Here is a 57671-nt window from a genome sequence, read left to right on the forward strand (position 1 = left end):
GGGGCGGAAGGCCCTGAAGGGCCTTACCCCCGGCCTGGCGGCCGGGGCGCCGCTGACGCGGCGTCAGCCGGGGGGTGCCGCCTACGGCGTCACCGTGCGTGGTGTGGCCTCGGCTGCGCCTCGGCGGGCGGTGGGTGGTTGGGGGAATTCGCCGGTGGCGAATTCGTGGGCGCGGCACGCGCCGTTGGAGCGGGCGTGGGACGTCGCTGCGCTCCGCCTTTTTGGTGGCTTTTCCCCGGGCCTACGGCCCGTCAATCGGTCAGCTTTCTGGTCTTGTTGGGCTGGTGTTTTCACGGCCCTGCGGGCCGGTTGCTGGCAGGGTTTCCCGGGCTGCGCCCGGGGGTGAGCGTTGACGATGTGACGCGGAATTCGGGTAGTAGCCCATCCCTCCGAGCGGGCGGGGTGCCGGCCGGGGCCTGCGGCCCTCGGCGTTGACGATGTGTCGCGGACTTCCGATATCAGTCACAACCTCCCCCTCCCGGCCCCTCCCCCGGTCCCGGCCGGTGGCCGGTCCGCCGCCTGGTTGCTGGGCCGGCGGCCCATCCGGCGCCCCTGGGGCGGGGCCTGCGGCCCTCGGGAGAACCCTCCGGGCCCACCGGTCCGGCCCGGGCCTCCCTGGCCTCGGGTGGCGGGCCCTCACGTTGCCCCCGGACGGCGGTGGCTGGCGGGCCCTCAACCCCAGAATACGGAGCGGAATTAGAATCAAACCAGGCGGCGTTTCCAAAGCGTTCCCAACGCTTCCGCACAGCTCTATCATGACGGTTCCCTGGCGAGTGCCGAGGGCTAACAGGCAACCTTGCGATAACCGTCCATTCCGGCTCTATCCGGCCGTACTCTCAGCGGGAATCCGGATTCCCTTTCGTTCCCTTTCTGGCCGCAATCCGAAACCCTTCCGGGGCCCAGCGGCGAGGAATCGAATTCAGGCGCGCCGAAAAGGGGCCTACGGCCCTCCACGACGACACGGCGACCGCCCTTCCCGACCAACCAAGAAATCCCGTCCAACGTCACCCGGCCAATTCCCGGAACGGCGACACCAAACCGAACACCGGACCAGGACGGCCACCAGGGCGGGGCGCGGCACCGGGCGACGCGGACAAGCGGCAGCGGGCCGCCGAGGCCGGCGAACCGGCGCAGCCCGGTGCAACACGCCCACCCGCGCCGCCCCCAGCCACATAACACCTGGTCAGACCCGCAACACAGCCCCGCGTTGCACCCCCGCACAACACCGCGTTGCACCAGCACTGCACCTACAGCTCCAGACGGCGCCCCAGGACGGCCAGCACCTAGCGGCCGCCGACCGTCGGTAGGCTGACGACATGGCAGGCCTACTACGGTTCGGCGCGCTGCTGGCGTACCTGACGGGCCACCGGGCGCTCGGCTCCGCCACGCTTGCGTCAGCGGCCGGCATCGACCCGGCAGAGCTGCAAACCGTGCTCGGCGGGCAGCCGCCGACCGGACGGCTATTGAGAGACCTCGGACCGGCACTCGGCCTGCACGCCGCTGACCTGTTCGTCCTCGCCGGACAACCGGTGCCCGACGACCTGACACCGATCACCCGCAACCCGAACTGGTCGATCAGCACCGTCGTCTACAACGCGATGGTCATGCCCGCCGAGAACCGGCGACCGCTGCTGGACGCGATCCGGGCGCAGCCCCTGGTGCGGCGTGAGGGGCGTGGCGGGGTCGACCGGCCGTACCACCGGTACGAGCCGGGCTTCGGCGCGGTGCTCCTGGGGCTCGCCCACAGCCGGAACCTCACCTGGCCAAGCACGGTCAGGGCCCTGTACGCGGTCACCGACGGACGGATCTACCTGTCTCCGTCCACCATCGGCGGGGTCGGCCGCGGCACCGTCGAAGCAACCCCCGAGCTGGTAGCCGGCTTCGCCGGCGTGCTCGGTATCCCCGCCCCCGACCTCGCAGCACTCGGTGGCATCCACCTACCCGACGACCTGCCGCCGCTCCACACCCGGGCCGTGGACCTGGCCACGGTCATCTGGGAAGCCCGGCGCCTGACCACCACCCAGCTCCAGGACGTCGAACTCACCTCCCGCCACCTCGCCGGCCGCTGACCCACCTCCCCCATCAGGACGGCCTGACGGCCACCCACCCGTCCAGCGAGCGGCGCAGTGGACGGGCACGGCCTCGACGGCGACACGGCCTCGACGGCGGCGCGCAGCGGGGCCTCCGAAGGCGCAGCCGGATGGCAGCACGGCCCCGGACCGCGGCCAGCACGGCGGGACGGCGACGACGACGCAAAGGGGCCCGGACGGCCACCCCCGACCCGCGCACGGCCCCGAACGGGGCGAAGCCCGGACGGCGTGCCCGGCCTGGACGGCGGCGCAGCGGGCGGGCGGGCAGGGCACAGCAGGCCGGAACGACCCAGACGGGGCGGGGCCGGCGGCTCCACCCCTGGACGAAACCGAACACCAACCCCCGCCACCACCCCGCAATCCCAACCCGAATTCAGACCACCACAGGCAGCGAATCCATAAAAGCAACAGCACGGAATACCCGGAAGAATTCACCCCGAAAACAACCCACAACACCGGGCCCACCCCCAAGCGGGCCGACCCGGCCCTCCGACCCCACCAACCACCACACACAGTCACCAAACCCCATCCCACACCGACCCCGCGAACACCCCCAGCAGGCACAACCAAAGGTCCAGACAACCCGGCCTGTGGGGCCATTCCACGGCCATCACGGCCGACAGGTCACACCCTGCGGCCTTCGGGTGGTTCCGTCACCGGGAGACGGTGACGCAACCACCCCGGCACAGCCCCGGCCAGCGGCGGGCACTCAGGGGTCGACCCCGCGCGGCGACGGGCCTGGCCGGGAACAGGGGACCGCGGGCCGGGCGACGACCAGGCACCCCGCCCCGAGACGGGCCGGACGCCGGCCGGGACGGCGCGCGGCCGGGCCTCACGCGCCGGGGCCCGCTTCCGGTCCGGCTGGCGTTTCGTCAGAATCTTCCGGGTGACGGAAACCTTGAGCACCGGGCCGGCCTGCGCACGGCCCGGGTGCGGCCGCGCCCTGCCGAAGGCGGCCACCGGCCGCCCCGCCCTGCACTGCAGCCCGGCCTGCCGCCAGGCCGAACACCGCCGGCGCCGCCTCGAGGAAGAACTCCCCGCCCTACGGGACGAGGCCCGCGCCCTCCTGGCCCTCCTCGGCGGCGACGAACACGCCCAGCGGGCACTGGAGGGCCTGGACGGCGGCCAGGTCCCGGTGTTCGTCCGGCACGCCCGCACCGCCCAGGCCGCACTCGACGGCGCCTTCGCCCTCCTCGGACTCCCCGCACCCACCTTCGACCAGGCGGCCCGCGGGCAGCAGGGCGAGCCCGCCCCCGCGGGGCGCGGCAAGCGCGCGCAGGTCCACGGCCAGCAGGCCGTCCCCGAAGCCCTGCTGACCGCCTTCCAGAACACCTGCCGGCCCGGGACAGACAAGACGACGGCGGAGGCGGACGCCCCGGTCCCGGACGGCGGCCACGGCCACGGTGAAAGCCCCGACCGTGGCCGTGCGCCGGCCGTCGAGCCGGTACGGGTCCGGGCCGTCCTTCCTCCGGACACCCGCCCCCTGCCCACCACCACCGCCTACGACGAACTCCTCCCCTCCCGCCGCCGACGCGCACCAGGGGCTCCCGACCGCCCGGCCGACAACACCCCCGGCAAGGACCGCGAGCAGACCACCACCGCCACGACCGGCGCGAAGCCCGACCCCAGCGGCAACGACAGGACCGCCGGGGCGCAGCACACGGCCACGGCGGCCGGGGCCCGGCTCACCGTCGTCTTCGACGACGGCACCCCGCACACCCACCCCGAACCGGCCGTAGCACCACCACACCGGCCCGAGCGGCCCGTACCCGGCCAGACCGGGGCCGCCACCCCACCAGGCCCCAGCCCGGAACAGGACGACACCGCGCCCGCCACCACCGAGACCGAACCCGCCGCCCTGCCGGGCCCCGGCCAGACCGGGACCGCCCCACCCCACGGCAACGGGGCGCAGCGGCCGGACGCGCCGGTCGCCGAGCCGGAGAGCGGGCCGAACTACGACGGCGGGACGCAGCGGCAGACGAACCCCGCCCCCGGCCGGGGCCGGGACGACGACGCGCTCGCGGCCGCCGGGGACGGGCCCGTCGCCGACGGCGGGCGGGCCGACACCACGGTGGTGCCCGCGCCGACACCCGACAGCCACGACACGTTCACGGCCGCCGAGACCGAACTCGCCGCCGCCGCCCGGGCGCTCATCGGCGACCCGACGTCCGGCCTGTCGAAAGCCGTCGACCGACAGCTGTACCGACACACCACCGCGCTGGTCCGCGGTGAGGACATGCTGCTGCCCCACCTCCGCTACGCCACCGCCGACCTCGCCAGCCGCCGCGGCCGGCTCCGCCTGCCCGACACCCCCCAAGGCCAACGCCTCCACACCGCCCTCACCGCCTACGAGAACACCTGGAACACCACCAGAACCGGCACCGCGACAGCACCGGGAACAGCACCGTGACGGAACGACACGACGATCCACCACAACCCAGCCCGTAACGAAACCAACCACCGGGCAGCGCAGCCGCACCAGAGCAGGCCAGGCCGGGCCGGCCGGGCGGCGGCTGAAGGCGGGGCAGCGGGCCTCGACCGGCGGCGGGCCGGGCGGCGGTGCGGGCCCGACCGATCGGCGACTCGCCGACCGTCGGGTGACGGTACGCCGGCGGCCCGAGCGAGGCGATCGGCAGCAGGCGGTACAGAACCGGGCAGCCGGCGGCGGCCGGGGCAGAACCGGACGGTGCGCGGGCAGGCGGCAGTGCAGCGGGCGGGCGCGCGTCGTCGTCGGCCGGGACGGGCACCGGGGCGGTCGGCGACATCGGCCAGAACGACGGGCTCGTCCTCCTGGCGGCCTGGCGGAGTCGCCGTCACCCCACGCATGGGAGGCGGCCGGGCGGGGGCCGGCCTTCGCCGAGCGCTCACCACCGCCACGGCCCGCCCCCGGCGGACAACGTCGCCCCGGCCCCGGGCGCGCCCGCCGTCCCTCCCGCACAGCGGGCGCCACCTAATCGGCGAGTTCGATGGCAGGTGGAAGGACTCCGCAGCCCTCATGGATCGGTGCCTGTGCTGGCTGCCCTCGGTGACGGTGCGGAGCGGGCGGCCGAGCCGCGGCCGGTGTGCGAGTTGGCGCGCAGCGCTTCCAGTGCCTTGGTGGCGCCGAGCTCCTTGGCGCGCTGGGCGGCGCGGTCGGTGACCACGGCGTCTGCCGGGTCCGGCTGCTGGTGCTGGTCGGTCACTCGGCGCCCTGCCGCGCCAGCAGGTCGGCGACGGCCTGGTCGACGGCGTCGGATGTCTCCGGGTCGGCGGCGAGCAGCACGCGGCCGCGGTAGGCGGCGGCGATCTCGGCGACCGCGACCAGGTCCACGACGGCGGGGAACCTGGTCGAGTCGGTCGACCAGCACGCGGCGCAGCAGCTGCTCGGCGAGTTCGGCGTCCAGGCGCTCGGCGTCGCCGGGGTAGCCGTAGCCGGCCGCAGCGCGGCTCGCAGTTGTGGCTGCGCTGGCCGGCGGCCCGGTGGGGCCACTATCTGAAACCACCGTCGGAGCGGGCTACGGAGTGATAGAGGTGATGAAAACGTCGTAGAAGTCGATGGTCGCGGCGCCGTCGCTGACGTGACCGTTGTTCCTGACGACGATGTCGAGGAAGTGGCTCGTCGCAGGTCCGGGAAAGTCGATCTGACTCCGCGTGGCCATCTGTATCACCTCGGCAAACACGGTCTTTCCCGAGCCTGAGCCCGCCTGGACAGTGGCCGTGATCGCGGCGCCGCCGAAACGATCATCCGGGCCTACCGAGAAAAAGACCGTCCCGTCGGGCGGGATGGACTGTGGTTCTGGGTGGACCGAAAAGCATGTGACGTTGGCCATGATCGTTCCCCGTGCTGTAGTCGGAATCTGCTCGCTGACCTGGAGCCACGCGGGCGCCACGCCCAGCTCCAGGATCGGGTCATAGCCAGGCAGGCGCCACTCGACGTAGTGGCTGCTGCTCACGCTCACGGTCCGCCGCCGCCTCGCCGCCCTGTCGGTCCCCACGGTCGTAGCTCTACGAGGCGATGGGGCCGTTCTTCTTCTCCGGGTGTGCGGACAGGACATAGTGGGTGGCGGCGAGGTTGGAAAGGCCGAGAAGCGGGGCACGGTCGGCGCCGAGTTCGGGGTGAGCCGCTCGACCGCCTACCGGCTGCTGGACCTGGCGGCCGCGGCCGAGGCGATCGAGGCCACGGTCCGGCGGGAAGCCGGCCTGGAGCTGTCCCACGCGTGGGACACCGGCCTGGTGCTGCCGGTGCGGGCGGTCGTCGACCTCAAGGGCAGGCTCGCGGAGCTCACCGACCTGATCGCCGAGCGCCTGGCCGACGCCGTGGCCTCGGGCGGGCGGCCGCCCGAGGCCACGGTCGTCGCCGAGATCATCGCGCGTTCGGTCGCCGACGTCCGGTCCCGGCCCGACGTTCCGGCCGCCGAGCTCGCCGTCGTCCACGGCCCCGACGGCTGGGACACCGAGCAGTGGCACTCCTGCGTCGCCCGGGGCCGCGACATGGCCCGGCAACGGCTGAACGTCCGCCACGAGCTCGGCCTGCTCGCCCTTCAGGTCGCCCCCGGCTACCTCTGCGACCGCAAAGCCGAGGAAGCCCTGGGTATCCCCGGCGAGGAGATCGGCAGCACCGCCGAACAGCCGCCCGCCGCTACGCGCTGACCAGCGACCCGCGGGCCGTCGAGGCACCCTAGGCGACGGAACGGCGCGCGGCCGCGGGGCACCGCCCGGCGGCCGGGCACGGGCCCAGCGGGTTCCGTCACGGCGGGACGGTAACGGAACACCACGGACAGGCCTCCGCCGTGTACGCCGGCCCCGCCGCGAACACCCGCTACTCGGCCCAGCCCAGCGAACAAGCCGGACCGCGACACCGGGACGACGCCGGAGCAGCGGGACGGCGGCGGGGCGGCGGCAAACGCCGAGGCCGGACGGCAGGCGGCAGGCGGCAGGCCAGGACGTCGCGAGGACGAGCCGGAACGGCGGCAGCAGGCTGGGAACAGCAGCGAGCCGAACGACGGGCGGCCATGACCGGGGCAGCGGCGAGGACGTCGACCCGGCGCGCTCGGCGAGCGGACCGACCGCCGACCGCCACGACGACAGCACCGGATGCGGGTGGGACGGGACGTCGCCGAGGCAAGCCGGACGGCACCCGGAGCGGCGACGAAGCCGACAACCGACGCCGGAGCCCGACAACCGCCGGAACGACGACGCCGGGGCGAGGCCCCCTGGCGAACCCGGCGAAGAACCGGTGCGGCAGCGGACCGGGGCGGGTGGGCCTCAGACGAGCTGGGCGCCGATCGGGGCGACGCGGGAGTCGACCAGCTGCCGGCGCCGAGGAGAACCCCGCCGTCGACGAGCCGTTGGCCGCAGCCCCGGCCCGGTGCCGCCCGGATCGAAAACCTGGTGCAGCACGGACCGTCCGCACCCGCTCGGTGCCCGGGGCGGGCGGCCGGCGCGCGGGCAAGCGGCAGCGGCCAACCGGGCGGCGGGTCCGGTTCCCGGTCAGCGGCAGTTGTGGGCGGGTGGGTTGCAGAGCCTGACATCGCCGACGCCCGGCAGGCCCGCGATCCTCTGCCGCAGGACGGCCAGATCGGCGGCGGGAGTGCGAGGGGCGAAGACGACCGTGAGCGTGCCGCCCGGCACTCCGCCGGTCTGCCCCACACTGACGCTTGTGGCACCGTGGCCGAGGCCTGAGCCGTCGACCAGGAGCTCCGCCGGAAGCGACGGGCCAAGGAGTGAACTGCCCTCACGAACGGTGGCGAGGAAAGCGTCCGGCTCCCTGAAGTACGGGCCGATCAGCAACGGGCCGAACACCCAGCCGGCAAGGCCGAGGGTCACCACCGGCACCAGGGTGCCGACCAGCAGCGGGAGGCGGCGGGACCCGGGACACGACCGGCTTGCCGCGGCGAGCAGAACGATGCCCACCGGCGCCAGCACGAAGAGGCCGAAGAGGAAGCCGACAGCCGAGAGCGCGAGCACCCCCCAGCCGGTGACCCGGCAAGCTGCCCGAAAGTTGTCCGCACTCCGCGCGAGAAGGGGTACGGGTGTTACCAGTGAACCGAGCATGAGCGGACCGTCGAGGAAGGTCCCGCCGCTGGCGGCCGCCCAGACCAGTGCTGGTGCCGTGCACAGCATCGCCAGTACCACCAGAACCCGTGCCGCCCGCGGCACCGGCCGACACACGCCCGACGTATCCACTCGCCCCCCAATATTGAACACGTTCAAAGCCTAGGGGCGTGACAATAGCAGGAACCGTCCCCGCGGTGGTGTCTAAGTACGCTGGCCCGGGACGTTCATTCCGGTCCCTCCAGCCGGTCCGGACGGCGGCCAGGGCCACGACGAAGGCTCCGACCACAGCCCCCCCCCCCCCCCCGGCCAGAGCGGGACAGCCCCGCCCCACAGCGGCGGGACGCGGCGGCAGACGGACACCGAACGGGGGCAGGACGACGACGCGCTCACAGCCGCCGGGGACGAGCCTGTCGCCGACGGCGGGCGGGCCGGCACTGCGGCGGTGCCCGCACCGACACCCGACAACCACGACACGTTCGCAGCCGCCGAAGCCGAACTCGCCACCGCCGCCCAGGCGCTCATCGGCGACCCGACGTCCGGCCTGTCGAAAGCCGTCAACCGACAGCTCTACTGGCACAGCGCAGCCCTGGCCGCCGGCAGCACCACGGTGCTCCCCGCCGCCCGCCAGGCAACCGCCGACCTCGCCAGTCGCCGCGGCCGGCTCCGCCTGCCCGACACCCCCCAAGGCCGGCGCCTACGAGCTGCCCTCACCACCTACCAGCACGCCTGGAACAGCGCTGTCCAAGACGACACCGCAGCAGCGGGACCACACGACGATCCACCACCCGGCCCGTGACGAATCCACCAGCCACCAGGCGACGGCGGCCGACGGGCCGAGCGGCGGGGTGGTCTGGCGGCCGCTGAAGGCTGGGCGAGCCCGGCACAGCAGGCGGCGGACCGGGAAAGGCACAGCAGGCAGCGCCAGCGGACGAGGCCTTGGTACCGGGCGGCTGGCGCCTCAACAGGCAGGGCCCCAGTGCCGGGCGGCGGCCCAGGCAGATGCACTCGGCGGCGAGCAGGCGGCGGGGCGGCCGGCTCGGTGGGCGGCCTCGCGGGCGCAGTCGGCGACGTCGCGTCGGTGGCGTTCGGCGCGCAGGGCGTGTTGGAGGGCGGTGTCGTGGTCGGGGTCGTAGCGCTCGGCGCGGGTTTCGGCGGTGTGGTCGCGGACGCGCTGCCACTCGGCGCGGATGGTGTCCGCGGTGGCGTAGGCGGCTTCGTGGCCGGCGTCGGCGTAGCGGTCGGCGGCGCGTTCGTCGTCCCGGGCCTGGTGCGGGGCCTGCTGGATGGTTTCCGGGGTCATCCCGGCGGATGCTCGGCGGACCCGGTGGCGGATGCCGCCGAGCATCCCGTGCTCCTGGTCGTCGCCCTCGCCCTCGTCTTCGTCCTGGGTGTGGTCGGGGCGGGTGGGGTGCTGGGCGAGGGCGGCGTGCAGCGTCGCGCCGGCCTGCCAGGCCTCGGCGTGGACGACGGGCTCCGGCAGGCCGCCAGGGCGGGTGGCAAGGACGATCCGGCCGTCGACCAGGGCCACCCAGCCGTCCAGGCCGTCGACGTCGCGCTCGGTCCAGCCGCGGGCCAGGCCGGCGCCCTGGTGGAGGGTGCGGATGCCGTCGTGGCCACTCCAGCACAGCCACATCGCGCCGCGCACCAGCGGGGAATCCAGGATCGGGCGGCCCAGGTCCCGGCCGGCGGGCGCGGTACTCACCCGCACCGGCCACCGCCTCGACGCCTACCTCGCCGATGTCCGCGAATTGCTGCTCCGGGCAATCCTCCAGGAGGAGACGTGGCCCGGCGTCTTCGCCGCCGTCGCCACCCACGTCGACTGGTACGCCGCCGGCCTCGGCCTCGCCGGTCGTCGCCACGTAGACCCGGCAGGGGCTTCCTGAGTCGCCGCAGCTGACGAACGGCACCCGGCGACGATCCGTACCTGTCGGTCGCGCGCGCCCGACGGGACCCTCAGCATTCGTCCGGCTCGCCCAGGCTCCAGCCACCGACGGCCGCGAGCGGCCCCCGCCAGGCCGGCAGCCTCCGGGCGCTCCGCCCCGAGCGGACGGTGACGTCTTTCAGGTGCAGGAAGCGTGGGTCGGCCGCCCTGCGGCGACGCCCGCCCTCGACGGCCTGGTCCAGGTGCCCGATCACCTCCCGCACGACCTTCCGCATCCCGTAATAGTCGGCTTCCGCTACCTGTCGGACGTACAGGTCCTCCCATTCCGCGGTCGGGATCACGGTCCCGGTGACGAGCGCCCCGTCCACCGCCAGCGTCAGAACGATGTCCTCGGCGACGTCCTGGTGCTCCACGCCGACGCGCAGCAGCTCCAGGTAGGGGTCCGGGTAGGCCTCCCTTTGCAGCATCACCCTCAACGCCGGCTGTACCGCATCCCGCCGCGACATCCTGCTGGTCTCCTTCCCCTGGTGGGTCTGGTTCTGGCTATGCCCCGGCGGGGGTGGCGCTATCCGCTGGTGATCTGTCGGCGGTGGGGTGGAACCTTGGAAACGCGTGCGGCGCCCGGCTGGTGCCGGACGCCGCACGCGCTGATCAAATGTTCATCGGGCCTGGGACTCGGCCTCGCGCTTCAGGAGTTCGAGCAGTTCAGCCGCCATCTGGACGGCCTGGCGGTGGTCCAGCGCGTCAAGAAGCAGTCGGGCGGATGCCCGAGGGTCGAATGGCACCAGGCGGACCGTGGCCTCCGGGGCCCCGGCCGCGTGGGATCCGGCCTTCGCGGACGCGGACGACTGACTTCTCCGGCAACCTCACCACCGCCACGATGCCAACTGACGCGCTGTGGGACCCGGTGGCGGGGTTCTCGGCTGACCTCGCGGTCGTGTGGCCCCGAGGCCGCCGGCGCCGTACTGGCCGATCTCGGTGGCGAGCGCGGCGCCGCCGGCAAGCCGGTCGGCGTCCCAGGCGGTGACGTCCAGGAGAGGCCGTCGAGCGGACCACCGACACGCTCGCGGTACACGTGCCCGGGGACGGGGTCGTCGTGGTCGGTTCCGTAGGCCCGGCCCCGCAGCGGCGTCTCGTCGTCCATGGATGCGTCCGGTCCCGCGACCCGATGGTGCGGCGGTGGCCGGTCAGGAGGTGATCACCTCCAGGACGGGGTGGAAGGTGGTGTGGCTGCGGGCGTCGAGGTTGACGGCGAGGCCGACGGTGGCGAGGGGCTGGAAGAGGGCCAGGGTGAGGGAGGGGTTGCCCGGGGTGACGGCGGGGGTGACGTCGAGGGGGATCCAGTCGGGTGTGGTGGAGATCCGGCCGGTGCCGAGGGGTTGGGCCAGGCCGGGGGCGTTGGCCCAGGTGACGGCGGGTTCGGTCCAGGGGGTGGGGGCGGTGGTGAAGGCCTGGAGGGTGGCGAGGGTGCCCCCGGAGTCGGCGACCGCGCCGTGGACCCAGAGGACGGCGCGGCGGACGGTGCCGGGGACGGCGGTGGTGTCGAAGGTGAGGAGGGCGCGCCGGCTGAAGCCGCTGTCGGTGGTGTTGGTGTTCTTGACCGTCAGGGTGGTGGCGGTGCCGTAGTTGGTGGTGGCGTAGGAGCCGTCGCGGACGTAGCTGTCCTGGGTGGGGTCGAGCAGGGTCGCGGTGGCGGTCGCCGGGGCGCCGGAGGCGGTGGTGAGGGTGATGGTGCGGCCGGCGCCCTGGGTGCCGCCGAGCTCCACCAGGAGGGTCACCGCGCCCTCGGTGGAGAGCACACTGACGCCTTCGGCGGCCTCGGTGGGGCGGCCCGTGCCGGCGAGGGTGAGCGTGACGGTGGCGGCCCGGCGGGAGGGGTCGGCGACGGTGACGGTGCGGGTGCTGTCGGTGTCGCGGACCAGCACCGAGCAGGGGGCGGAGGCGGTGAGCGGCCCGGCCGTGCCGGCGGCGAAGAAGTTGGCGGCGGTGACACCCGAGGCGGAGTCGGATATCGCCTGGACCGTACGGGAGTTGGCGAGGGTGGTGACGGTGGGGGCGGCCGCCCGGGCCGCGGTGGCCGCGGCGGTCGCGCCGGGCAGCACCTGGTACTCGTACCCGGCGTCGGTGGGGTTGGTGCCGTGGTCGAACCAGAGGGTGAGGTAGCGGCGGGTGAGCTGCTCGGTGGAGCCGCCGGTGTTGATGTCGTGCCAACTGCCGGTGCGGGCCTCGCGCTTCGCCCGCAGGGTGGTGCCGGCGGGCAGGACGTAGCCGCCGAAACCCGCGACGGCGACGGCGCGGGCGCCGTCGAGGCGCTGGGACCAGCCGAGGGTGGTGGGCTGGGCGGCACCGTCCACGGTGAGGGCGTGGGTGCCGGCGGGGCCGAGGTTGCGGTTGTCGACGACGGTCTCCACCGGGGTGCCGTCGGTGCAGCTGATGCCCGCGCCGAGGCAGACCACCGCATCGTCCAGCAGGAACCAGGACTTGCGTCCGGTCAGGGTGGAGGAGAGGCCGCGCAGGTCCTGGCCGACGGCGGCGTAGGTGCCGTCGGTGGCGCCGCCGGCCCAGGTGGAGTCCGGGCGGGGTGCGCCCCAGGTGCCGCCGGCGGCGTCGGCGAGCGGCTTGGCGGAGACGGTGGTGCCGGGCAGGCGGTACGGGTCCACGGTGGGCCAGAAGGCGTCCGAGTACTGGCCGTTGCCAAAGGTGGCACCCCACCAGGAGAGCATGCCGTTGTTGGTGTGCCAGCCGCGCAGGTGCTCGCCGTTGCCGGTCTCGTAGAAGGTGGTGCGGGCGGAGCAGAGGCTGAGCGAGGCGGCCCAGCCGGAGCGGCGGACCACGGCGCGGTCCATCGCGAACACCCGGGCGCCGAGCGGCTCGGGGGCGGCGGCGGTGGCGGAGTTCAGGAGGGCCTGGGCACGGGCGAGCTCGGGGACGTCGAGGTAGGCGTTGGAGAGGTAGGGCAGGTAGTGGTCACGGGTGAGCCAGCCCTTCACGGCGGAGCGCCAGGCGGCGGACTGGGCGGCCGGGGCGGCGCCGGAGTCGGCGAGGCGCAGGATGTGGCCGATCAGGGTGTGGCCCCGGACGTGGTCGTCCTGCTGGAGCTGGAGCTGGTCGCCGCTCTGGCGGCCCCGGCTGACGGCCCGCCCGCTCACGGCGTCCATCACCAGGCCGTTGTAGAGGAAGGGCGCGTAGGCGTCGGTGACGGCGTCGAAGACGTTCTGCCGGGACGGGTCGGAGATCTGCCAGGCGGAACCGGCCAGCAGGGCGAAGAGCCTGCTCAGGCCACCGAGCAGCACCTCCCCGTAGGAGCCGGTGTACGGCACCCAGGTGTGCTGGACGAAGGAGCCGTCGGCGTACAGGCCGTCGCCGGCCAGGACGTACGGGAAGACCGGGGAGAGCGCGGTGGTGGCGGTGGTGAGCTTGGCGGAGGTGCGGCCCAGCACTCCGCGCAGGGCCAGGACGCGGCACAGGTCCACCCGGTTGCCGCCGGTGCTGGTGCCCGTGTAGCTCGACACCAGGGAGTCGGGGACCTGGCGGTCCACGGCGGCGAGCAGGGCGGAGAGCCGGGTGGGCGGCAGGAGGTCGTGGGCCAGGACGCAGGTGTCGAGGAGGGCCTGCGGGGTGCCGATCTGCCAGTCCCACCAGTTGCCGTAGGCGGTGGCCGTGGGGGTGTAGGCGCCGGTGGTGGTGTTGAGGTGGTTCAGGCCGGTGGTGATCGCGGTGGCCAGGGCCTGGTCACCGGTCAGACCGGTGCCGGGCTGCGCCCAGGCCATGGCCAGGGTGCGCAGGCGGGTGTGGGAGGCGGTGACGTTCGCCGAGGCGGTGCCCAAGGGGAGGTCCGGCCAGAGGGATGTGGAGGTCGGGGCCATGGCCTGGAGCTGGGTGCGGGCCCGGTCGCCGAGGGCGGCGAGGGTGGTGGCGTAGGGGGCCGTGGCCGGGTCGAAGCCGGTGCCGGTGAGCAGGTCGAGCCAGCGCAGGCGCAGGGTGTCGTAGGCGTCGGCCGCGGCCGTGGCGGGGGTGGGGAGGGCACCGAGGGTGAGGGCGGTGGTGCCGATGGCGGCGAGTCGCAGCAGGCGGCGGCGGGAGAGCAGGGCGGGGTTCGGCGCGGCGGTCATGGGGGGAGCTCCTCCTGGGAGGTGGGGGCCGGGCGGGACGACGGTGGGCGTCTTCGGTATGACCTCGCCGTCGGCGATCGAGTGGAGGTGCTCGGGTGGAGGTGCTCGGGTGGAGGTGCTCGGGTGGAGGCGATCGAGTGGAGGTGCTCGGCGCGGGCCTTCTCGGCCGCGTGGTCCGGATCGCGGGAGGCCTTCCACGTCGTCAGACGGTGAAAGGAGGCGCCGCGCGGGCCAGTCGGGCGCCGGCGGCGGTGAGCCAGTGGGCCGCCCGGTGGCGGGCGTCGGCCGGGTCCCCGGACAGCCCGGTGAGGGTGAGCGCGCCGGGGTCGGAGGCCTCCCCGGCGACGACCCGGGCGGGGACGCCGGCCCGCTCCGCGCGGGCGAGGACCTCGCCGACCGCCTTGCCGAGCAGGCTGGTGCGGTCGAAGCGGCCCTCGCCGGTGATCACCAGGCCGGCCCCGGTGAGGGCTTCGTCGAGGCCGGTCAGCTCGGCCACCGCCGCCGCGCCGGGGACCACCTGCGCACCCCAGGCGGTCACCAGGCCGTACGCGGTGCCGCCGGCCGCGCCGGAGCCGGGGAGGGCCGGGTCGCCCCCGAGCAGGTCGGCGAAGCGGCGCAGCCCCGCCTCCAGGACGGCGATCCGGGCCGGGTCGGCACCCTTCTGCGGCCCGTAGACGGCGGCCGCCCCGGTGGGGCCGAGCAGCGGGTTGGTCACGTCGGTCAGCAGCCGGACGCCGCCGGGCGGGGCGGCGCGCAGGGCGGTGCGGTCGAGCCGGGCGGCCCGGGTGAGGGCGCCGCCGCCGTCCGGGAGGTCGGCGCCGGTGTCGTCCAGCAGCCGCAGGCCGAGGGCGGCCAGCAGCCCGGCGCCGCCGTCGGTGGACGCGGAGCCGCCGAGTGCGACGGTCACCTGCCGCGCGCCGGCGTCCAGTGCGGCGGCGATGGTCTCGCCCGTGCCGCGGGTGCCGGCGGTGAGCGGGGCGAGGGCGCCGCCGAGCAGCGGCAGGCCGCCGGTGTCGGCGAGTTCGACCAGCGCGGTGCCGTCCGGCAGCAGCGCGTAGCGGCCGGTGACCGGCCCCCCGTCGGGGCCGGTGCAGTCGGGGACCGGGTACGGGACGGCGCCGGGGAGGGCGGCCGCGAGCGCGTCGAGGGTGCCCTCCCCGCCGTCGGCCATCGGACGGAGCAGCAGCTCGTCGTCCGGCCGCACCGAGCGCCAGCCGGCGGACAGCGCCAGGGCGGCGTCCCGGGCGGTGACGGTGCCCTTGAAGGAGTCGGGCGCGACGACGACTCTCACGGCGAGGCCAGGTGCGTCAGGTGCCGCTCGATCAGGGTGCGCAGCGTCAGCTCGCCCGGGGTGTCCCAGATCTCCTGGTTGAAGATCTCGACCTCGATCCAGCCCTCGTACCCGGCGGCGGTGACCAGGTCGGTGAGGGTGCGGAAGTCGATGTGGCCGTCACCGACGTGGCCCCGGCCGAGCAGGGCGTCGGCGGGCAGCGGCAGGGTCCAGTCGCACACCTGGTAGGAGGCGATCCGGCCCTCTCGACCGGCGCGGGCGATCTGCTCGGGCAGTGCCGGGTCCCACCAGACGTGGTAGCTGTCGACGACGACGCCGACCTGCCGGGCGGGGTACGGGGCGGCGAGGTCGAGCGCCTGGGCCAGGGTGGAGACCACCGCCCGGTCGGCGCAGAACATCGGGTGCAGTGGCTCGATCGCCAGTCGTACACCGAAGTCGCCCGCGTGCGTGGCGAGTTCGGCGAGCAGGTCGGCGACGGCGGCGCGGGCGCCGACCAGGTCGCGGCTGCCGGCCGGCAGGCCGCCGACGACCAGGACCAGGGTGTCGGTGCCGAGTTCGGCGGCCTCCTCGATGGCCTGGAGGTTGTCGGCGAGCGCGGCCCGGCGCCGCTCGGGGCCGTCGGCGGTGAGGAAGCCGCCCCGGCAGAGGCTGCTGACGGCGAGTCCGGCGTCCCGGCACAGCTTCGCGGAGCGGGCCAGGCCGGTTTCGGCGACCTTGTCGCGCCAGAGCCCGATGGCCGGGATGCCGGCGTCCACGCAGCCCCGCACGGCCTCCGGAAGGCTCCAGCCCCGGGTGGTGATCTGGTTGAGCGACAGCCTCGCGAGGCCGTTCGCCGCGCCGGCGCCGCTCATGCCGCCACCCCCGCGACGGCGAGCAGCCGGCGCATCCGGTCGGCCGCGAGATCCGGGTCGGGGAGCACGGCGGCGGCGTCCGCGAGCCGGAACAGTTCCACCAGGTGGGGCACCGAACGTCCGCTCTGCGCGCCGCCCACCATGGTGAAGTGGTCCTGGTGGCCCGCCAGCCAGGCGAGGAAGACCACGCCGGTCTTGTAGTGGAAGGTCGGCGCGGCGAACAGGTGCCGGGCCAGCGGCACGGTCGGCGCGAACAGCTCCTCGTAGCGGTCGAGGTCGCCCTCGTCGAGCGCCCGCAGCGCCGCCGCGGCGGTGGCCGCGATCGGGTCGAAGACGCCCAGCAGGGCGTGGCTGTGGCCGTGTTCGTCGCCGCGGATCAGCTCGGGGTAGTGGAAGTCGTCGCCCGTGTACATCCGCACGCCGGCCGGCAGCGCGCGGCGCAGCGCGATCTCCCGGTCGGAGTCCAGCAGGGAGACCTTGATGCCCTCGATCCGGTCGGCGTGCGCGCCGATCAGCTCCAGCACGGTCGCGGCGGCCGGGTCGGGGTCGGCGGAGCCCCAGTAGCCGGCCAGCGCCGGGTCGAACATCTCGCCGAGCCAGTGCAGCAGCACCGGCCGCTCGCAGGCGGCGATCAGCTTGCCGTAGACCTCCAGGTAGTCCTCCGGGCCGCGCGCGGCGGCGGCCAGGGCGCGGCTGGCCATCAGGATCGGCTGCGCGCCGGCCTCCTGGACGACGGTCAGCTGCTCCTCGTAGGCGGCGCGGACGGCGTCCAGCGGGTGGGGGCCGGGAGCGAGCTGGTCGGTGCCGACGCCGCAGGCCAGCAGGCCGCCGCAGGCGCGGGCCTCGGCCCCGGAGCGGGTGATCAGCTCGCGGGTGGCCGGCCAGTCGAGGCCCATGCCGCGCTGGGCGGTGTCCATCGCGTCGGCCACGCCGAGGCCCAGCGACCACAGGTGTCGGCGGAAGGCGAGGGTGGCGTCCCAGTCGACGGCGGCGGGTGCGCCGGGGGCGTTGTCGCCCAGCGGGTCGGCGACCACGTGGGCGGCGGCGAAGGCCGTCCGCGAGCGGGCGGGGGCGGGCGGGGCGGGCAGGACGGCGGGCTCGCGCAGCCGGAGCCGGCCGTGGCCGGGCAGGTGGATCTCGGTCATGGTGTCAGCGCATTCGTCTCGTCGGCGGGCGGCTGCGGGGCGCTCGGGTCTCCCCGGCGGCCGGGTGCTCGGTGGCCGGCCCGGATGCGGCCGGCGGCCGTCACAGGGACAGCTCGGGGACGTCCATCCGGCGTCCCTCGCGGGCGGAGCGCAGGCCGAGTTCGGCGAGCTGCACGCCCTTGGCACCCTCCAGCAGGTCCCAGTGGTACGGGGAGCCGGTGGTCACGTGGCGCAGGAAGAGCTCCCACTGCGCCTTGAATCCGTTGTCGAACTCCTCGTTGTCCGGCACCCGCTGCCACTGCGCGCGGAACGGCTCGGTCGCCGGCAGGTCCGGGTTCCAGACCGGCTTGGGGGTCGCCGCGCGGTGCTGGAAGCGGCACTCGCGCAGCCCGGCGACCGCGCTGCCCTCCGTGCCGTCGACCTGGAACTCCACCAGTTCGTCGCGGTCCACCCGGACCGCCCAGGAGGAGTTGATCTGGGCGGTGATGCCGCCCTCCAGCTCGAAGACGCCGTACGCGGCGTCGTCGGCGGTGGCCTGGTAGACCTGCCCGCGCTCGTCGGTGCGCTCGGGGATGTGGATGGCGGTGTGCGCGTACACGGAGCGGACGGGGGCGATGATGCCGTCCAGCACGTAGCGCCAGTGCGGGAACATGTCGAGGACCATGCCGCCGCCGTCCTCGGCGCGGTAGTTCCAGGACGGCCGCTGGGCCTGCTGCCAGTCGCCCTCGAAGACCCAGTAGCCGAACTCGCCGCGCACGGAGAGGATCCGGCCGAAGAACCCGCCGTCCACCAGCCGCTTGAGCTTGCGCAGGCCGGGGAGGAAGAGCTTGTCCTGGACGGCGCCGTTGCACACCCCGGCGTCGCGGGCGAGGCGGGCGAGGTCGAGCGCGGCCTCCAGCGACTCGGCGGTGGGCTTCTCGGTGTAGATGTGCTTGCCGGCGGCGATCGCCGTGCGCAGCGCGGTCTCCCTGGCGGGGGTGACCTGGGCGTCGAAGTAGATCTCGGCGAGCGGGTGGGCGAGGGCCTCGTCGAGCGAGGTGGTCCAGTGGGTGAGGCCGTGCCGGTCGGCGAGGTCCTTGAGCTTGTCGGCGCTGCGGCCGACCAGGATCGGCTCGGGCCACAGCGTGTCGCCGTCGCCGAGCGGCAGGCCGCCCTGGTCGCGGATGGCGAGGATGGAGCGGACCAGGTGCTGGCGGTAGCCCATCCGGCCGGTGACGCCGTTCATGACGATGCCGATCACCCTGCGGGGCATGGGGTTCTCCGATTCGTTGCTGGTGCGGGGAGCACGTGGTGCGAGGGACGTGCTGAGAGGAGCGTGCTGCGGGGCCGCGCGGCACGGGGGCGCGGCGCGGGGTCACGCGGTGCGGTGTCCGTCCTCGGCGAGGACGGGGTGGGCGAACGGATGCCCGGCGGTGTAGCGGGCGAGCTCGTCGGCGGCGGCGGCCGCCATCCGGTGCAGCTCGCCGCCGAGCGAGCCGGCCACGTGGGGGGTGAGGAAGACGTTCGGCAGCTCGTAGAGCGGGGAGTCGGCGGGCAGCACCTCCGGCTCGGTGACGTCGATGACGGCGTCGAGGCGTCCGGAGGCGGCCTCGCGCACCAGTGCTTCCTGGTCGACCAGGGAGCCGCGCGAGGTGTTGACCAGGGTGGCGCCGTCGCGCATCAGGGCGAGCCGGCGGCCGTCGATCAGGTGCCGGGTGGCCGGCAGTTCGGGGGCGTGCACGCTCACCACGTCGGAGGCCGCGCAGAGTTCGTCCATCTCCACGGCGCGGGCGCCGAGCCGGGCGGCCTCGGCGGGGTCGACGTACGGGTCGTGGAGCAGCAGGTCCAGGTCGTGCGGGCGCAGCAGTTCCATCACCCGCCGGCCGATCCGGGAGGCGCCGACGATGCCGACGGTGCGCCGGTAGTTGCCGGCCGCCCCGTACGCCAGCTGCCAGTCGTAGGGGGCGCGGCGGCGCCGGTACTCCTCACGGATCGGCAGCAGCCGCTTGTTGGCGAGCAGGACGACGGCGACGGTGTACTCGGCGACCGGCAGGGCGTTGGCCCAGGCCGCGGAGGTGACCTTGAGGCCGTGGCGCCAGCAGGCGTCGGTGACGTGGTGTTTGACCGAGCCGGCGGCGTGGATGACGGCGCTCAGCCGCGGGGCGGCGGCCAGCACCTCCTCGTCGATCGGCGGGCAGCCCCAGCTGGAGACGATCACCTCGGCGTCGGCGAGCGCCGCGCGGGCCTCGGGGGTGCTGAAGTCGTCAAGGACGAGTGCCGGGTCGAGGTCGGCCAGGGCGGTGAGCCGGGCCATGGTGTGCGGGTCGATCAGGCGCCCGGCGAGCTCGCGGTGCATGGCGAGGACGGCGCGGGGGCGGCTGGCGGGCCGGCCGTCGGGCACGGTGGTCTCCCGGTCGGGCGTAGGGGCGGGCGTGGTGGCGGTGCCGGTCGCCGCGGTGGCGGGGTTCGGGCTCACTTGACGCTCCCCGCGGTCAGGCCGGCCTTCCAGTGCCGCTGGAGCAGCACCAACGCGAGGACGAGCGGCACGACGGCGAGCAGCGAGCCGGTGATGACCAGCGGGTAGTACTCGGGGAAGGCCTTGGTCTGGGCGTTCCAGCTGAACAGGCCGAGGCTGACCGGGAAGAGCCGGCTGTCGGAGAGCATCACCAGCGGCAGGAAGAAGTTGTTCCAGATGGCGGTGAACTGGAACAGCAGGACGGTGACGAAGCCGGGCATCACCATCCGCAGCCCGATCGACCAGAAGGTCCGCAGCTCCCCGGCGCCGTCCATCCGGGCGGCCTCCAGGACCTCGTTCGGCACGTAGCCGGCGCAGAACACCCGGGCCAGGTAGACGCCGAAGGGGTTGACCAGCGAGGGCAGGAAGACCGCCCAGAAGGTGTTGACGATGCCGAGCTCGGAGGCCAGCAGGTACATCGGCAGGGCGAGCGCGGTGGTGGGCACCAGCACGCCCAGCAGCACGAGGCCGAACACCTTCTCCTTGCCGGGGAAGCGGTAGACGTGGAAGGCGTAGCCGGCCGCGACGCACACCAGCGCGCACAGCAGCGAGCCGATCCCGGCGTACAGCAGCGAGTTCAGGTACCAGCGGAAGTAGATGCCGCCGCCGGTGGTGGCCAGGTCGTGCAGGTTCTGGCCGAGCCGGAAGTTGTCGGCGCCCAGGGCGTTGCCGCCGAGCAGGTCGGCGGTGTTCTTGGCGGAGGCGGTGAGCAGCCAGCCGAGCGGCCACAGGGTGTAGACGGTGGCCAGGACCAGGGTGCCGTTGACGGCGGTCTTGGAGAGTGTCCAGGGGCGGCGCGGCCGGGCGGCGCGGGCCGGGCGGCGGGGCGGGGCGCCGCTGGGGCGGGTGGCGGTGGTGGTCATGCGTCGGCCTCCCGCCGGCGGTCGGAGCGGCCCCGGGTGAGCCGGGTGACGGCGAAGGAGAGCCCCGCCGCGGCGAGGGCCAGCAGCACCGAGGCGGAAGCGGCGAGCCCGTAGTCGTGGCGTTCGAAGGCGGCCGTGTAGGCGTACATGTTCGGGGTCCAGGAGGAGGTGACGCCCGGTGAGGTGCCGTAGAGGATCATCGGCTCGGTGAACAGCTGGAGCGAGCCGATGACGGTGAACAGGCCGACCATGGCGATCGAGGGCCGGATCAGCGGCACCTTGATGTTCAGGGCGGTGCGCAGCTCCCCGGCGCCGTCGACGACGGCGGCCTCCAGCACGGAGCGGTCGACGGCCTGCAGCGCGGCGTAGAAGATGACCAGGTTGTAGCCGGTCCACTGCCACAGCGCCATGTTGACGACGGCGGGCAGCGGGTGGCCGAGCGGGTCGGGCTGGGTGCCCAGGGACTCCAGTGCGTCCAGTACGGGGCTGATGCCGGGGGTGTAGAGGTACATCCACAGCAGCGCGGCGATGATGCCGGGCACGGCGTGCGGGATGAACAGCGCCAGTTGGAAGAAGCGCCGGGCGCGGGCCAGCGTGGAGTCCAGCAGCAGGGCCAGGACGAGCGCCAGGCCGGTCATCAGCGGGATGTAGATCAGGCAGTACTGGGCGGCGGTCAGGAAGCCGCCGCGGAAGGCCGCGTCCGACAGTGCCCGGGTGTAGTTGCCGAGCCCGGTGAAGACCGTCTCGGCGTCGCCGAAGCCGAGGCCGGAGCGGTGTTCGGTGAAGAGGCTGAGCCGGATCGCGTAGCCGATCGGGATCAGCGTGCACGCGGTGAAGAGCAGGAGGAACGGGGCGAGCAGCACGGCCGGTGCCCCGTACCGCCCGCGCCACCGGCCGGCGGTGGCGCGGGCGGTACGGCCGGGATGGGTGCCGGTGGTCACTGGGCGACCTTCAGTCCGCGGTTCTTGAACTCGGCGAGGGTGGCCTGCTGCGCGGCGGTGAGCGACTCGTCGATGGTGCCGGTCCGGCCGGCGACCTTGCCGAAGGAGTCCTTCAGCGAGCCGTTGGTGACGCCCATCGCCGGGCCCCAGGTCCAGCCCGGCTTGACGGACTTGGCGGCGTCCGCGTAGAGGGCGTAGAGGTCCTGGCCGCCGTAGAAGTCGGTGTTGAAGGCCTGCTTGGCGGCCGGCACGAGCTCGGTGGCGGCCGGGTAGGCGGAGGAGGTGCCGGAGGAGATCCGGGCCTTGAAGCCGTCCGCGGTGGTGGTCGCCCAGGTGGCGAACTCGACGGCGGCCTTGGCCTTCTTGCTGTCCTTGGACACGGCGAAGGTGGTGCCGCCGAGCATGCCGCTGGCGGGGCTGCCGTCCCAGCTGGGCATCGGCGCGGCCGCCCAGGTGCCGTTGACCTCGGGGGCGGTGCCGAGGTTGGCCTTCAGGACGCCGCCGCCCCAGGTGGCGCCGAGGTAGCCGGCCGTCTCGCCCTTTTGCAGGGAGGCGGTCCACTGCTGGCTGAAGGACGGCATGACGCGCACGAGGTCCTCGTCGGCCAGCTTCTGCCAGTAGTCGGCGACCTTGCGGGTCTCCGGCCCGGTCAGGTCGGCCTTCCAGGCCTCGTCGGCGGCGGCGAACCAGTGGGCGCCGTTCTGCCAGGCCATCGCCTCGAAGGTGGTCGGGTCGTCGGGGAAGAAGGTGGCGATGCGGGTGTCGGGCTGGGCGGCCTTCAGCTGCTGCGCCGCGGTGCGGAACTCGTCCCAGGTCTTGGGGACGGTGATGCCGGCCTTGGCGAAGAGGTCCTTGCGGTAGTAGAAGACCTGGGGGGAGGCGTCCAGCGGCAGGGCCCAGGTGCGGCCGCCGAGCGAGGTGAGTTCGACGGCCTGCGGCAGGTACTTGGCCTTGAGGTCGCCGTCGACCAGCTTGCTGATGTCCTGGACGGCGCCCTGGCTGACGAAGTCCGGCAGCTGCGGGTACTCGACGTTGAAGACGTCGGGGGCGTTGCCGGCCTTCACCGCGTTGGAGAGCTTGGCGTAGCCGCCGGCCGCGCCGGCCGGGATCTCCTCGAAGACGACCTGGATGTTCGGGTGGCTCGCGTTGAACGCGGCGACCACGTCCTTGGTGCCCTTCGCCCAGCCCCAGAAGGTCAGGCTGACCGGCTTGCCGTCGTCCGCGGCGGTGGCCGCCGCCCCGTCGCCGCTGCTGCCGCAGGCGGCGAGCAGGGTGACGCAGAGCGCGGCCGAGGTGGCCGCGGCGGCGGTGCGGAGGGCTCTGCGCCGGGAGAGGGGGGTCGAGCGCATCGGTGGGCTCCTTAGGACGAGGGTGCACAGGGCCCGGAAACGGTCGGCTCCGGCCGGGACCCGCAGAGGGTGGGGGCGATTGGCTGTCATCCTGAGCAGATAGGCGATCGGAGTCAAGAGATTTGGATCAAATGATCTGACATGATCGACCTGCCGGGCTTCCGAAGCCGCCCTCGCGATCACTGGAATGCCGGAAAATCGGGGCAATACGCTGCCGCGGCGACAACATCACAATCCGATCAAGCCGCTCATTTGATCGCTCCAGCTTGACGAACGATCAGGCACTACCTAGATTCCGGCCCACCACCCGATCACGGAGGACCTCATGCGCCTGCCCCCGGAGGACCGCGACCTCAGCCCGCACACCGGCTGGACCAGGGAGCACTGGGAGGTGGTGGCCGACGGCCTGCTGACCGCGGTCCTCCCCCACGCCAGTCCCGCCGGGGCGCTGATCGACCTGCCCGGCCCCCGCCCGAGCCGCTCCGGGCGCCGCTCCGACGCCCTGGAGGGCTTCGCCCGCACCTTCCTGCCCGCCGCCCTGCGGGTGGCCGGCGCGGGCGGCACCGATCCGCACGGCCTGCTGGCGCACTACGCCGCCGGACTCGACGCCGGCACCCGCACCCCCACCGGCGAGCGCGACCTCGCCGACGGCGACCGCGAGTCCTGGCCGCTGATCACCGACCGGGGCCAGGCCATGGTCGAGGCCGCCTCCATCGCCTTCGCCCTGCGCCTGACCCGCCCCTGGCTCTGGGACCGGCTGTCCGGGCCCGTCCGCGACCGGGTCGGCCGCTGGCTCGCCGACGCCCTGCACCGCGTGCCCAACGACAACAACTGGCAGCTCTTCCCGCTGTCCGTCGGCGGCTTCCTCGCCGAGGCCGGCATCGCCGAACCCGAGGCCCGCGCCGCCGTCCGCCGCGGGCTGGAACACATCGACCGCTGGTACCTCGGCGACGGCTGGTACACCGACGGCCGCCCCCGCGCCTTCGACCACTACAACGGCTGGGCCCTGCACCTGTACCCCGTCCTGCACGCCCACCTCGCCGGCGACCGGGCCCTGGGCGCCGTGTACGGCGAGCGCCTCGCCGCCCACCTGGCCGGCTACGCCCACACCTTCGGGGCCGACGGCGCGCCCGTCCACCAGGGCCGCTCGCTCACCTACCGCTTCGCCGCCACCGCCCCGCTCTGGGCCGGGGCTCTGACCGGCCACACCCCGCTCGCCCCCGGCACCACCCGCCGCCTCGCCTCCGGCGCCCTGCGCCACTTCCTCGACCGCGGCGCCGTCGACGACCGGGGCCTGCTCACCCTCGGCTGGCACGGACCCGACCTCCGGCTCGTCCAGGTCTACTCCGGCCCCGCCTCCCCGTACTGGGCCGGCAGCGCCTTCCTCGGCCTGCTGCTCCCGCCCGGCCACCCGGTGTGGACCGCGCCGGAGGGACTCGCACCCGTCGAGGAGCGCGACACCGTCCTCGCCCTGCACGGGCCCGGCTGGCTGGTGCAGTCCACCGCCGCCGACGGCCTGGTCCGGCTGCACAACCACGGCAGCGACGACCAGCCCGCCGACGCCGTGGGCCCGGACGACCCGTACTACGCGCGGCTCGCCCACTCCACCGCCACCGGGCCGGCCTTCGAGGGCCCCGCCGACAACCACCTCGCCCTGCTGACCGACGCCGGACCCACCGAACGCGGCCGCGTCCACCCGCTCGGCACCGGGCCCGGCTGGGCCGCCTCCCGCTGGCACCCGCGCGTCGGCGGCCGTGAACTGCCCGGCGTCACCGTCACCTCGCTCACCCTGGCCCACGGCGCCGAGGAGTTCCGGGCCCACCTGGTCACCGGCGGGCCGGCCGGCACCCCGGTCACCCAGACCGGCTGGGCCGTCGCGGGCCGGGGCGCCGGGCAGCGCGCCGGTGCCGGAGTCCGGGCCGACGGCGGGCAGCGCGCCGGTGCCGGTGTGCGGGCCGACGGCGGGCTCGCCTCGGAGCTGCACGCCCTGCACGGCTTCACCACCGCCGGCGCCGAGCACGTCCCCGGCGGTACCGCGTTCGGCCCCGAGGCCGCCCTGCCGGTGCTCACCGGCGAGCTTCCCGCCGACGGCCCGGCCCTGTTCGCCTGCGCCGCCCGGCTCACCGCCGTCGCGCGGCCGCCGGCGCTCGCGGACACCGTCCAGCTGACGGCCCGGCCGGACGGGCAGGACCCGGAGGCCGTCCTGCTGACCGTCCGCCTCGCCGGCGCACCGGGCCTGCGGATCCGCCTGGCACCCGCCGCCGTCACCGTCCACCCCGCCGAAGGGGACTGAACCGCCGTGCCCCTCGCCCTCGCCACCCTCGGCCTGCCCGGGACGCCGCTCGACCGGGCCGCCGCCCTCGCCGCCGAACACGGCTGGCACGGCCTCGAACTGCGCTGCGCCGACGACCAGCCGGTCCGCCTCGGGCTGGACGCGGACGAACGCCGCCGCGCCGCCCGCCTGCTGTCCACCGCCGGGGTCCTCCCGCTGACCCTCGCCTCCTACGTCGGCGTCGCCGCGCCCGGACCGGACGCGCCGGTGCTCGCCGCGCTGACCGCCCACCTGCGGCTGGCCGCCGACCTCGGCTGCCGCCACCTGCGGGTCTTCCCGCACGGCGGCCCCGGCCCGGCGGCCGAGGCCGACGAGCGCGCGGTCCGCCGCCTGCGCGCGGCGGCCCCGCGGGCGGCGGCCCTCGGCGTGCGGATCCTCGTCGAGACCCACGACTCCCACCGCACCGGGGCAGCCCTGGCACCCCTGCTGAACCGGGTGGACCACCCCGCGGTCGGAGCGCTCTGGGACCTGCTGCACACCTGGCTGGCCGGCGAGACCCCGGCACGGACCCACCGCGCGCTCGGCCCCCACCTCGGCTACGCGCAGGTCAAGGACGTCGCCTCGGCGGACGACCTCACCCCGCTGCCGCTCGGCACCGGAGTGCTGCCGATCGCCGACTGCCTGCACCTGCTGCCGCCCGGCACCTGGGCGGCCTGGGAGTACGAGGCCCCCTGGCACCCGCGCGCCGCGCCCCTGGCACCGCGGCTGGGCAGCGGGGCGCGCCACCTGTCCGCGCTGCTGCCGGGCTGAGGGCGCACACGGGTTCCTCAGGCCCTGTCCGGCCGAGGCGGCGCCGCGCCCCTCACCCCAGGGTCGCGGCGCCCGTCCGCGGGGCCGTCTGCTCGGCCCCGCAGGAAGCGCGCACGCGCAGGACCGGGAGCAGCGCCGTGCGGTGCACCGGCAGCTCGGCGCCCGCCGCCAGGCGGCGCAGCAGCAGGTCGACGGCCGCCGCGCCCACCGCGTGCTTGGGCGGGGCGACGGCGGTCAGCGGGGGCGCGGCGAGCGCGGCGAAGACGTCGTCGTAGGCGACCAGTGCCACGTCCGCGGGCACCGCCAGGCCGTGCGCGCGCAGCAGCGGCGCCAGCCGCAGCGCGTCCTGGTCGTTGTGGACGAGCAGCGCCCGGGTCCCGGACCGCGCGGCCTCGGCGATCCGTGCCACCAGCGGCTCGGGATCGGCCGGCAGGTTGCCCGGCCCGAGCATGTCCAGCGCCGGCAGGTCGGGCAGTCCGAGCAGCCGGGTGCCCTCCCGGTATCCGGCCCGCACCTCGGCGGCCGTCCAGGAGTCGCCGCGGGCGGCCAGCAGCACGCTCCCGTGGCCGAGCCCGGCCAGGTGGCGCAGGGCGCTCAGGACCCCGTGCCGGTGGTCGGAGGCCACGGTGTCCAGTCCGGCCCCGGGGCCGTCCGGGGTGGGGGAACGGCGCTCCACCAGCACGGCGGGCACCGGCAGGGCGTCCAGCCAGGCGTAGTCCTCGGCCGTCCGGCCCGGGACCAGCCCCGGGGCCAGCAGCAGGCCCTCGGCTCCGGACTCCAGCAGGCGTTCGGCCTGTAGCCGGTCGCCGCCCGCCCCGTACGGGGCGATGCCCAGGACCAGCCGGGCCCCGGCGGCCGCGGCGGCGGCCCGGGCCCCGGCGATCACCTCGTCGAAGTAGGAGCCGACCGAGGGCACCAGCAGGCCGAGGGCGCGGCCCTGCCCGGGGCCGGGGGCGAGCGGCGGCCCGGCGCCGTCGTCCGGGCGTTCCAGGGAGACGAAGCCGTGCGAGCGGGAGAGCCGGCCGGCGTCGGCGAGCGCGGCGACGTCCCGGCGGACCGTCACGGCCGGGATGCCCAGCCGGTCGGCCAGCTCCGTGAGGCGGACCCGCCCGCCGAGCTCGCCGACGGCCGACACGATCAGCCTGCGGCGCTCTTCCCCCGAGATGGCCATTCCGGCCTCCATCCGTCGTGCCGGCCGACGCGTCGTCCGGAAGCGGTCAGCCGATGATATTCCGATCGAAGAGTATCGTTCGATCGGAAATTGATCAATAAAGCCGATGATCGCCGATCGATTGACCGTGCGATCACCGAACTCCTAGGGTGACCACGGTGGCCGCCGCCGATCCGCCCGCGGCCACCCGCGCAGCCGTGCGCCCGGACCCACCGAGGTCCCCACACCCCCCTCACTCCCGCTCCCCTCCCGCGGAGGACCCGATGGCCGACCAGGCCCCCCACCCCGCCCTCACCACCGACGGCGACACCTTCCTGCGCGGCGGACGTCCCCACCGGATCGTCTCCGCCGCCGTCCACTACTTCCGCATCCGCCCCCAACAGTGGACCGACCGCCTCACCCGGCTGCGCGCCATGGGCGTCAACACCGTCGAGACCTACGTCGCCTGGAACTTCCACCAGCCCACCCCCGGCCGCGCCGACTTCACCGGCGACCGCGACCTCGCCGCCTTCGTCCGCGCCGCCGGCGACCTCGGCCTCGACGTCATCGTCCGCCCGGGCCCCTACATCTGCGCCGAATGGGAGTTCGGCGGCCTGCCCGGCTGGCTGCTCGCCGACCCCGCGATGCGGCTGCGCCGCCTCGACCCGCCCTTCCTCGCCGCCGTGGACGCCTGGTTCGACCACCTGGTGCCCGTACTGCTCCCGCTGCTCTCCTCCCACGGCGGCCCGGTGGTCGCCGTCGCCGTGGAGAACGAGTACGGCAGCTACGGCAACGACACCGCCTACCTCGAACATCTGAGGGACGCCCTGGTCGCCCGCGGCGTCGACGTCCTGCTGTTCACCGCCGACGGTGCCGAGGACGGCTTCCAGCTCGGCGGCCGGGTGCCCGGACTCCTCACCACCGGCACCTTCGGCTCCCGCCCCGAGGAGTCCCTCGCCTGCCTGCGCCGCCACCAGCCGGTCGGCCCGCTGGTCACCATGGAGTACTGGTGCGGCTGGTTCGACCACTGGGGCGCACCGCACCACGTGCGCGACGCCGAGGACGCCGCCGAGGTCCTCGACGCCCAGCTCGCCGCCGGCGCCTCCGTCAACATGTACATGGGCCACGGCGGCACCAACTTCGGCTGGTGGAACGGCGCCAACCACGACGGCACGAGCTACCAGCCGGACGTCACCAGCTACGACTACGACGCCCCGGTCGGCGAAGCCGGCGAACTCACCGAGAAGTTCCACCTCTTCCGCGCGGTGATCGAACGCCACCTCGGCCCCAACCCCCACCCGCTGCCGCCGCTGCCCGCCCGCCTCGCCCCCCGCAGCGCCCCCGTCACCGCCGGCCGCCCGCTGCTCGGCGCCGGCGGCGCCCTCGGCGAACTCTCCACCGCGCACCGCCTCCCCGAGCCCCTCCCGATGGAGCGGCTCGGCCAGAACCTCGGCCTCATCCACTACCGCACCCGTCTGCGCGGCCCGCTCGCCCACGGTGAACTGCGGGTGGACGGCCTCGCCGACCGCGCCCAGGTCTTCCTCGACGGCGAGCCCCTCGGCGTCCTCGACCGCAACCACCCCGAACAGGCCCTGCCGCTGCGGGTACCCGAGGGCGGCGCCGTCCTGGAACTGCTCGTCGAGAACCTCGGCCGGATCAACTACGGCCCGCTGCTGCACGACCCCAAGGGCATCACCGGCGGTGTCCGGGTCGACCGGCAGTACCAGTTCGGCTGGGAGATACGCCCGCTGCCCCTCGACGACCTGACGGCCCTCGCCCTCGGCGCGCCCTCCACCGCCGACGGCCCCGGCTTCCACCGCGCCGAACTGACCGTCGACACCCCCGCCGACGGCTTCCTCGCCCTGCCCGGCTTCACCAAGGGCATGGTCTGGCTGAACGGCTTCGCGCTCGGCCGCTACTGGGACCGCGGCCCGCAGCGCACCCTCTACGCCCCCGCGCCGCTCTGGCGGGCCGGCGCCAACGAGCTGCTGGTCCTCGAACTCCACCGCCCGGGCGACCGCGTCGAACTGGTCGAGGGCCCCGACCTCGGCCCCGCCGTCCCCGAGGAGCGCTACGGCTCCTGACCCCTCCCGCCCCGCGGGCGCGCGCCGGCCCCCGGCCCGGGCCCGCGGGGAGCCCGCACCGGCCGTCCGCCCGGTGACCGAATGGTAGGTTCCTGTCCACCTCGACAGACCGGCCCACCGACAGGGAGTGCCATGCCGATCCCGGCGGACGATCGCCGCGCCCGCATCCTCGACACGGTGCGCGGCCTGGGCACCGTCCGGGTGGTGGACCTCGCCGAGCGGCTCGGCCTGCCCGCCGTCACCGTCCGCCGGGACGTCGCGAGCCTCGCCGACGCGGGCCTGCTCCGCCGCACCCACGGCTCCGTCTCCTTCGGCGGCCCCGCGGACGCCCCCGCCCCCGTGCCGCCCCGGCCCGCCGAGGCCCCCACCCTGGGCCTGCTCGTCCCCGCCGTGGTGCAGTACTTCGACGAGGTCATCGCCGGCGCGCGCACCGCCGCTGCCGAGGCCGGCGCGCACCTGGTCCTCGGCATCTCCTCCTACGAGGCCAGCGCCGACCGCGTCCAGGTCGACCAGCTCCTCGCCTCCGGCGCCCAGGGCCTTCTGCTCGCCCCGAACTGGACCGCCGCCGACCGCCCCGAGGACCACGCCTGGACGGCCGAACTCCCCGTCCCCGCCGTCCTGCTGGAACGACGCCCGGCCCCCGGCAGCCCCGCCGCGGCCCTCGACGCGGTCGGCTCCGACCACCGCCACGGCGTCCTGCTCGCCTTGCGCCACCTCACCTCCCTCGGCCACCGCCGGGTGGCCCTGGCGGCCCGCACCGACACCTGGACGGCCTACCAGGTCCGCCTGGGCTACACCGACGCCTGCCGCACCCTCGACCTGCCCGCCGAACCCGTCATCGACGTCCGCACCCCGGCCGCCGGCGTCGACGCCGTCGCCGCCCGGCTCGCCGAGGCGGTCGCCGACGGGGTCCGCGCCGCCCTCGTGCACAACGACCAGGACGCCCTGCAACTGCTGCCCCTGCTGCGCACCCGCGGCGTACGGGTCCCCGAGGACCTCGCCCTGGTCGCCTACGACGACGTGTTCGCCGCCCTCGGCGCCCCGCCGCTGACCGCCGTGGCCCCGCCCAAGCGCGCCGTCGGCGCCGCCGCGGTGGACCTCCTGGTCCGCCGGCTGGCCGCCACCGGCCCCGCCCTGCCGGTGCACCACCTGGACCTCCTGCCGGACCTGACGGTGCGCGAGTCCTCCGGAGCCTGAGCGGGCGATGAAGGTGTACTTCATCCCCATTGGCCCGGCGCGGCTGAGCCGGTTCGAGGAGATCGGCCGCAGGCTCGGCCACCACGAGTGGGTCGTCGAGGACGGCAGTCTCAACATCTCGTCGGACCTGGAAGACTGACCGGGACATCGCTCCGGCGCCGGTGACGATCAGGGCCACCGGCGGGTACCCGGTCACAGGGCCTCGGGTCGAGCGCGGGGCTGAGCCCGATGTCCTCTGACACGCGGTCCTGACCGATTGCCAAGTGATCCTGACCAGCGCGGTGAAGTGCTCGCCGGTACGGGCTGTCACTGTCCCGCCGTACGCTCCCCCGAGCTGGAAGAGCCAGCCGGCCCCGGGATTTTCCCGGGGCCGGCAGCGAGAAGGGTGCGGGACACGTGAGCTGGGATGTTGTCGCGGCGGACGAGCGGATCCGGTGGACATCGGAGCCGCTCCGCCGGGTAGGCCCGCTGCGGTTCGGGATGACGGCCGAGGAGGCCGAGCAGGCACTCGTCGGCGAGCTCGTGCCCAGCCCGTGGAAGAGGGTCCGACCGCACTACGGGTCCGTGGTGAGCAGCGAGTTCAATCTCCCTCGCGTGCCGGCCTTGGCGGCCGTCACCGCGTACTTCGACGCCGGGCGCCTGGTGGGCATGGCGTTCGACGCGCGGCGCGGTCCCCAGGTCTTCCTGGACGGTCTGCCGTTGGTGGGCCGCGTGCCGTCCGAGCTGGTGGCCGACCTCACCGCGCACGCCGACACCCACGACGTCTACCTGCAGCACACCCAGCTGGGGGACCTGGCCTCGGAGGAGTTGGGGTTCCTCGGCTCCACCCAACGAGCCGGTGACGTACTCCTCACGAGGGCGATGCTGGTCGACTCCCGTTGGGCGGAGCGGATCGGCGACCACTCCGAGACCTATCTCCCCACCGCGGAGTGGCGGGACCGCATGTGGTGACCACGCCCTCCCCCTGGGCAGCGCGCTGGGTGCCGAGGCAGCGCCGGGAGCCCATGCTGCGGTGATCCACCCGGAAGGTGTCGACGAACGTCCCGGTCCCGGACGGCAGCCGCGGCGCAGGCTTCGGCCGCGACCGCAGGCTGCCGAGCCGGGGGCGGGGGCGCAGCGGGCCGGACGACGACCATGCGCTCAACGCCCGGGGCGGGGCAGTGCGAGGGCCCCGGCGCGCGCTGGGGGCCGTTGCCACCGCGGCCGACGTTTCGTCAGAATCTGCCGTGTGACGTAGCCCTCGGCCAGCAGGCCGGCCTGCGCCCGGCCCGGGTGCGGCCGCGACCTGCCGAAGGCCGCCACCGGCCGCCCCGCCCTCCACTGCAGCCCGGCCTGCCGCCAGGCCGAACACCGCCGACGCCGCCTCGAAGAAGAACTCCCCGCCCTACGGGACGAGGCCCGCGCCCTGCGACGCGGCCTCGGCGGCGGCGAACACGCCCAGCAGGCCCTGCAGGAACTAGACAGCGACCAGGTCCTGGTGTTCGTCCACCACGCCCGCACCGCCCGGACCGCCCTCGACAACGCCTTCACCGTCCTCGAACTCCCCGCGCCATCCCCCGGACCAGGCGGCTGGCGGGCAACAGGACGGGCCAGCCCCCGCGGGCCGCGGCAAACGCGTGCAGGTCCACGGTCAGCAGAGCCTCCCCGAGGCCCCGCTGACCGCCTTCCAGAACGCCTGCGGAGCCGGGGCGGGCGACCAGCTGTGCCCCTGGCCTGTGCCCGGTGTCAGCGGTCGCGCGTAGGGTCCGTGATCATGTTCAAGGGATGGTGGCACGTGGTGCCGGACGACGAGCGGCCGCAGTGGACGCTGGACCCGTACGTGAGCGTGGGACCGCTGCGCTTCGGGATGCGCGCGGCGGAGGTCGAGGACACGGTCAGCGGAATGACGGCGGACACCGGGCACCGCAGGTTCACGGGCCGTGGCAACGCCTGGGAGCTCGTCGAGGCCACCTACCGCGAGTTCGGCCTCCACCTGTACTACGACGGCCAGCGGCTCACGGGTGTCGTGGTCGACGCCCTGTGCGGGCCCCAGGTCCTCGCGGACGGCGTGCCACTGGTCGGGCAGGTGCCCTCTGTGGTGGAGCGGTGGATGACCGAGCGTGCCGAGCAGCGGCCGCCGGACACCGAGCTCGCCTACATGAGCGCCGGCGTGCCCGCCTCGCGGTCCCTGGGCGTGACGGTCAACGTGCAACGGGAAGGCGACCGGCTCCTCACCCGGCCGATCTTCTACCCGGCCGAGGCTCTCGACGACCTCTCCCACTGGCTGCCGAGGGACACCTGGTCGATTCACGACTGAGCGCCACAAGGGCAACCACTCGTCGAAGCCACCGACGCAGGATGCAGCGGCGGCTTCCCCTCCTTTGGTCCCTGGAGGCATGGCGGCCGCGCGGGACCGGTAGGGGTCCAGGTGGTCTCCCTGCTGAATCAAGATCAACAGCGTCGAGGGGCGATCCCTTCCCCCGCCTTTTGGTTTTCCCAACTGGGCTGAACAGCAGTCCCGGATTCTGCAAGTCCAATGGCCAACACATGATCAATCGACAAGATCTTTCAAAACAGCCGGGACGGAGCAGCCGTGAGCCGATCGGACGAAATCCGTGGACACCCGCCGCCGGGGTGCCGGCCGGAGAGCCGGCGGGCTGAACACTGACTGCCGCCCGGGACCGGCGAGCGCGAGGGAACGAGGAGACCTGGTGGACCACGGAATGAGCGTGCTGCTCCGGGCGATTCCGCTGCTCATGGGCGCGGTGTCGGCCGCGCTCGGCGGCTACGTCCTCGCGCACTCCACCGGGCCGAGCGCCCGGGTCGCGGGCCTGACGCTGGTCTTCCTGGCCGCCGTCTGTCTCTGCCTGTTCGCCGTCGCGGCGACCGTCGTGCGGCAACTGATCGGCCGTTTCGGCGCGTTGGACCGGATCGGCTACCCGGCGTTCGGCTTCGCGGTGGCCGGGGCCGCCGTCGGCTACGGGCTGGGCCTGCTGGCGGAGAGCCACCGGCCGGTGGCCGACTTCGTGGCCGGCAGCGTGGTCCTCGGCATCGGCCTGGTCTGCGTGTGCGTCTCGTCGGTGGCCGCGGTCGCCACCCGCTTCACGCTGATCGGGCAGAACGCCGTCCTGCCGGAGGGTTCCCCGCCGCGCTCGCCCGCGCCGTTCGGCCGGTCCGCGGCCCGGGCGCTGGTGGCGGTCCCGGTCCTTGCGGCCGCCGCCGCCTGGGCGTGGGCGACCGTCATGCTGGCCAACGGGGGCGGCGGGGACTCGGACGGGCGCTTCACGGCCGGGCACGTGGTGGTCGACCAGGCGATCGTCTGCACCGCCCTGATCGGGCTGGTGATCACCCTGCTGCGGCAGATCCGGAACACCTACACCCGGCGGGAGCGGGTCTGGTGGCTCGTCCCGGCAGCCGTACTCGGCGCCATGGACATCACCGGGGGCCTGGTCGTCGTCGCCCTGGACCCCCGGCCCGGTCAACTGGCCACCGGGTACGTGCAGATCGGGCTGGGCCTGCTGTGCTGGACGGTGCTGAGCGCGGTGCTGCTGCTCGCCCTCGGCTGGCGCCGTGCCGCGCCGCCGGCCGGCCGCGCCCCGCTGGTCCCGGTCGGCACCACACTGCTGTGCCTGTTCATGTCGGCGTTCCTGTTCGAGTCGGCCGACCCGGACGTGACGGTCGCGGCCCGGGTCCTGGTCGGCCTCGGCGCCGTCTGCTTCTCGCTGTTCGCCGTGGTCTCCGTCCTGGAGGCCGGCGTCGCCGACCGGAACTGACCGGCCGCCCGAAAAGCCGGCCGCGAAGGTGACACACGCGGAGAAAGAGGCCCGAAACCTCGCCGCAGCCACCCAGTACCGCGAGCGGGAAGGGCACCTCAACGTGCCGCGCGGACACAAGGAGGCCCTGCGACTCGCCGACGGGAGCTCCGCCGAGATCGGCCTCGACCACCAGGAGCCGCTCCGCTCCGGAACAGAACCAGAACGGCCGCCCCGCAGAGCGCCGGCCGACCGCGCGCAGCTGCCGGGGCGCCCCGGGCCGCCAGGTCGGATCGCGGGTCGGGACCGCAGTGCGGCAGTGCGGTACCGATCCTTCTGTCCGGGGGAAACGCGCGGCCGCCGCCGAGGGCCGGACGGTGCGGCCAGCGGACCCACGCACGTCCCGGCTCCGGGCGGCGGGGCAGGCCGAGCTCGGCGGCAGCCGCGTCCAGCCCGGCCGTACCTTCCAACCGCCACGACGTGCGGGGCCGTCAGCGAGCGGGGCCGATACGGGGACGCGGGATGCTCAGCGGAGCGCTTCGAGCAGGGGAACGGTCTGCTCCGGTCCGGGCAGGGCGTTGGTCTCGCGCTGAAGCCGCTCGGCGGCATGGCGGTAGCCTTCGTCGGCCAGTACCGCCGACACCGTCTCGCGCACCTCGTCCGGGGTCACGGTGACCGGGTCCAGCACCCGGGCGGTACCGAGTTCGACGCACCGCCGCGCGTTGTACGGCTGGTCCGCGCCGAGCGGCAGCAGCACCGAGGGCAGGCCGTGGGCGAGCGTGCCGAGCAGGCTCCCGGAGCCGCCGTGCGAGACCACCAGGCCGCACTGCGGCAGCAGTTGATCCTGCGGGACGAAGCGCTCGATCCGGACGTTCGGCGGCATTGGCCCGAACAGCGCGGGGTCGATCTGGGAGCCGACCGTTGTGACCACGTTCGCCGCGAGTCCCTGGAGCCCGGTCAGGACCCGGGCGAACAGCTCGGTGCTGGTGTAGACGGTGCCGAGCGTGAAGTACACGGTGGGGGTGTCCCGCACGGGGGCTGCGGGAACGGCCGGGCCCGGCCGGAACGCGAACGCGTGGGCGGGCAACGGGAAGCGCGGGTCCCGGAAGGCGCGCGGGGACGGCGACAGGACCACGTCCCGGTCCAGCATCGCGAGCCCAGGGTCGGCCGGCAGGCCGTACTCGGAGCGCAGCTCGTGCAGCGGCCCCGCGACGACCTCCTTGCGCAGGAAACCCCCGGCGGCCAGCACGATGACGGTCGCACAGGGTATCCCGAGCGCCTCGGCCGCGATCGAGCTGCCGAAGTCGACCTCGTCGCGCACCAGGACATCGGGCTTCCAATCGCGGGCGATGTCCAGCACCGCAGCAGCCTGCCGTCTCCCACCGCGCCGGGTGAAGCCCTCGGCGAGCTGCCGCAGGTCAGCCGCCGGATCGGGTACGTCGACGGGCACGGCCGCCGCGCCCGCGGAACCCGCCGTACTCACCCGCGGCTCGCTGGTGGCGAAGGCGGTGAACCCGGCCGCCGTGATCTCGGCCGTTCTGCCGCCGCTGCCCGCGACCGCGACGGTGTGCCCGGCGGCCTGCGCCGCGCGGGCCACCGGGATGAGGGGGCGGAAGTGGCCGCTGCCACCGATGAACGTGAACAGGATGCGCATCGGGCGAGGCTACCGAGCCGTCCGCGGGCAGAACGGCCAGCCCCTGCTCCCCTGACCACCCACAGGTTCTCCCGACCGACCCGAACATCGGTCCCAGATTCTGCAAACCCTCAGGCCACAGCCCATGAACGATCAATCACGGCAGCAGAACCACAGGCCAGACAACCAGGATCTCAAGTCCCAGATCCTGCAAGTCCCCTGCTCAACGCATGATCAATCGACAGGATCTTTCAAAACACACCGGAACGGAGCAGCCGAGCGGTCCGCTGGGCGCGCGGGGCATCCTCCCGTGAGTTGATGCGTCTCGGGCCCACTCTCATGAGCGGCCGGGTGGGCCCGTGGTTCAGCGCTCGGTGGGTTGAAGGGCGAGGCGATCGACCGCGTCCCGCGCGAGCTCCCAGGCGTCCAGGAGCAGCTCCTGCTGCGAGCGCAGGCCGGGCAGCAGGGTCACGGATGCGCCGTCGGCGTCGCGGCTGACCGCACCGTCGATGCCAAGGGCGGTGCTCCCGTGGACAGTGGCGCCTGGACGGTCTCCATCAGCAGGCCGACGGCGTCGTGCGGGCCGGTACGCATCTACCGGACGGCACCGGGCCGGTCTTCGGCCGTGGCCTCTCCCTCGACGGCCAGCAGGGCGAGCGCCTCATCACCGAGCCGCTCGCACGCCAGCAGCGCCTTCACCGCGTCGACGACGTGTCGGCTCCCGCGGGTGGTCTCCTGGTCGGTCTGCTCGGTCACCCGTGTCCGCTGACAGGCGAGTTCGATCGGATCAGGTGTAGACGTCCCGGCTGTACTCCTCGCGGCTCAGCTGGAAGTCACCAGGCCGATCACGGCGGAGCTCCTCGTACCGCTGTGTGAATACGTCGAGTGCTTCATGGAGCGTGCAGCCGGACGCGTCCCGGATCGCCCTGATCGCACGGCCTATCCGGCGGTCCAGGATGTCGCGGTCCACGCCCTCGGGCAGCTCTTCCATGAGCTGACCGTACCGATGGTTCGACTGCACCGGTCAATATCGCCCGTCAGACGGTCATGACCGCCTGTCGGACGACACCGCCGGCGAGACCGTCCGGGTCGTACGGGTGGCCTACTACGCGCCCGACCGGGGTCGGCGACGGCCTCGTCGATCGCGTCGGCGGAGTCCCGGTCGACGGCCGGGTGGACGCGGCCGCGGTAGGCGACGATGGCCCGTCGCCCGCCGGAGACTCTCCAAGGCGTCTCTGCCCGCCCGTGCCCATCGTGTTGAAGGAAGGGCGGCGGTCGGGCGGCGTGGCCGCCTTCCGGAGCAGGTGGTGCGCAGCGGCGGGCACGGGGGCGGTCGGGGCAGTGGCAACCGGAGGCCGTGCGGCTGCGTCCACCCGGATGCGAACGGTCGCCCGGCCGTCGTGCTCCTGGGGGGATTTCCGTACATGCCGATGAACGACGCCGTCTTTGCGCCACCGCCGCCCGGTGCCCTGACGCCCTGCCCGAGCTGCGCGCTGACCGACCAGGTCCGCAGTGTGCCGGCGGTCCACCTGGGCGAGCGGCGGAACGTCACCGTGCGCTCCTCCGGCCGCGACGGCCGCGTTGAGACCCGCGAGGAGGTCTCCGCCCTCGGCCGGGCCCTGGCGCCCGCGCCGCCCGCGGTCGGCACGGCGGTCCAGACGCTGGCATCCCTGGGCTTCGTGACGCTGGTCGGGGCGGTCTTCACCTTCGTCCAGGGGACCATGGCGCGCGACGCGCCCGTCGCCCGGAAGCCCGACCTCTCGCCGCCGGACTGGGTGACCGCGCACCCGGGGTTCCCGAACGACTTCCCCACCGACCTCCTCCCGGGCGACCTTCCGAAGGCCGCTCCGGCTTCCCCGGCCACGCACACGGCGGCCGCGCTCGCCGACGCGAACGACGCGCTGGTCCCGCTCTGGGGGTCGTGTCTGATCCTGGCCGTCGCGATCGCCCTGCTGGCGGGCGCGACCGCGCTGTTCCTCGCCAGGCGGCGGCACCTGGCAGGCCGGCCCCGGGCCGAACGGCTCTGGAACCAGGCCTGGTACTGCGCCCGTTGCGGCACCACGCACTTCCCGCCCGCCGCCGGACAGGGCACCGGGTCGCTCGGCCTCGCGGAGTTCCGCAAGGCGGTCTGGACAGCGGGCGGCTACGGCGACCTCGCCGACCGGTACCGGCCGTAGCCGGGTCCGGCAGGACCCGAGAGGTCGGCAGGATCCAAGGGGTCGGCAAGCCGTGCTCCCGCTGACCATCCACCACTTCGCCGAAGGCAGGGAAGACACCGTGCGCCCGGACGGGCTGCTTCGCCACGGGCGCGCCAGCGGCTCCCGACGGGCCGAGCGGCGGCGCGCGGGGACCCGGCGGGCGGACCGGCGTCGGCGGCGGGGACGGCGGCCGCCCGCGCCTACCTCGGCCCGACCAGCCCGCACTCGTACGCGAAGATCACCGCCTGCACCCGGTCCCGCAGGCCCAGCTTGGCCATGACCCGGCCGAGATGCTTCTTCACCGTGGGCTCCGCGAGGCCGAGGGCGGCGGCGAGTTCCGTGTTGGTCAGGCCGCGGGCGGCCCCCAGCAGGACCTCCCGCTCGCGCGCGGTCAGCACGCGCAGCCGCTCCGCGTCGCCCCCTCCCCCGCCCCCGCCCCCGTCTCCGGCGGCGGGGAGCCGGTGGGCGAAGCGGTCCAGCAGCAGCCGGGTCACCCGAGGGGAGACCACGGCGTCCCCCCGGGCCACGTCGCGGATCGCCCCCAGCAGTTCCTCCGGCCGGCTGTTCTTCAGCAGGAAGCCGGCGGCCCCGGCGCGCAGCGCCTCGACGGCGTACGCCTCCAGGTCGAAGGTCGTGAGCACCAGCACCCGCGTCCCGGGCACCTCGCGCAGCAGCCGCCGGGTCGCCCCGATGCCGTCGGTGCCCGGCATCCGCACGTCCATCAGCACCACGTCCGGCCGCAGCCGCCGCGCCAGCTCCACCGCCGCCGCCCCGTCGGCCGCCTCCCCGACCGGCTCCATGTCCGGCTCGGCGCGCAGGATCATGCCGAACGCCAGCCGCAGCAGCTCCTCGTCGTCCACCAGCAGCACCCGGACGCTCACGGCGCGCCCCCGGGATCCAGCCGTACGAAGACCCGCCAGCCGCCGCCCGGCCGCGGGCCTGCCTCCAGCACCCCGCCGAAGGCCGCGGCGCGCTCCCGCATCCCCGTGAGACCCCGCCCGGACCCGGCGGATCCCGGCCGCCCGGTCCCTGCGGCCCGCCCGTCGTCGGTCACCTCGACCGTGACCGCCCCCGGCGCGCAGGACACCCGCACCTCGGCGCGCGACCCCTGCGGCGCGTGGCGCAGCGCGTTGGTCAGCGACTCCTGGACGAGCCGGTGCACCGTCAGCTGCGCCGCGGCCGGCACCCGGGCGGCCTCGCCGTCCACCCGCAGCCGGGTCACGAGGCCCGCCGCCGCCATCTGCTCGCACAACGCCCTGAGCTGCCCGATCCCCGGCGGCGACCGCCGGTCGTCCCCGGGCCCCGTGTGGGGGCCGGCGTCGGGACCGGCGTCCTGGAGCAGGCCCAGCGCCCGCCGCATGTCGGTCAGCGCCTGCCGCCCGGTCTCCGCGATCCGGGCCGTCACGGCGCAGGCGTCGGCCGGCCTCGCGTGCCCGAGCGCGTCCGCCAGCGCCACCACCACTGACAGGCCGTGCGTCACGCTGTCGTGCAACTCCCGTGCGATCCGGGCGCGTTCCTCCTCCACCGCCCGGCGCTCCCGCTCGTCGCGGTCCAGTTCCAGCCGCGCCAGCCGCTCCGCCCGCGCGGCCCACCGGATCCGGGCGTTCGCCCCGAGCAGCGCGCTCGCGGCGACCGCCGCCGTCATCGCGGCGGCCGAGGCGGGGAACCGGCCCTCGGGCGCCCAGCGCGCCGCCGCCAGCACCGCCCCGGCCACCGCCACCAGAGCCGCCGCCCACGCCGACCGGTACGGCGCCCGCGCGGTCACCGTCCCGAGGGCGACCAGCAACGCCGCGTCGGCGGGCAGCTGAACGCCCAGCAGCCACTGCGCGAGCGCCGCGGCGGCGATCACCCCGAACGCGGCCCGGGGCGCCCGCCGCCGCCACACCAACGGCAGCACCAGAGCGGTCTGCAGCGCGAAGCCCGTACCGTTCGCCACCCGCCCCGGCCCGAGTGTCACCAGGAACAGGGCCGCCGCGAGCGCGGCGTCCGCCACCAGGGGCGGCACCCGCCCCGGCAGCCGGGCGAGGGCTCCCGGCGGGCCCGTCCGTACCGCGCCGGTCTCGGTCATCGTGTCCGTCCTCGCGTCCGCGTCGTCCGGCGTCCTCGCCGGAGCCCCACGGTAGGGCCCTCGCACCCGCGAAGGCGTCCGCCCGCCGGCGGACACCGAGGGAGACCCCGGGACACCGGGGGCTCCTCCGCGCGGAGGAGCGAACGCGCGCCGGGGCGACCCGTGCCCACCGGCGGGATCGTCCCCCGGCAGGGCGCCCCGCACCCCCGGCGGCGGAACCCTGGTGGCGACCCCGCAGCCGCACCGCCCGAGGAGTACGCGCCATGCCCCCGACCATGCCCCCGACCCGCCGCGCCCTGCTCGGCACGCTCGGCGTCGCCGCGCTCGCCACCGTGGCCGCCGCCCCGGCCGGGGGACACGGCCCCGCCGCCCCCGTTCCGCTGCGCCTGCCCGCGCCCACCGGGCCCTGGCCCGTCGGCACCGTCGCGCTGCACCTGGTCGACGACAGCCGCCCCGACCCCCTCCTCCCCGCCAAGCCCTACCGGGAGCTCATGGCCGGCCTCTGGTACCCGGCGGAACCCGGCGCCGGGCACCCGACGGCCCCCTGGCTGCCCCCGGCCGCGGCGGCCGACTGGGACGCGCACTCCGCACCGGCCCTCGGTGTCCCCGCCGGCGCCGCCGACTGGCGGGGGATCAGGACCCACGCCCGCACCGGCGCGCCCGTCGCCCGCCGCGCCGGCCGGCTGCCCGTGGTGCTGTTCTCCCCCGGCGACGGCGGCTCGCGCGCCCTCGGCACCACCCTGGTCGAGGAGTTGGCGAGCCGCGGCCACCTCGTCGTCACCCTCGACTCCACGTACGAGGCCGAACAGGTCGAGTTCCCCGGCGGCCGTGTCGAACGAGCCCTCCCGCTCCCCGACGACCTCACCCCGGAGGTCATCGCCGCCCTCCTCGTCGGGCACTCCCGGGCCCGCCTCGCCGACGCCCGCTTCGTCCTCGGCGCACTCGACCGCCTCGCCCGCGAGGACCGCCCCGACACCGGCACCGACACCGACACCGGCCCGCTCCCGGACGGGCTCGCCGAAGCCGCCGACCCGACCAGGACCGGCGTGCTCGGGCAGTCCCTCGGCGGCTCCGTCGCCGCCCAGCTCGCCCACGACGAGCCCCGCGTCCGCGCGGCGGCCGACCTCGACGGTGCCCTCCTCGGACCCGTCGCCGACAGCGGCCTCGCCAAGCCCTTCCTGCTGATGGCCTCCGGTACGAAGACCCTGCGCACCGAACCGAGCTGGGCCTCGTGCTGGGCGGCGTCCACCGGCCTGCGGCATGCCCTGCGGCTGCGGAACGCCGCCCACGGCTCGTACACCGACCTCCAGGTCCTCCTGCCCCAGCTCGTCCACCGCCTCCCGGTCCCCGACGCGGCCGGACTCATCGGCACCGTCGACCCCCGGCGCTCCCTGGCCGCCCAGCGCACCGCCGTCGCCGCCTTCTTCGCGCGGTACCTGACGGGGCGGCCCACCGGCTTCCTCGACCGGCCCGGCGACGACTGGCCGGAGCTGGAGGTGCTGCGCTGAACCGGCCCGCCCGGCACCCGTTGTGGCGCCGGGCGGCACGGGCGCGAGCACCTGCTCGACGTCGGCCGGATCCACGCCGCCTTCGTCGCCGGCGCCCGCGCCCGCGGCGAGGCCTGCGGCCCGCTCGGCCTCGTCCCCGCCCCGGAGCTGCCCGCCGGCCAGGCTGGGGTGTACCGGCCCGCCGCCGAGCCCGCGTACACCGCGGGCACCGGCGAGGAGCAGCGCTGGCGTTCGTTCCCGCGGCTGCTGGTGGTCCTGGCCGGCACGGCGGACGCCGGGTCCGCTCGGCGGTGGCGGAGGAGCGGCCCGCTCACGCGCCCGGGTGTGGTGCGGCTCCGTCCGGAGTACGGGGGGAGTTGAAGGTGAAGGCGCGCGGGGAGGGGCCGTTCGCGCGCAGGTCGGCCAGTCGCTCCAGGGCCTCGTCGACGTCCGGCAGGTGCCCGGCCGGGACCCACCACAGGACCAGGTGCGCCTCGACGTTCCGCTCGAACCACTCACGCCGCCGCCGCATCGCCTCCAGGTGCCCGCTGCGGTAGGTGAACTCCCACAGCGCCTCCCGGCTCTCCCACACCGACATGTTGACGATGACGTCCTCGCCCGCCGGGCGCAGGGCGGTCGCGTCGTCCTTCCCGTCCGCGGCGAGCCGCCAGACGAAGCCGGGGGCGGTGTCGGCGGCGGCATTGACCGGGGAGACCAGATCGACGAACGGCGCGATGCGCGGGTCGTCGACGGGGTGGCGGAGCGTGGCGACGTTGAACTGGGCGAGGTGGTGGGAGGTCATGGCGCCATCCCAGCACGGGCCTTCTTTCTATGTCAATCAATATTGTTTTTAGAAGGCTCGACCACCACGCAGCACTCCCCGGGCCGGGCGTCCATCCGGGCATGGAGGGCGCCGCCCGCGCCGAGAAGTCCCTCCAGGAGGGCGAGGTTCATGCCGCAGACGAGGGGCGGGAATCGCTCGGCGACGGAGTGGAAGGGGCAGTTGCGCATGCGAATGGCCCCCTCCTCCAGGTGGGGTTCGTACCCACGGGCGGCCAGCAGCGCGACGGCCTCGTCGAGCCCCCCGCAGGGCGCGGCCGCTCCGCGCTCGGCCTCCCCCCGCCGCCGCGCGGCCGCGCGCAGCCCGTCGTCCAGCCCGGCCCGCTCGGCGGCCTCGGCGAGCAGTTCGGCGGCCGTCCGGTAGTCGCGCGCGGGCAGCGAGACCACCCGCTCGGCGCGCGTCCGCGTGTACACCTTCGCCGGCCGCCCCGCCCCCGGCCCCGACCGCCCGGTGAGCCTGCGGCTGCCACTCTCCAGCAGCCCGGCCTCGACCAGCTTCTCCAGGTGGTGCGCCGCCAGTGTCCGCGCCACCCCGACGGCCTCCGCCGCCTCGTTCCGGCCCACCTCGCGGCCCTGGGCCGCCACGTACGCGTAGAGGCGGCGGCGCACGGGGTCGTGCAGGGCGGCGATCGCTTCGATGTGCTCCATGCGGCCATTCTAGGAACAATGGTCATTGGAGATAGAGGGGCGGGCCGCAGGGGTCGGCGGGCCGGCTCGACCTCATCCGGCTGGTCGTTCCGGGGAACGTACGGGCCCTGGACCCGGAGCTCCTGGTCGTGCACACGGCTGGCGCCCCCGCGCGCTGCCGGGTGCCCGCCACCGGGGGGAGGCGCCGTTCTCGACGCAGGAGTCGAAGACGCGGTGGCCAGTGTGGCCGGGCAGGGCGTGGTAGCGGTGGGCACGCGGGCCGGGGTGGCGCGGGTCAGCGGCGAGCCGCCGGTACTGGAGGTGGGGCTGCCGGAAGACTTTTCCTCCCGAGAGCGATGAGTTCAGGCGGTAGCGGCGGTCAAACCCGAGAAAGCAACGACAGCCGACCAGGGAGACCTGAAATGTCCAGCACCGCCACCACGACCACCGCCACCGCCACCGCCACGAAGTCCAGCACGGCCGTGGTCCGGGTGGTCTGGACGCTGCGAATCCTGCTCGCGCTCTTCTTCGCCCTGGCCAGCGCGCTGCCCAAGCTGCTCGCGCTCCCCGCCGCCACGACCGTTTTCGACGCCATCGGGGCAGGCCACTGGTTCATGTACCTGACCGGACTGGTGGAACTGGCCGGAGCGGTCGGCCTGCTGGTCCGCCGGCTGGCCGGGCCGGCCGCGACGGCACTGATCGTCTTCCTGGCGTTCGCGTTCGTCACCCAGCTCACCGCGATGCACGGCGAGAACGCGGGGACCCCGTTCATCTTCATGGTGCCGCTGGCCGTCATCGCCTGGAACCGACGGGCCGAGACGGCCGAGCTGCTCAGCCGCTCGCGCTGACCTGGTGCTTGAAAGGGTCCGCCAGCAGAGGCCTGAGCCGCGGCACGGGCGCCGGAACGGCGCCGCGCGAGCGTGGCGGCGGCAACAGCGAGGGCCGATGAGCAGCACGGTGAGCACCGCATCGTCCCCTGGCCGTCGTGCTCGGGGCGGCCAGCGCCGGTGCCCGGGCCCCAGGTCCAGTGGATCCGCCAGGCGCCGGCGTCGAACGGCACCGCCCCGGGGTCGGCACCGAGGAAACCGCGGCGCAGCCGGCGGCCTGCGCCCGACTGTGGGAGCGATCGGGTCCGGACGGCCGGGGCCGGGCGTGGGAGCGGCGCCGGCGCTCCTTCCCGTGGCTGCTGGTGGTCCTGGTCGGCATGGCGGCCCCCGGGGTGCGCTCGGCGGTGGCGGACCCGCGGCTGGCCGCCGAGGAGAACCCGGCCGTCGCCGAGATGCCGGCCGCTGTCCCGGCCGTCGCCGCCCGGATCGAGGACCTGGTCCAGCGCGGACCGTCCGCACCCATCTGGCATCCGCTCGGCAGCCGCGGGCGGGTGTGCGGGTGGACGGAGCTGTCGGCGGCGAGTGGGAGCCGCTGAGTGGCCTGCCGCCGGCCGTCCCGGCCACCCTCAAGGCCTGCCGCAGGCGCGGAGAACCCTCGGCGGCTGTACGTCCTGCCTCCTGCAACCATCGTGTGGGTGCACTCGTTGACCCGAGGCGAACGGAGATGATCTCGCTGAAGGGAGACCCGGTATGACATGTGATGCCCCATGGATTGAGAAGCGGCGTTACGAGTACGCCGGCGGCCGCTACGTGGGCTGCGGAAACTGCGGCGGGGACCTGTGCACTGTCTGCAGGTCCAACCACCTACGGCACTTTGAGTTCAACGACGACAACATCTGCCCGGGCTGCAGTCCAGAGCGCTGATAAAGCCACGGAACCGTCCGGTCCGCGGCAGGACTCAGTGTGCCGATCGGCCCAGCCGACTTCGGCCCGGCCTGCTGGTGGCAGGCCGCCGTACCGGCCTCCCCCTTCACCCGCTCGATGTCCTGCACACTGCTCACCGCGGACGGCGGCCGGGTCGCCCTCAGCGGCCGGCGGGCGCACCGAGCGGAGCCTCGCCGCGTACTGCGGCGACGTCGGGATCGCCCTGGAGCGGCTCCCGGGCCTGCCGGGCCGAGGGGCGGCGCGCGCCGGGTTGCCGGTGCCGGTGCACCGGCCGGAAACCCCGGTGCCTTCGGGGTAGTGCGTCGGTAGCCTTCGGGCTGAGCGCAGGCCGGGAGCGAAGGGCACCATGAACGACACCTCCGAGCTGGACCGCCCCGTCGGCGACCACGCCGTCCGCGAACTGGCCGACGCCGTCCAGGTGTTCTCCTACGCGATGGATCACCACTGTTCCTACCGCGGGCTGGACGATCCGGATCCGCGGGAGATCGCGGCCGTGCTGCGCGACAGTCTGGCCAGGCTGGCCGAGGCGCCGGAAGCCGGTGCGGAACTGGTGGCGGGCCCGGACGGACTGCCGGGAGGCGGGGACGCCGAGCCCTGGTGGGAAGGCCGGGACCTCCTGCTCAAGGCGCGCGACGCGATGGCCCGCGCGGTGCCCGAGGGCTTCGACGAGGACGGAGCTGAGGACGGAGCGGACGACTGGCCTGGCGATCCGGTCGCCCGGTGGTACCGCCTGCGCAAGGCGAGGTTCCGCACCTACCCGCGCTGACGCGGGCCGGGGCCCGGCTCCCGGCTCTGCCCGTGGCGAATCTGCGGCGGGCAGAAGGACGGCATCGGGGAGCGCTCGCGGGTCGACAGTGGAGTGGACGGCAACTCCGCCCCGACCAGGGAGAGCAGATGGCTCCACTCACCACGCCCCCGCCCCGCGCGGGGGAGGGCGACACCCCGCCCAGCCCTTTCGACGACCACCTCGCGGCGCAGCTGCTCGCCCAGCGGATCGTCCTCCTCGGCACCCAGGTCGACGACGTGTCGGCGAACCGGGTGTGCGCACAGCTGTTGCTGCTGTCGGCGGAGGACCCGCGCTCCGACATCAGCCTGTACATCAACAGCCCCGGCGGGTCGGTCAGCGCGGGGCTCGCCGTCTACGACACCATGCGGCTCATCCCGAACGACGTCTCCACGCTGGCGATGGGGTTCGCCGCCAGCATGGGCCAGTTCCTGCTCGCCGTGGGCTCGCCCGGCAAGCGGTTCGCGCTGCCGAACGCGCGGATCATGATGCACCAGCCCTCGGCCGGCATCGGCGGCACCGCCGCGGACATCGAGATCCAGGCGGAGAACCTCCAGTTCACCAAGCGGGCCATCGAGCGGATCACCGCCGAGCACACCGGGCAGAGCGAGGAGACGATCGCGCGCGACGGCGACCGGGACCGCTGGTTCACCGCCGAACAGGCCAGGGAGTACGGGATCGTGGACCGGGTGGTGGAGTCGGTCGCCGACATCCGTCCGGCCTCCTCCCGCCGACGGATGGGGCTGTGACATGGGCTCGTACACGGTTCCCTACGTCGTCCAGCGCACCGCGCAGGGCGAGCGGTCCTACGACGTCTTCAGCCGGCTGCTGAACGAGCGGATCGTCTTCCTCGGCACCGAGATCGACGACGGCGTCGCCAACGTGGTCATCGCGCAGCTCCTGCACCTGGAGTCGGAGAACCCGGAGCGCGAGATCTCGATCTACCTCAACTCGCCCGGCGGATCGTTCACTTCACTGATGGCGATCTACGACACCATGACGTTCGTGCAGACTCCGGTCTCCACGTTCTGCGTCGGCCAGGCGGCCTCGACGGCGGCGGTGCTGCTGGCCGGCGGGGACCCGGGACGGCGCTTCGTGCTCCGGCACGCGCGGGTACTGCTCGGTCAGCCGGCCAGCGGCGGCCGGCAGGGGACGGTGTCCGACCTCAGCCTCGCGGCCAAGGAGATGGTCCGGATCCGCTCGCAGGTGGAGGAGGTCCTGGCCCGACACACCCGCCACGAGGTGGCGACGCTGCGCGCGGACATGGACCGGGACAAGGTGCTCACCGCCGAGGAGGCCGTCGCCTACGGGATCGCCGACGAGGTGCTGAGCCGGCGGCAGCTGTTCGGCTGAACCCGCTGTGGGTACTGGCGGGTACGGCGGCGGTCGTGCGCACCGCCGCCGTACTTCAGCGGAGGCCAGGCCACCAGGCGGAGCCCGCCGTACCGGCGGCTGCGGCTCCGACCGGATGCCGTGAACCGGCGGACAGCGCCAACGCCGCTGTTGGCGACGCCCGACGGCGTACGAGCAGCACCACCGCAGTGCATGGTGACGGCAAGACTCGCAGGCCGCCGCAGTGACACCTGCCCGCAGCAGTCGCATCGCCCGACACGCGCGTCTGCCTCGGCTGCGCGCGCGACGATCCGACGGGGGCACCCGGACTTGGACGATCGCGGTCACCGGCACCGCCCACGATCCGTGGCGGGAAGGCCGTCCTCGACCGCAACGCACCGGTCGTGCTGGTCCTCAGCCCGCTGACCGCCATGTACAGCCGTGCCACGAACCAGAAGGGCTTGGCCATCACCATTGGCACCAGCGCCAACGAATCCGGCATCCCCCGGGACCTCACGTCCGCGCGGTACCTCGCCGCCGACGGTGGGGCGACGGCGCGTTCCACGGGCCGCTCACGGCCGAACCGGCTGAAACCGGCTGAAACCGGAAGGGTGACCGTGGCATCCGGCCACGGTCACCCCACCACTCTTGATCCGGAGTTACGGTCAGGCCTGTACGGCGATGAGCTGGAACTTCTCGTTCGGGTCGCCGGTGCAGTCCCACAGGATGATCAAGGTGTCCGGTGTCGGACGCCGGCCGTGTGGCGGTTCAGCCTCGGAGGCGCTCCAGCAGGTGGCGGGCGCGGGCGGTCAGATCGGCCGCGCGGGCCGGGTCGGGGGCCACCGAGTGGAAGACCAGCGCCAGCATCACGACGGTGTCGAGCCGGTGCAGGAGGGCGGCCCTGGAGTACAGGTCGGGCAGCTCGGCCGAGTCCGCGTAGCCGGCCAGGATGCCGTCCGCGTCGATGCCGTTGTCCGCCAGCCTGGCGTACTCGGCGACCCTGGCCAGCTCCATCAGGACCGGGCCGACCAGGGCGTTGGACCAGTCGACGACGGCGGTGAGCCGCCCCCCGCTGCCGAGCAGGTTCTGCCGACGGACGTCCAGGTGCAGCAGGCGCGGCTCGCCCTCCTCGGCTTCGAGCACCGCGCGCATCCCGTCGGGATGGGGCAGCTCGGGCAGGTCGGGGGCGAACCCGCGCAGGGTCGCGTGACGGGTCACCAGCCGCGTGGTGAGGAAGGACGGGAAGTCCCCGGGCTCCTGGTAGGCGAGTTCGATCGACGGTGGCTCCACCCGGTGGAGGGCCGCCAGGAACGCACCGACCTCCTTCGGGGAAACCGTCAGCCCGTCGTGCCGCACGTAGCCCGCGAGGGAGACGACGAGGCCGTCCGCCATGGTGATCAGTTCGAGCGCGGGGGCGGTGGGCAGGCCCTGGCGGGCGAGGAGCCCGGCGATCTCGTGCTCCTGGCGGACGAGGTCACCGGCCTCCACCCGCCCGTAGGGCGCGGAGTAGACCCGGTGCCGGGGAACGCGCAGGGCGACCTCGCCGTGGGTGGCGCAGTGGGCGCGGTAGACGGCGAAGTCCACGCCCTCCCCGGCGAGGCCGCGCAGTTCGATCCCGCGTTCCCGGGCCACCCGGACGGCCACCTCGTGGGTGTCCAGCTCGTGGGTGTCCGGCTCGCCGTGTCGGGGGTCTGTCGTCACTGGGCGGTCCTTCCGGCGGGGATCGGGAGATGGGTGGCCAGGGCCGCGAAGCCGTCCAGGGTGGTGACGCGGGGGCCCGTGAAGCCGGGGAAGCGAGCGTAGCGGTCGAGCAGGACTGGATGCAGACCCGCCCTCTGGGCTCCCTCGACGTCGATGACGACCGAGTCGCCGACGAAGACGCACTCCCCCGGTGGACGGCCGAGCCGTTCGCAGGCGAGGACGAAGATCTCCGGTCCGGGCTTCTCCAACCCGACCTCGCTGCTGATGACGACGGTGTCGAAGAGCCCCGTGAGGCCGGTGCCGTCGAGGATGTCGCGCAGCCACCGGTCGAAGTTGGAGACCAGGGCGAGCGGGTGGCCGGCCGCGCGCAGGGCCCGCAGGCACGGTACGGCGTCGGGGTAGGCACGGTACCGGGCCGGGTCGAGGATGTGCCGGGCCGCGCGCTCGGCCGCCTCGGCCGAGGCGTTGCCCCCGGCCCTGCGCAGCGCCTCGCGGCAGAACCGGCTCCACATGGCGAGTCGTCGCTCGGGGTCGGGTTCGTCGTCGGGCCAGTCGCCTTCGGAGCCGATGGCCCACAGCGCCTGGCGGACGGCGGTGGTGTCGGGGGCCCCGTCCCGGCCGAGCCAGGCGGTGGAGAGCAGCTCGGGTATCGCGGGCACGAGCTCGACGAGGGTGTCGGCGGCGTCGAAGAGGACGGCGGGCAGGGCGGGGCCGGGGGTCGGCGCGGAGGTCATCGCAGTTCCTCGTCGGTGATGAGCATGGTGCACAGGCCGCCTCGGGTGGCCTCGGCGGCGTGATGGGCGGCCTCGGCGTCGGGCCGGTTCAGGACGAGGGTGTTCTCCGAGCCGGAGAAGTAGTCGCTCATCAGCACGGCGGTGGCCGGACGTCCGCTCAGCCGGGCGGCGCGCAGGGCGAGTTCGACGTCGCCCTTGTACATCTCGACCAGCACGCAGGTGATTCCGGCGGCGAGGTAGCAGGTGAGCTCGCCGAGGAACTGCTCGGCGGGGAGCTTGTGCCGACTGTGCAGGCCCGAGAAGTAGGCGAAGGAGCGCGCGAACGGGTCGGTGCGGAAGCGATCCGCGTTGTGGGAGGCGGCGAGCAGGCCGATCGGCACACCGGGGGTGACCCTGATCTCCCGGTTGGTGACGGGAAGGCCGTCCAGGACGTCGTAGGTGTCCGGATTCCCCTCGATGAGCAGGCCGACCCGGTCGACCCCCTTCTCGTGGAGGCCGCGCAACGCGTCGTCGACGTGGTGGATGTTGGCGTCGAAGTCGCCGAACTCGTACGGCAGGACGTGTGCGGTCAGCCGGTCGTGGTCGGGCAGCAGCGGGAAGGTGTTGGCGTGCGTCCAGTCCGACATGACGATGTCCTCGACGCCTTCGAGCGCCCGGACGGCCTCTGCGGGGTCGGCGACGGTCCAGGGGCCTACCCCGACCGCGTGGACGGTCTGGACGGCACCCCGCGGCTTCGTGCGACATCGTTCCAGCCGACGCTCGATGGCCGACTTCCTGCGGGCGAGGAACGCGTCGGGCATCACGAAGGACACTCCCGTCCGGGCGGCCCCGGACGGCGCCTCCAGCAGGGCGGACTCGGTGGCCGCGGCGGCGAACCCTGCCAGCCCCCACTGGTCCCCGACGAAGGCCACCGGGCGCCCCCAGCCGAGGGCACCGAGCGACGCGGTCAGGTCCTGCTCGAATCCGCGCGGACGCAGTGCGACGAACCCGCCCGACACCGGCGAGACCGGGTGGCGCTCCCCGCCCGCGGTGACGACGGTCCGGTTGCGCACCTCGGCGGCGGCACGGAACACCGCCATGCCGACCAGGGCGGCCTCATTCTCTACAGCAATCACGACTGTCCCTTCATCGCAGGGCTATGACTTCGGTTGGTCGACGGCGGGCACGGCCGGATCGGCCCTGGCGAGCCGGGCCTCGGACAGCAGGGCGGGGACGACCAGCAGCAGGGCCGCCACCGCCAGGAGGCTGCCGGCGAGGAACGCGGCGCGCGTGCCCCAGAGGTCGGCGAGCAGACCGTAGAGGGCGGCGCCGAGCGGCATCGTGCCCCAGGCGAAGAGCCGGTAGACGCCGATGGAGCGCCCCAACATCTGCTCGGGCACCAGGGATTGGCGTACGGAGACGGCCACGACGTTCCAGACCATGATGGCGGCGCCGGAGGCGAGGTTGGCGGCGCCGACGACCCATGGGCTGGTGGTGGCGGCGATGACGGGGCCGCAGGCGGCGACCACCGCGAGGGCGGCGGCGAGCGCGCGGGCGCGTCCCAGCCGACGGGTGACCCGGTCCGCGACCGCGCCGCCCAGCACCCCTCCGAGCGCGGAGGCGGCGACGAACAGGCCGTAGCTGGACGCGGGGACGTGCAAGGTCTCCCGGATCAGCAGGACGAAGATCGCGATCTGCCCGAGGTAGACGGCGTTGACGAGTCCCGCCGCGAGCGTGAGCGCCCGCATCAGGCGGTCGCGGGCGACGAAGGCGATGCCTTCGGCGATCTCCTGGAGCAGCTTGCGGGGGGTGTCGGGACGGCTCGACCGGCTGGCCGGCAGAGCGCTGAGGAAGCCGGCCGACAGCAGGAACGAGACGGTGTTCACCAACAGCGGCACGAACTGGCCGATCCCGAAGAGCCAGCCGCCGAGGACGTGCCCGACCATGTCGCGGCTCAGCGTCTGGGAGGTGAACAACCGCCCGTTCGCGGAGGGCAGGCGCTCGGCCGTCACCAGTGCGGGCAGCACGGCGAACGAGGCGCAGTCGAAGAGGACCTCACCGATGCCGAGCACCGACGCGACGGCCACCAGGGACCACAGGTGCAGTGCGTCGTTCAGCAGCAGGACCACGGCGATGGCGAGCGCGCCGGCCCGCAGGAGGTCGGCGGCGACCATCAGCGCACGCCGGTCGCACCGGTCCGCCAGGGCGCCGATCGGGAGGCTGAGCAACAGCCAGGGCAGGGTGGAGGAGGCGGTGACCAGGCTGACCGCGAAAGGGGAGTCGAGCAGGGCCGCGGCCAACAGCGGCAGGGCCGAGAACCGGACGCCGTCGCCCAGCGCGGATATGGTCGAGGCCGTGAGCAGCCTGCGGTAGGCGGTCTCGGAACCCGCGGTCCGGGTCATGCCGGCTGTCCGTCGGCTGCTCCGCCGTCGTTCGGGGCGAACACGGCGTAGCGCAGCTCGCTCGTGTACGACGCTCCGTTCACCCGCAGCCAGCGCTGCTCGGTGGACGGCAGCAGCTCGGAGATCACGACCGTTCCCTCGACCCCGCGCACCAGCCGGAAGAACTGCCGGACGATCAGAGGGGCGTCCCAGTCCACGTAGACGGGCTTGGGCTGGCCGGGCAGCTTCGCGAACACTCGGCGCGGCCACCCGTACCGGGCGCGCAGCCGGCAGGCGGTGAGGTACTCGGCCGCGTCGTCGGCCTTCACCGGACTGCCGGTGGGCGACCACCCGCGCAGCTCCGAGGCGGGGATCCGCCAGAGTTCGCGCTGCAGGACGGTGCGCCGGTGGCGGATGCGCGGAACGTGCGGGAGCTCGCCGAGGTCGAGGCCGTTGCCGCCGTGCAGACGCGGGAACGCGAAGGGCGCCAGCGGGTCGTCCATGAGGGTGTAGCCGCCGGCGGGGGGTGCGAGCAGCCGGATCCTTTCCGGTCGCCCTTGGGTGCGTAGCTCCAGCCGGGGGCCGTTCAGGAGCAGGTGGAGGTCCGAGGGGTGCAGGACATCGGCGCGGTCCTTCGGCGAGCGGCCCAGGATCTCCAGGTCCGGTCCCGGGAAGGATTGCTGGCAGGCGGTCTTGTCCTGATGGCCGCGCAGCACGTCCACGAGGATCTCGTCCTCGGCCAGGAGGGTCCGGTACCGCGCTTCGATCTCCTCGGTCAGTCGGGGCGCGCGCTCGACGGCTTGGACCGAGAGGCTGCTGTGGGTCAGCAGGTCCCGGCCCGCGTGCAGTTCTCCGACGACGACCTGGAACTCTCCTGCGGCCAGGGCCTGCGGCCCGCTCGCGGCGAGCAGCACGTCCGGGTTACAGAAGGCGGCGGGCCCCTGGGGGAGACCGGCCCTGAGTTCATCGATCCGCTCGTCGGGCACGACGATCTCGCGGGCCGCCGGGTCGGCCGTGCCGAGCAGCTGCCGGGCCACGGTGGCCCGCAGCCGGTCCACCTCCGTCGTCACGTCGGAGCAGCGCAGGGCGAGTTGCTCGCGGTCCTCGACGAACGCACGGTAGAAGTCGGCCAGCGGAACGGGGCGGTCCGGGCCGAAACGGTCGCGGAACCAGCGGGTGAGGATGTCGGTCTCCAGGCGCAGCCGCAGGCGGGGGGCCGCGAGCGCGATCTCGTAGACGAACGCCAGCTCCTCGCTGAGGACCTCGGCGAGTTCCGAGCCGATCCGCAGGTCGTCGAGCTCGCCGTGGGCCTCCTCCCACACCACGCTGCGGTCGGCGTAGTGGTGGCCTCCGAAGCGGTTCGCCGGGCCGGCCGTGAGCTCCTCGAAGCGGGCTTTCAGAGCGGCGAGCGCGGTCGGCCGTTCGGGGTACGGGGCCTGGGCGAAGGCGGCGACGGCGGCTTCCAGCTCAGCCGTCCACGCCATCGCGGGGTGGTCTCCGGCGTCGGCGGCGACGAGCTGCGCGCGCAGTGCGGCGAGCGGCCGGGGATCCCCGACGGGTACCTCCGGCCAGGCGGTGGCCAGGCCGCGGTCGGCGAGGTCGGCGAGCGCCTCGTCGAACCCGGGGCCGTCGTCGCCGTCGCCGTCGGCGGAGGCCCCGAACCTGCCGTACCACTCGGCGGACAGTTCCTCCAGCGTCCGGACGCCGTCGAGTCGGCGCAGCAGCCAGTCCTGGGCCGGACCGACGGCGACGCGTCCGATCCGGTCGAAGCGCCAGTCGACACCCGGGGCCGACTCCACGCCGCACGAGTAGAGGTCGACGCCTGTGTGAGCGCCGTCGCCCTGGTCGAGGAAGGCGAACGGCAGCCGGCGGGGCCGGACGAGCGTGCGCAGGGCGGGGTCCTCGCCGAGCTTCCTGGCCAGCCGGGCCGCCGCCCAGTGGCTGACGTAGGCGCGGCGCAGGACGGCGGATCCGTCGGTCCAGTCGAGTGTCCCCCCGCCTGCGACCCGGGCGACGTTCAGAGGTCCGAAGTGCGAGTGGGTCTCGTTCTTCGTGGTGACTCGCTGGAGGTACATCGTGAGCAGGTCGGTCATCTTCTGTGCGTGGGCGCGCCGACGACCGGTCACCGTCGGGTCGAAGGCGTCCAGCCAGGCCAGGAACTGGGGTGCGGCGGCGTCGTTCGACAGCAGCAGGACGTCCCGGAGCCGTTCGTCGGCGAAGACCTCGGCGACGGCCAGTCGCCCCTCCCACATCCGCTGCGCGTGACTCTCGGCGAACTCCCGGCAGGCCCGCCGCAGTTCCGTGACCTGGTTCTGGAAACCGGCCAACGGACCGCTCCGTGGGCCCAGTTCGCGCGTGGCCGCGGCCAGGTCCGGCTCGGTCAGCGGCCGCAGCATGCCGATCGCGTTGCCGATCGCGTCGCCGACGGCCCTGCTGAGGGCCTCGTCGGCGGCCACCGGGGGCCGCTTCAGCTCCTCCTTCGCCGCGGCCGCGGCCTCCAGCAGTGCGGCGTACCGGTCGAACAGGGCGCGTGCCTCGGCGTCGGCGCCCTCGTCGACCAGACCGGAGAGCAGTTCGAGCGGGAAGCCGGCCTGGCGGACGAGCGCGGTGGGCGCCAGTGACCACCGGGGTCGGCCCGACGCGAGGGGGGAACGGGAGTACCGGGCCGGCGGGCTCGGGCTGTCCGTGGTCGCCATCAAGAGAACCTCTCGGCTCGTGGGAGGGTGGGAGCCCGTACGGGCTGGGCACCGCGGCCTGCCGAGGGCCCTGCCGACAGGCGGGCGAGGGCAGGCGCGGGCGCGCGTGGAGGGGGTGGAGGGGCGGGCCGGCGGGTGCGTCAGCCCGCGCTCGGGGAACGGCCGGGCTACGCGGGCGCGTCCGTCCGGGAGAAGACCGTGCAGCGCAGCTCGCTGGTGTGGCGGCGGCCGTCCACCTCCAGCCAGAGCCCGTCGGGCCCGGGCAGCATCTCGCTGAATTCCAGCGCCCCCTCGGCGCCCTTGACGAGCCGGACGAGCTGGCGCACCAGCAGGGGCGCCTCCCAGTCCAGGAAGACCGGCTTGGGCTCGCCGGGGATCTTCACGAAGCAGTACCGGGGCAGCCCGAGCCGCTCGCGCAGCCGTACGGCCCCCAGGTGCGCCGCCGTGTCCGCGGCCACCGCGTGGCCGCCGGGCGACCACGGGCGCAGGTCGGAGACGGGCACCCGCCAGCTCTCACGCCTCAGGACCACCCGGCCGCAGCGAATGCGGGGAACGTGCGCCAGGTCGTCGGTGCGGATGCCGATTCCACCGAAGTGGCGGGGGAAGGCGAACACCGAAAGCGGATCGTGGCGGATGCCCGGACCACCGGCGAAGGGGGACTTGAGCCGCAGCCGGCCGGACACCCCCCGGGCTCGCAGCTCGAGGTGCTCGGGCGCCACCGTCACCGACAGTTGTGCGGGCTGGACGACCTGGTCGCGCGGTTTGCCGGACCGCCCGTGCACCTCGACGTCCGGGCAGGGGTAGGTCAGTTGGGCACCGGTCTTGTCGAGGTGGGCACGCGCCAGGTCGACGATGATCTCGTCGGGATCCAGCAGTTCCTCGTACCGCTGCTGGGCCTCGGCCACGATGCCGTCGGCGCGGGCGGCCAGCAACGGGGCGAGACTGGAGTGGGTGAGCGGGTCACGCAGGGCGTGGCAGTCCCCGACCACAGCCGTGAAGTCCCCATCGGCCAGGGCCCGGACGTCCCGGGCGGCGAGCATCACGTCGGGGCTGCACAGGGCCGGCACATCGCCCGAGTGCCGGGCGATCAGCTCCTCGAGGCGCGTTCGGTCGACCTGCACCTCGCGCCGGTCCGCGCCCTCGCCCGTGTCCGGGAGCAGGACCTTCCTGAGCTCGCGCTCCACGGCGGCGATCTCGTCGTCCACCTCGGCGCAGGCGGCTTCCAGCTCCGGACGGTCGGCGAAGAACGCCTGGTAGAAGTGGTGCAACGGGACGTCCACACCGATACCGAAGCGGTCCTGTGCCCACCGCGTCAGGATCGCGCGCTCCCGCCGCATCCGCAGACGCGGGGCGAGCAGGACGAGCCCGTACACGGGCGTCAGCTCGCCGGTGACGAAGTCGGTGAGGCCCGGGCCGACGACCAGGTCACGCTGGGGTCCGTGCGCCTCCTCGTAGAAGAGGGACCGGTCCGCGTAGTGGGTGCCGCCGGGGCGCTCGGCGGCCCCACCGGTCAGCGCCTCGAAGTCGGACTTGAGCGAGGCGAGGAGCGCGGCCCGATCAGCCGCCGCGGCGAGCGGGAACTCCGCGAGGAAGCGGTCGAAGCGTTCCAGGGCCGCGTGGAGGTCACCGGCGTCGCCGTCCGCCTCTGCCACCAGCTCACTGAGCGTGTCGAGCGGCCTGACGGCGCCGATCGGGATCTCCGCCGCCGTCACCAGCCAACCGTCCGCCTCGGCCCGGCTCAGCGCCTCGTCCAGTTCGGCGCCCGGGCGTCCGGTGCCCGCCGCCCATTCCCGGTGGAGTTCGTCGACGGTGCGCCGGGCGTCGCAGTGGCACCACAGCCAGTCGGCCGCCTCGTCCACGGCGGAGCTGCCCACCACCACGAATCGCCAGTCGCCGGGCATGCCGGTCCGGGTGCGGAAGGCGAACAGGTCGATCCGGTCGCCGTCCCGGAAGGCCAGCGGTCGCAGGCGGGGCCGGACCCGGCCGCGCAGCCGCGGGTCGGCGCTGAAGGTCTCCGCGAGGCGCTCCGCCGCCCAGTGGCTGAAGAAGGCGACGCGCTCGATCGGGCCATCCGTCCAGGTGAGACCGTCCGCCGTGTCCCGATCGCCCGCTTCGAGCGTGAGGGAGCCCACACTCACCGGCCCGAAGTGGGAGGTGGTCTCGTTCTTCGAAGCGACCCGCTGCAGGTACATCGTGAGCAGGTCGGTCATCCGGCGGCCGGTCCGGTCGGACAGCGCGCCGTCCCGGTCCAGCCAGGACGCGAAACGCGGGTAGTGGGCCTCGTTGGAGAGCAGAAGCACCTGCCGAAGCGCGGTGTCCTCGCGGAACAGCCGGGCGACGTATCGCCGGGACCCCTCCAGCGCTGCCGCGTACCGCCGCTCGAGTACGGAAACACTGTTCTTCAGGCCCCGCACCGCGTCCTGATATCCCGTCAGTGGCTCGGCGAACTCGGCCGGCAGCCCGGCGGTGTCCTCTTCTGCGAGGTCGCGTAACAGCCCGAGCCGGGACAGCGCTCGCTGCCGGCCGTCGACGTCACCCTGGCGGATCATCTTCGCCAGCCGGTCGGCCAGTTCGGCCGCGTGGTCCGTCGCGGCTCGCGCCGCCGACAGCTCGGCGCTGAGGTCGTATGCCAACGGATCCAGTGTGTCCAGTGCGAAGCCGGCCTGCCGGAGAAGCCCATGGCTCATCGCGGTCCAGGTTTCAGCCATGACTCATCCCCCATTGCGCACGGCGTGCCAACCGGACCTCTGGTCGCCGCCGGTCAGGACGTGGCACCCGTGCTTCGGGCGCGCTGCCACCTGTCCCGGCAGAAGAACCTCGAGCCGGTAGCTCCGTGTAGTCCCCCGGATTCGTACTCGGTGGATCGTACCCGGCTTGACGGTGTCCTTCCAAGATTATTTCGCGCATGATCGCCGCCGGGGCTCGAGGCCCCGGGCGGGCGCCCTGGAGCGCGCCGATGGCCGCGAACATCTCGTCCGCTTCGTGGACGGGTTGCGTGGCGGCGTCGGTGAGCTCCAGCAGCGAACGCGGCAGTCGCCGACGCGGGTTCGCCCTGCTCGCCGTTCCGCTGACGCTGTTCCGGGCCGCGCCCGACCGTGCGACGGTGCTCGCCCGGCCGCGGACCGTGAGTCTGCGGCCCCC

Annotated in this window: 50 protein-coding genes; 20 read left to right on the top strand and 30 right to left on the bottom strand. The window is 74.4% G+C overall.

The features are described from left to right. Positions 1–1316 precede the first annotated feature (1316 nt). Entirely contained in the window at positions 1317–2069 is a 753-nt protein-coding gene (locus tag ACWDD9_RS20620) for a hypothetical protein (RefSeq protein WP_449812249.1), read from the top strand. A gap of 907 nt (positions 2070–2976) precedes the next feature. Continuing rightward, positions 2977–4500 carry a hypothetical protein gene (locus tag ACWDD9_RS20625; RefSeq protein ID WP_449812250.1) on the top strand — a complete coding sequence of 508 codons (1524 nt, stop codon included), beginning with the start codon at positions 2977–2979 and terminating at the stop codon, positions 4498–4500. 583 nt (positions 4501–5083) lie between these two features. Here the strand turns inward: ACWDD9_RS20625 and ACWDD9_RS20630 are convergent. From ACWDD9_RS20630 to ACWDD9_RS20640, 3 genes are all read right to left on the bottom strand, one after another. After that, positions 5084–5272, bottom strand: coding sequence for a hypothetical protein (locus ACWDD9_RS20630; protein ID WP_449812251.1), 189 nt, complete (start codon positions 5270–5272; stop codon positions 5084–5086). Next, positions 5269–5400: a hypothetical protein gene (locus tag ACWDD9_RS20635; RefSeq protein WP_380739879.1), complete on the bottom strand. Its 132-nt coding sequence runs from the start codon at positions 5398–5400 to the stop codon at positions 5269–5271. Before ACWDD9_RS20635 ends, ACWDD9_RS20630 begins: the two co-directional genes overlap by 4 nt. 184 nt (positions 5401–5584) lie before the next feature. Then, positions 5585–6022, bottom strand: coding sequence for a hypothetical protein (locus tag ACWDD9_RS20640; protein WP_449812252.1), 438 nt, complete (start codon positions 6020–6022; stop codon positions 5585–5587). A 163-nt stretch (positions 6023–6185) separates the two neighbouring features. Between ACWDD9_RS20640 and ACWDD9_RS20645 the strand changes: the two genes are divergently transcribed. Then, complete coding sequence (locus ACWDD9_RS20645; RefSeq protein ID WP_449812253.1) at positions 6186–6719, top strand: hypothetical protein; 534 nt, start codon at positions 6186–6188, stop codon at positions 6717–6719. Positions 6720–7559: 840 nt separating this feature from the next. Here ACWDD9_RS20645 and ACWDD9_RS20650 read toward each other — a convergent pair. Beyond that, positions 7560–8276: a hypothetical protein gene (locus ACWDD9_RS20650; RefSeq protein ID WP_449812254.1), complete on the bottom strand. Its 717-nt coding sequence runs from the start codon at positions 8274–8276 to the stop codon at positions 7560–7562. Between the two features lie 292 nt (positions 8277–8568). Here ACWDD9_RS20650 and ACWDD9_RS20655 point away from each other — a divergent pair, with 292 nt between their 5' ends. Next, positions 8569–8922: a hypothetical protein gene (locus ACWDD9_RS20655; RefSeq protein ID WP_449812255.1), complete on the top strand. Its 354-nt coding sequence runs from the start codon at positions 8569–8571 to the stop codon at positions 8920–8922. Positions 8923–9084: 162 nt separating this feature from the next. Here the strand turns inward: ACWDD9_RS20655 and ACWDD9_RS20660 are convergent, their stop codons facing one another. Then, on the bottom strand, positions 9085–9828 hold the full coding sequence (locus tag ACWDD9_RS20660) for a hypothetical protein (RefSeq protein ID WP_449812256.1): 744 nt from the start codon (positions 9826–9828) through the stop codon (positions 9085–9087). 46 nt (positions 9829–9874) lie between these two features. Between ACWDD9_RS20660 and ACWDD9_RS20665 the strand changes: the two genes are divergently transcribed. Beyond that, a complete protein-coding gene (locus ACWDD9_RS20665) occupies positions 9875–10009 on the top strand; it encodes a hypothetical protein (RefSeq protein WP_274538711.1) in 135 nt (44 codons plus the stop codon). 70 nt (positions 10010–10079) lie between these two features. Here the strand turns inward: ACWDD9_RS20665 and ACWDD9_RS20670 are convergent, their stop codons facing one another. From ACWDD9_RS20670 to ACWDD9_RS20720, 11 genes are all read right to left on the bottom strand, one after another. Then, positions 10080–10514, bottom strand: coding sequence for a hypothetical protein (locus tag ACWDD9_RS20670; RefSeq protein WP_449812257.1), 435 nt, complete (start codon positions 10512–10514; stop codon positions 10080–10082). A gap of 153 nt (positions 10515–10667) precedes the next feature. Continuing rightward, complete coding sequence (locus ACWDD9_RS20675; protein ID WP_449812258.1) at positions 10668–10793, bottom strand: hypothetical protein; 126 nt, start codon at positions 10791–10793, stop codon at positions 10668–10670. Positions 10794–11195: 402 nt separating this feature from the next. After that, on the bottom strand, positions 11196–14120 hold the full coding sequence (locus ACWDD9_RS20680) for a polysaccharide lyase family 8 super-sandwich domain-containing protein (RefSeq protein WP_449812259.1): 2925 nt from the start codon (positions 14118–14120) through the stop codon (positions 11196–11198). A 202-nt stretch (positions 14121–14322) separates the two neighbouring features. Continuing rightward, the gene (locus tag ACWDD9_RS20685) at positions 14323–15411 is read right to left on the bottom strand and encodes a glycerate kinase (protein WP_449812260.1); all 1089 of its coding nucleotides are present in this window, start codon (positions 15409–15411) and stop codon (positions 14323–14325) included. Beyond that, a complete protein-coding gene (locus ACWDD9_RS20690; protein ID WP_049660487.1) occupies positions 15408–16262 on the bottom strand; it encodes a sugar phosphate isomerase/epimerase family protein in 855 nt (284 codons plus the stop codon). The genes ACWDD9_RS20685 and ACWDD9_RS20690 overlap by 4 nt, the downstream gene beginning before the upstream one ends. After that, positions 16259–17407, bottom strand: a complete 1149-nt coding sequence (locus ACWDD9_RS20695; RefSeq protein ID WP_074006085.1) for a dihydrodipicolinate synthase family protein — start codon at positions 17405–17407, stop codon at positions 16259–16261. Before ACWDD9_RS20695 ends, ACWDD9_RS20690 begins: the two co-directional genes overlap by 4 nt. A 100-nt stretch (positions 17408–17507) precedes the next feature. Then, a complete protein-coding gene (locus ACWDD9_RS20700; RefSeq protein ID WP_449812261.1) occupies positions 17508–18659 on the bottom strand; it encodes a Gfo/Idh/MocA family protein in 1152 nt (383 codons plus the stop codon). A 102-nt stretch (positions 18660–18761) separates the two neighbouring features. After that, on the bottom strand, positions 18762–19742 hold the full coding sequence (locus ACWDD9_RS20705) for a hydroxyacid dehydrogenase (protein WP_449812371.1): 981 nt from the start codon (positions 19740–19742) through the stop codon (positions 18762–18764). Positions 19743–19858: 116 nt separating this feature from the next. Continuing rightward, positions 19859–20764: a carbohydrate ABC transporter permease gene (locus ACWDD9_RS20710; protein ID WP_049657190.1), complete on the bottom strand. Its 906-nt coding sequence runs from the start codon at positions 20762–20764 to the stop codon at positions 19859–19861. After that, the gene (locus tag ACWDD9_RS20715) at positions 20761–21705 is read right to left on the bottom strand and encodes a carbohydrate ABC transporter permease (RefSeq protein WP_049657191.1); all 945 of its coding nucleotides are present in this window, start codon (positions 21703–21705) and stop codon (positions 20761–20763) included. Before ACWDD9_RS20715 ends, ACWDD9_RS20710 begins: the two co-directional genes overlap by 4 nt. Continuing rightward, the gene (locus tag ACWDD9_RS20720; RefSeq protein ID WP_079272882.1) at positions 21702–23054 is read right to left on the bottom strand and encodes an ABC transporter substrate-binding protein; all 1353 of its coding nucleotides are present in this window, start codon (positions 23052–23054) and stop codon (positions 21702–21704) included. Before ACWDD9_RS20720 ends, ACWDD9_RS20715 begins: the two co-directional genes overlap by 4 nt. 325 nt (positions 23055–23379) lie before the next feature. Between ACWDD9_RS20720 and ACWDD9_RS20725 the strand changes: the two genes are divergently transcribed. Beyond that, complete coding sequence (locus ACWDD9_RS20725; protein ID WP_449812262.1) at positions 23380–25347, top strand: DUF2264 domain-containing protein; 1968 nt, start codon at positions 23380–23382, stop codon at positions 25345–25347. A 6-nt stretch (positions 25348–25353) separates the two neighbouring features. Beyond that, positions 25354–26136, top strand: a complete 783-nt coding sequence (locus tag ACWDD9_RS20730; RefSeq protein ID WP_449812263.1) for a sugar phosphate isomerase/epimerase family protein — start codon at positions 25354–25356, stop codon at positions 26134–26136. Between the two features lie 52 nt (positions 26137–26188). On the opposite strand, the gene ACWDD9_RS20735 is transcribed toward ACWDD9_RS20730, so the two are convergent. Beyond that, positions 26189–27307, bottom strand: coding sequence for a substrate-binding domain-containing protein (locus tag ACWDD9_RS20735; RefSeq protein WP_449812264.1), 1119 nt, complete (start codon positions 27305–27307; stop codon positions 26189–26191). 263 nt (positions 27308–27570) lie between these two features. Between ACWDD9_RS20735 and ACWDD9_RS20740 the strand changes: the two genes are divergently transcribed. The 6 genes from ACWDD9_RS20740 (at position 27571) to ACWDD9_RS20765 (ending at position 34319) form a co-directional block, all read left to right on the top strand. Continuing rightward, positions 27571–29370, top strand: coding sequence for a glycoside hydrolase family 35 protein (locus tag ACWDD9_RS20740; protein ID WP_049655682.1), 1800 nt, complete (start codon positions 27571–27573; stop codon positions 29368–29370). Positions 29371–29502: 132 nt separating this feature from the next. Then, complete coding sequence (locus ACWDD9_RS20745; protein ID WP_449812265.1) at positions 29503–30567, top strand: substrate-binding domain-containing protein; 1065 nt, start codon at positions 29503–29505, stop codon at positions 30565–30567. A 7-nt stretch (positions 30568–30574) separates the two neighbouring features. After that, positions 30575–30706, top strand: a complete 132-nt coding sequence (locus tag ACWDD9_RS20750) for a hypothetical protein (RefSeq protein WP_274538713.1) — start codon at positions 30575–30577, stop codon at positions 30704–30706. A gap of 257 nt (positions 30707–30963) precedes the next feature. Next, positions 30964–31518, top strand: coding sequence for a hypothetical protein (locus ACWDD9_RS20755; RefSeq protein WP_449812266.1), 555 nt, complete (start codon positions 30964–30966; stop codon positions 31516–31518). 802 nt (positions 31519–32320) lie between these two features. Continuing rightward, a complete protein-coding gene (locus tag ACWDD9_RS20760; protein ID WP_375876124.1) occupies positions 32321–32863 on the top strand; it encodes a hypothetical protein in 543 nt (180 codons plus the stop codon). A 394-nt stretch (positions 32864–33257) separates the two neighbouring features. After that, a complete protein-coding gene (locus tag ACWDD9_RS20765) occupies positions 33258–34319 on the top strand; it encodes a DUF2776 family protein (RefSeq protein WP_449812267.1) in 1062 nt (353 codons plus the stop codon). A gap of 505 nt (positions 34320–34824) precedes the next feature. On the opposite strand, the gene ACWDD9_RS20770 is transcribed toward ACWDD9_RS20765, so the two are convergent. The 3 genes from ACWDD9_RS20770 to ACWDD9_RS20780 all read right to left on the bottom strand — a co-directional run bounded on the left by ACWDD9_RS20770 (position 34825) and on the right by ACWDD9_RS20780 (position 36922). Continuing rightward, positions 34825–35952: a glycosyltransferase gene (locus ACWDD9_RS20770; protein WP_449812268.1), complete on the bottom strand. Its 1128-nt coding sequence runs from the start codon at positions 35950–35952 to the stop codon at positions 34825–34827. Between the two features lie 573 nt (positions 35953–36525). After that, positions 36526–36687 carry a hypothetical protein gene (locus ACWDD9_RS20775; RefSeq protein ID WP_449812269.1) on the bottom strand — a complete coding sequence of 54 codons (162 nt, stop codon included), beginning with the start codon at positions 36685–36687 and terminating at the stop codon, positions 36526–36528. A 31-nt stretch (positions 36688–36718) separates the two neighbouring features. Next, a complete protein-coding gene (locus ACWDD9_RS20780; RefSeq protein ID WP_375876120.1) occupies positions 36719–36922 on the bottom strand; it encodes a hypothetical protein in 204 nt (67 codons plus the stop codon). 433 nt (positions 36923–37355) lie between these two features. Here ACWDD9_RS20780 and ACWDD9_RS20785 point away from each other — a divergent pair, with 433 nt between their 5' ends. Beyond that, complete coding sequence (locus tag ACWDD9_RS20785; RefSeq protein ID WP_449812270.1) at positions 37356–38108, top strand: hypothetical protein; 753 nt, start codon at positions 37356–37358, stop codon at positions 38106–38108. A 221-nt stretch (positions 38109–38329) separates the two neighbouring features. Here ACWDD9_RS20785 and ACWDD9_RS20790 read toward each other — a convergent pair whose 3' ends face one another. Then, complete coding sequence (locus ACWDD9_RS20790; protein ID WP_449812271.1) at positions 38330–39010, bottom strand: response regulator transcription factor; 681 nt, start codon at positions 39008–39010, stop codon at positions 38330–38332. After that, on the bottom strand, positions 39007–40197 hold the full coding sequence (locus tag ACWDD9_RS20795; RefSeq protein ID WP_449812272.1) for a sensor histidine kinase: 1191 nt from the start codon (positions 40195–40197) through the stop codon (positions 39007–39009). Before ACWDD9_RS20795 ends, ACWDD9_RS20790 begins: the two co-directional genes overlap by 4 nt. A gap of 263 nt (positions 40198–40460) precedes the next feature. On the opposite strand from ACWDD9_RS20795, the gene ACWDD9_RS20800 reads away from it, so the two are divergent. Next, a complete protein-coding gene (locus tag ACWDD9_RS20800) occupies positions 40461–41705 on the top strand; it encodes an alpha/beta hydrolase family protein (RefSeq protein ID WP_449812273.1) in 1245 nt (414 codons plus the stop codon). 310 nt (positions 41706–42015) lie between these two features. On the opposite strand, the gene ACWDD9_RS20805 is transcribed toward ACWDD9_RS20800, so the two are convergent. After that, positions 42016–42486, bottom strand: a complete 471-nt coding sequence (locus tag ACWDD9_RS20805; protein ID WP_049660689.1) for a DUF3291 domain-containing protein — start codon at positions 42484–42486, stop codon at positions 42016–42018. Between the two features lie 32 nt (positions 42487–42518). Further along, complete coding sequence (locus tag ACWDD9_RS20810; RefSeq protein WP_449812274.1) at positions 42519–43172, bottom strand: helix-turn-helix transcriptional regulator; 654 nt, start codon at positions 43170–43172, stop codon at positions 42519–42521. A gap of 401 nt (positions 43173–43573) precedes the next feature. On the opposite strand from ACWDD9_RS20810, the gene ACWDD9_RS20815 reads away from it, so the two are divergent. The 5 genes from ACWDD9_RS20815 (at position 43574) to ACWDD9_RS20835 (ending at position 47060) form a co-directional block, all read left to right on the top strand. Further along, positions 43574–43999, top strand: coding sequence for a DoxX family protein (locus tag ACWDD9_RS20815; RefSeq protein WP_049649238.1), 426 nt, complete (start codon positions 43574–43576; stop codon positions 43997–43999). A gap of 179 nt (positions 44000–44178) precedes the next feature. Then, positions 44179–44574, top strand: coding sequence for a hypothetical protein (locus ACWDD9_RS20820; RefSeq protein ID WP_449812275.1), 396 nt, complete (start codon positions 44179–44181; stop codon positions 44572–44574). Between the two features lie 695 nt (positions 44575–45269). Then, the gene (locus ACWDD9_RS20825) at positions 45270–45689 is read left to right on the top strand and encodes a hypothetical protein (protein ID WP_449812276.1); all 420 of its coding nucleotides are present in this window, start codon (positions 45270–45272) and stop codon (positions 45687–45689) included. A gap of 128 nt (positions 45690–45817) precedes the next feature. Then, positions 45818–46456, top strand: a complete 639-nt coding sequence (locus ACWDD9_RS20830; protein ID WP_449812277.1) for an ATP-dependent Clp protease proteolytic subunit — start codon at positions 45818–45820, stop codon at positions 46454–46456. A gap of 1 nt (position 46457) precedes the next feature. Next, positions 46458–47060 (top strand): ClpP family protease, encoded by a 603-nt coding sequence (locus tag ACWDD9_RS20835; RefSeq protein ID WP_449812278.1) that lies wholly within the window; start codon positions 46458–46460, stop codon positions 47058–47060. Positions 47061–47807: 747 nt separating this feature from the next. Here the strand turns inward: ACWDD9_RS20835 and ACWDD9_RS20840 are convergent. The 6 genes from ACWDD9_RS20840 to ACWDD9_RS20865 all read right to left on the bottom strand — a co-directional run bounded on the left by ACWDD9_RS20840 (position 47808) and on the right by ACWDD9_RS20865 (position 57163). Further along, positions 47808–48740 carry a phosphotransferase family protein gene (locus ACWDD9_RS20840; RefSeq protein WP_049649242.1) on the bottom strand — a complete coding sequence of 311 codons (933 nt, stop codon included), beginning with the start codon at positions 48738–48740 and terminating at the stop codon, positions 47808–47810. Then, on the bottom strand, positions 48737–49474 hold the full coding sequence (locus tag ACWDD9_RS20845; protein ID WP_049649243.1) for an HAD family hydrolase: 738 nt from the start codon (positions 49472–49474) through the stop codon (positions 48737–48739). The genes ACWDD9_RS20840 and ACWDD9_RS20845 overlap by 4 nt, the downstream gene beginning before the upstream one ends. Next, complete coding sequence (locus tag ACWDD9_RS20850) at positions 49471–50589, bottom strand: hypothetical protein (RefSeq protein ID WP_380775450.1); 1119 nt, start codon at positions 50587–50589, stop codon at positions 49471–49473. The genes ACWDD9_RS20845 and ACWDD9_RS20850 overlap by 4 nt, the downstream gene beginning before the upstream one ends. A 21-nt stretch (positions 50590–50610) precedes the next feature. Next, positions 50611–51948: an MFS transporter gene (locus tag ACWDD9_RS20855; protein ID WP_234348177.1), complete on the bottom strand. Its 1338-nt coding sequence runs from the start codon at positions 51946–51948 to the stop codon at positions 50611–50613. Then, positions 51852–54530, bottom strand: a complete 2679-nt coding sequence (locus ACWDD9_RS20860; RefSeq protein WP_049649246.1) for a lantibiotic dehydratase — start codon at positions 54528–54530, stop codon at positions 51852–51854. Before ACWDD9_RS20860 ends, ACWDD9_RS20855 begins: the two co-directional genes overlap by 97 nt. A 167-nt stretch (positions 54531–54697) precedes the next feature. Beyond that, the gene (locus ACWDD9_RS20865; RefSeq protein WP_449812279.1) at positions 54698–57163 is read right to left on the bottom strand and encodes a lantibiotic dehydratase; all 2466 of its coding nucleotides are present in this window, start codon (positions 57161–57163) and stop codon (positions 54698–54700) included. Between the last annotated feature and the right edge of the window lie 508 nt (positions 57164–57671).

The organism is Kitasatospora sp. NPDC001119 (genome assembly GCF_053598475.1).

Coding starts and splice junctions, on each gene's coding strand:
- ACWDD9_RS20745 (WP_449812265.1), top strand. CDS start 29,503: ATGCCGATCCCGGCGGACGATCGCCGCGCCCGCATCCTCGACACGGTG.
- ACWDD9_RS20780 (WP_375876120.1), bottom strand. CDS start 36,922: ATGGAAGAGCTGCCCGAGGGCGTGGACCGCGACATCCTGGACCGCCGG.
- ACWDD9_RS20800 (WP_449812273.1), top strand. CDS start 40,461: ATGCCCCCGACCATGCCCCCGACCCGCCGCGCCCTGCTCGGCACGCTC.
- ACWDD9_RS20770 (WP_449812268.1), bottom strand. CDS start 35,952: ATGCGCATCCTGTTCACGTTCATCGGTGGCAGCGGCCACTTCCGCCCC.
- ACWDD9_RS20620 (WP_449812249.1), top strand. CDS start 1,317: ATGGCAGGCCTACTACGGTTCGGCGCGCTGCTGGCGTACCTGACGGGC.
- ACWDD9_RS20710 (WP_049657190.1), bottom strand. CDS start 20,764: ATGACCACCACCGCCACCCGCCCCAGCGGCGCCCCGCCCCGCCGCCCG.
- ACWDD9_RS20835 (WP_449812278.1), top strand. CDS start 46,458: ATGGGCTCGTACACGGTTCCCTACGTCGTCCAGCGCACCGCGCAGGGC.
- ACWDD9_RS20815 (WP_049649238.1), top strand. CDS start 43,574: ATGTCCAGCACCGCCACCACGACCACCGCCACCGCCACCGCCACGAAG.
- ACWDD9_RS20725 (WP_449812262.1), top strand. CDS start 23,380: ATGCGCCTGCCCCCGGAGGACCGCGACCTCAGCCCGCACACCGGCTGG.
- ACWDD9_RS20795 (WP_449812272.1), bottom strand. CDS start 40,197: ATGACCGAGACCGGCGCGGTACGGACGGGCCCGCCGGGAGCCCTCGCC.
- ACWDD9_RS20825 (WP_449812276.1), top strand. CDS start 45,270: ATGAACGACACCTCCGAGCTGGACCGCCCCGTCGGCGACCACGCCGTC.
- ACWDD9_RS20845 (WP_049649243.1), bottom strand. CDS start 49,474: ATGACCTCCGCGCCGACCCCCGGCCCCGCCCTGCCCGCCGTCCTCTTC.
- ACWDD9_RS20760 (WP_375876124.1), top strand. CDS start 32,321: ATGTTCAAGGGATGGTGGCACGTGGTGCCGGACGACGAGCGGCCGCAG.
- ACWDD9_RS20735 (WP_449812264.1), bottom strand. CDS start 27,307: ATGGCCATCTCGGGGGAAGAGCGCCGCAGGCTGATCGTGTCGGCCGTC.
- ACWDD9_RS20690 (WP_049660487.1), bottom strand. CDS start 16,262: ATGAGCGGCGCCGGCGCGGCGAACGGCCTCGCGAGGCTGTCGCTCAAC.
- ACWDD9_RS20680 (WP_449812259.1), bottom strand. CDS start 14,120: ATGACCGCCGCGCCGAACCCCGCCCTGCTCTCCCGCCGCCGCCTGCTG.
- ACWDD9_RS20740 (WP_049655682.1), top strand. CDS start 27,571: ATGGCCGACCAGGCCCCCCACCCCGCCCTCACCACCGACGGCGACACC.
- ACWDD9_RS20750 (WP_274538713.1), top strand. CDS start 30,575: ATGAAGGTGTACTTCATCCCCATTGGCCCGGCGCGGCTGAGCCGGTTC.
- ACWDD9_RS20860 (WP_049649246.1), bottom strand. CDS start 54,530: ATGGCGACCACGGACAGCCCGAGCCCGCCGGCCCGGTACTCCCGTTCC.
- ACWDD9_RS20700 (WP_449812261.1), bottom strand. CDS start 18,659: ATGCCCCGCAGGGTGATCGGCATCGTCATGAACGGCGTCACCGGCCGG.
- ACWDD9_RS20705 (WP_449812371.1), bottom strand. CDS start 19,742: ATGCACCGCGAGCTCGCCGGGCGCCTGATCGACCCGCACACCATGGCC.
- ACWDD9_RS20810 (WP_449812274.1), bottom strand. CDS start 43,172: ATGGAGCACATCGAAGCGATCGCCGCCCTGCACGACCCCGTGCGCCGC.
- ACWDD9_RS20695 (WP_074006085.1), bottom strand. CDS start 17,407: ATGACCGAGATCCACCTGCCCGGCCACGGCCGGCTCCGGCTGCGCGAG.
- ACWDD9_RS20670 (WP_449812257.1), bottom strand. CDS start 10,514: ATGTCGCGGCGGGATGCGGTACAGCCGGCGTTGAGGGTGATGCTGCAA.
- ACWDD9_RS20830 (WP_449812277.1), top strand. CDS start 45,818: ATGGCTCCACTCACCACGCCCCCGCCCCGCGCGGGGGAGGGCGACACC.
- ACWDD9_RS20805 (WP_049660689.1), bottom strand. CDS start 42,486: ATGACCTCCCACCACCTCGCCCAGTTCAACGTCGCCACGCTCCGCCAC.
- ACWDD9_RS20720 (WP_079272882.1), bottom strand. CDS start 23,054: ATGCGCTCGACCCCCCTCTCCCGGCGCAGAGCCCTCCGCACCGCCGCC.
- ACWDD9_RS20785 (WP_449812270.1), top strand. CDS start 37,356: ATGCCGATGAACGACGCCGTCTTTGCGCCACCGCCGCCCGGTGCCCTG.